Consider the following 57,671-nt stretch of genomic DNA (forward strand, 5'->3'; position numbering starts at 1 on the left):
CGACCACGGCCCGCCCGGGGGCGCGGGCGGGGTCCCCCCCGCCCCCCCGCCCCCGGGGGGCGGGGGCCCCCCCCCCCGCGGGGGGGGGGGGCCCCCCCCCCCCCCCCCCCCGCCCCCTTCCCATCACCGGACCCGAAGGGACGTACAGCCATGTCCGTACCCGGCTCCCCGCCGTCCGCCGACCTCCTGCCGTCCGTCGACTTCCTGCCGTCCGTCGACCACCTGCCGTCCGCCGACCACCTGCCTCCCGCCGACTCCCTGGCCGCCGGCGCCTGGGGCGACGCGGCGGTCAAGTTCGGCAACAGCATCGGCGCGATCGCGGGCTTCCTCGGCATCCTGCTGCTGGTCTTCCTGGTGGCCGGCCGGGCCAGGGGTCGGCTGGCCCGACCGCTGGCCGTGCTGGTCTTTCTCGGGCCGGCCGTGCTGCTGCTGGCGGTCGGCCTGGTGGTGCCGCTGGTCCGAACCGTCTACCTGAGCCTGCAGAACGCCGACGGCAGCAGGTTCGTCGGTGGCGAGAACTTCGGCTGGGCCTTCACCACCGACTCGATCCGGGAGGTGCTGCTCAACACCCTGCTGTGGCTGGTGGTCGCGCCCCTGGTGGCGACCGGGCTGGGCCTGGTGCTGGCGCTGCTGGTGGACCGGATGCGCGGTCAGGCGGTGTACAAGTCGCTGATCTTCATGCCGATGGCGATATCGCTGGTCGGCGCCTCGATCATCTTCAAGTTCGTCTACGAGGCGCGCGGCAAGGACCAGCCGCAGATCGGTCTGCTCAGCCAACTCGCCCACGCGGTGGGCTGGTCGGACCCGCCGAACTGGCTGCTCAGCCAGCCGCTGAACACCTTCCTGCTGATGGCGGTCATGGTCTGGGTGCAGACCGGCTTCGCGATGGTGGTGCTGTCGGCGGCGATCAAGGCGATCCCGGACGAGGTGACCGAGGCGGCCCGGCTGGACGGCGCGACCGGGCTGCGACTGTTCTGGTCGGTCACCGTACCGATGATCCGCACCACGGTGATGGTCGTGCTGACCACCGTCATGATCATCACCTTGAAGGCCTTCGACATCGTCCGCACCATGACCGGCGGCAACTTCGGCACCCAGGTGCTGGCCAACGAGATGTACTCGCAGTCCTTCGTGCAGTTCGACGACGGGCGGGGCAGCGCCCTCGCGGTGCTGCTGTTCCTCGCGGTGCTGCCGCTGGTGGCCTACAACATCGTTCAGCTGCGGAGGGAGCGTGAGGTGCGGTGAGTACTCCTGAGGGGGAGGCGGTCGGCGCGGGACCCGTCGACCGGAAGCCTGCCGACCGTCGGTCCGATCGTCGCCGGGCTGATCGTCGCCGGGCTGGTCGTCGTCCCGCCGACCGCCGTACGGCTGAGGGGAACCCCGTGCGGAAGGCCTTCAGCAGCCCGCTGGCCTCGGTGTTCGTGATCGCGATGACGGTGCTCTGGACGATCCCGACCCTCGGCCTGCTGGTGACCTCGCTGCGTCCCAAGCAGGACGTGACGGCCGACGGCTGGTGGAACGCCCTGCTCCACCCGGACTTCGGGCTCGGCAACTACCACGCGGTGCTGTTCGAGGGCGGCTCCGGCGTCTCCACCGGTCTGATGCCCTTCCTGGTGAACTCGCTGGCGATCAGCGTCCCGGCCACCCTCTTCCCGCTGGTGCTGGCGGCGATGGCGGCCTACGCGCTGGCCTGGGTGCGGTTCCGGGGGAGCGACGCGGTGTTCTTCACGGTGTTCGCGCTCCAGGTGGTGCCGCTCCAGATGGCGCTGATCCCGCTGCTGCGGCTGTTCTCCGGCGGCGCGCACCTGGGCCCGCTGACGTTGATCCCGGCGGTGGACCTGAAGGGCAGCTACGCGCCGGTCTGGCTGGCGCACACCATGTTCGCGATGCCGCTGGCGGTGTTCCTGCTGCACAACTTCATCGCCCAGCTGCCGCGCGACCTGATGGAGGCGGCGGTGGTGGACGGCGCGTCGCACTTCAAGATCTTCCGCTCGATCGTGCTGCCGCTGTGCGCCCCGGCGCTGGCCTCGTTCGCGATCTTCCAGTTCCTGTGGGTCTGGAACGACCTGCTGGTCGCGCTCACCTTCGCCGGCGGCACGCCGGAGGTGGCGCCGATGACGGTCCGGCTCGCCCAGCTGTCGGGCTCCTTCGGCGGGCGCTGGGAGCTGCTCACGGCCGGGGCGTTCCTGTCGATCATCGTGCCGCTGATCGTCTTCTTCAGCCTCCAGCGGTACTTCGTCCGCGGGCTGCTGGCCGGGTCGGTCAAGGGATAGACCGCGGCCACGTTCTTCTGAACGCGTTCAGAACCAACTTTTGAACTTGTTCAGAATGGTCTACAGTCGGCAGCGGCCGAGGCGCCCGGCGCGCCCGTCGGCCGCCGGCGGACCGCCCCGAGGGCGGCTTCCGCATGCCCGCCGACCACTGAGGGGGACTCATGTCAGGCCTGTCCGCGCCCGCCCCGACCGATCCGCCGCCCGCGTCCGACCGCCGCCCGCCGGGCCCGCAGTGGTCGCCCGGACCGAACGGGCCGAACGGGCCGTCCCACCCGTACCGGTCGCCGGGCGCGAACGGGCCGTACCGATCGCCCGGCACGCCCGTGCCCTCGCGCGGTGAATGGCTGCGCCGCACGGACCCCGAGCGCCGGGCGGCGGCCACGCCCCGAGTCCTCCTGTTCGCGCTGCTCACCGGCCTGCTGACGGCCTGGCTGCTGTACGACGGCGTGGGAGTCAACCTGCTGATCTGCGGTGCCGCCACCGCCGTCGGGGCCGGCCTCGTCGCCCACGCGGCGGGCCGCCGGGTCCGGCCCTGGACCGTGATCTGGAGCCTGCTCGCGCTCGCACTGCTCGCCGTCCCGGCCCTGTGGGACGCGAGCTGGCCCACCGTGCTGTCCGTCGGGGGCGCGCTCGGCCTGGCCTCGCTCGCCCTGCACGGCGGGCGCCGCTGGCCGGGCGTGCTGTTCGCCCTGCCCGCCGCCGTCTGGCAGTCGGTGCCGGGCGTGGGCTGGCTCTGGAACGGCCTGGAAGGCCGGCCGCTGCCCGGGCGCGGCCGGATCGTCCCGGTGCTCAAGGCGCTCGCGGTCGCCGCCGTGCTGCTGACCGTCTTCGGCCTGCTGTTCGCCAGCGCCGACGCCGCCATGGCGGACCTGCTGAGCGGCCTCAACCCCAGCTTCGACCTCCGCCAACTGCCTCTGCGCGCGGTGCTGTTCGTGCTCGGCGCGCTCACCGCGCTGGGCTTCGCGCACATCGCGGCCGGCCCGCGCCGCTGGGACCGCATGACGGCCCGGCCGGGACGGGAACGGCGACGGCTGGAGTGGGCGCTGCCGCTGGTCGCGCTCAACCTGATGTTCGGCGCCTTCGCGGTGATCCAGGCCGTGGTGGTGCTCGGCGGCGCGGACGCCGTGCTCGGCCGCACCGGGATGAGCCGCTCCGAATACGCCCGACAGGGCTTCTGGCAGCTGAGCGTGATCACCGTGCTGACCCTGGTCGTGGTGGCCGTCGCCAAGCGCTGGGCCCCACGCACCACGCCCGCCGACCGCAGGGTGGCGCGGATCCTGCTCGGCCTGCTCTGCCTGCTCGCGCTGGCCGTGGTCGCCTCGGCGCTCGGCCGGATATGGTTCTACGTGGACGCCTCCGGGCTCACCCGGCTGCGGCTGTGGGTGCTGGTGGTCGAGCTCTGGCTGGGCGTCGTCTTCCTGCTGCTGGTCACCGCCGGGCTCACCCGCGGCGCCGGCTGGCTGCCGCGCACCGTCGTCCTGAGCGGCGTGCTCACCGTCGCGGTGTACGGGCTGATCGGGCCGGACGCGATCGTCGCGGAGCAGAACGTCGCCCGGTACGAGCGCTCACAGCGGATCGACCTGCGCAACGTCCGCGAGCTCTCCGCGGACGCGGTGCCCGGCCTGGACCGGCTCCCCGAACCGCAGCGGACCTGCGCGCTGCAGCTGATCCGCACCGACCTGGCGGACCACCCCTCGGCCTGGTCCGCCACCAGCCGCGCCGTCGACCGGGCCCGCGCGATCCTGGCCGCGCGGCCGTTGGCCGACGACGGGCCGAGGGAGACGAGCGCCTGTAGGCGGGCGGGGCTGCGGATCGACCCGTACTTCTGACGGCCGGGGTGCGCGACGGGCCCGCCGGGAGCGTGCTGCTCCCGGCGGGCCCGTTCGGCGGCGGCGCCTCAGTGCGTCGCGGTGCCCCAGCGGGTCACGGCGCTCGGTGCGTTGTGACCGCTCAGTGCGTTGTGATCGCTCAGTGCGTTGTGATCGCTCGGCGCATCGCGATCGCTCAGTGCATCGCGACGCCGGCGGAGTCGCCGCTCGGCAGGTCGCTGGCCTTCGCCTTGACCACGAAGAGCGCGATCAGCAGGGCGACCCCGGCGAGCGCCGCGCCGACGATGAAGCCGTGCGAAATCCCCTGGGTCAGCACGGAGTTGGAGGGGTCGGTGCCCGGGATGAACTCGTGATGCTGCTCGAAGAAGGCCTTCTCCTGCGCACTGGCGCTGTGCATGAACGCCGGAAGCTGGGCCTTGGTCTCGGCGGTCGCGTAGTGCGCGAAGACCGTGGTCAGGATCGACAGGCCGAGCGAACCGCCGATCTGCTGCATCGAGTTGAGCAGGCCGGAGGCGGCGCCGGCCTCCTCGCCCGGCACGCCCGCGACCGAGAGCAGCATCACCGGGACGAAGATCAGGCCCATGCCGAAGCCGAAGACGACCGTGGGGCCGAGCACCCCGTCGACGTAGCCGCTGTCCTTGCTCATCTGGGTCAGCCAGGAGAGCCCGACGGTGACCAGCAGCGCGCCGCCCGCCATGAACGGCTTCGGGCCGTACTTGGCCTGCAGGTTGGACGCGATCTGCGCGGCGATGATGATCGAGACGCTGATCGGCAGGAACGAGACGCCGGCCTTGAGCGGGCTGTAGCCGAGCGGTCCCTGCACGAACAGGACGACGTAGAAGAAGATGCCGAACATGGCCGCGGCCAGGCAGAGCATCATCACCAGGCCGCCGGTGCGGTTGCGGTTGGCGAACAGGTGCAGCGGGGTGATGGGCTGGTCGGTGCGGTTCTCGATCACGAGGAAGGCGGCCAGCAGGATCGCACCGGCCGCGAAGGAGCCGAGCGTGATGCTGTCCGACCAGCCGTCCGAGGCGGCCCGGATGAACCCGTAGACCAGGCCGACCAGGCCGAGCGTCGAGGTGAGCGCGCCGGGCACGTCGAAGCGGCCCGGGTGGCGCTCGGACTCGGCGATGTAGCGCGGCGCGGCGATCGCGATCAGGATCGCGATCGGCACGTTGACGAAGAACACCCAGCGCCAGTTCAGGTACTCGGTGAGCAGACCGCCGGCCAGCAGGCCGATCGCGGCGCCCGAGCCGGCCACCGCCGAGAACACGCCGAACGCCTTGTTGCGTTCCGGTCCCTCGTCGAAGTTGGTGGCGATCAGGGCGAAGGCGGTCGGTGAACAGATCGCGCCGCCGATGCCCTGGAGCGCGCGGGCCGCCAGCAGCAGGCCGCTGTCCTGCGCGAATCCGCCCAGCAGCGAGGCCAGGCCGAACAGCAGGGTGCCGAAGATGAACACCCGGCGGCGGCCCAGGATGTCGCCCGCGCGACCGCCGAGCAGCAGCAGCCCGCCGAAGGTCAGCGTGTAGGCGTTGATGACCCAGGACAGGTCGGTGGTCGAGAAGTTCAGCGCGTCCTTGATGTGCGGCAGCGCGATGTTCACGATGGTCGTGTCGAGCACGACCATCAGCTGCGTGGCCGCGATGACGGTCAGGGTGATGCCCTTCCCCTGACCTGCGCGGCCCTTCGGTGGTGAGTTCTTGTTGGGCGTGTCGGAGATGGCCACGAATCTTCCCCCTGCGGGCTACGTGCTCGGTGCCTGGTACACGGTGCGTGGTGCTGGTGCGCGGTGGTGCCGCGCGGTGGTGGTACGTGCTTGGTGCCCGGTAACTCGGTGCTTGGTGTCCGGCCTACCTGCCGGGCCCGGGGTGCTGCTGTGCGCCGATGACGGGCGGGTGCAGGTGTGGGCTGGGAAGGAACGGTGCCGTTCACTAATCTGGACGATATCTTGGGCTTGATAGTGAACGCAAGCGTTCCTTAAGGAGGGTGGCGATGGATCGGTTGGTGCGACGCCTCACGGCGGACCGGGCGTCCGGTCGGGCGGCCGCCCGACCGGCGGAGGATGCGGTGCCGCCGCCCCTGGAGGCTGTGGCTGCGGCAGCAGGTGCGGCGCCCGTTGGGCCCGCAGGCCCTGCGGTGCCGGTGGGGCCCAAGGCGTCCGGGGAGTCCGGGGAGTCGGTGGTGCCGGTGGAGTCGGTGGCGCTCGCGGGGCCGCCGGGCGGGGAGTCGGAGCCCCGCTGCCCGGTGCGGGTCGCCCGGGAGGCGTTGGCCCGGCCGGTGCGGCGCCGGGGGAAGGAGTTGGAGAATGCGATCTTCGCGGCCGCGCTCGACCAGCTCACCTCCGGCGGCTACGCGCGACTGACGATGGAGGGCGTCGCCACTGCGGCGCGGACCGGGAAGGCCGCGCTCTACCGGCGTTGGGCCTCCAAGATGGAACTCGTCATCGACGCCCTGGACTCCACTCTCCCACGCCCTCACGGGGTGCCCGACCTCGGGTCCGCCCGGGCTGAATTGCTGCAGCTCATCGAGCTGTTCACGGGGGCGATCGGCTCCAGCGCGGGCGCCGCCCTGCACGTGCTGATGGGCGAGCTCTCCCAGCAACAGGCCGAGGTGTTCAAGGGCTTCATCGTGCAGCGGGTGATGGAGCCGACCAAGGACACCATCCTGGACATCCTCCGTCGCGGCGTCGAGCGCGGCGACGTCCGGCCCGGCGCGGTCAGCCCGCTGGTCGCCGACGTCATTCCGGCGATGCTGCTGTTCCGGGTGAAGGTCCACGACCGGGAGATGGCCCCCGACTTCGCGGTCCGGCTGGTGGACGACGTGCTGGTCCCGCTGATCCGGCAGCCGTAGAGCGGCCGCGCGGGGCTGGCTCGGGGTTGGCTGCACTGGCTGGGCTGGGCTCGGGCGGCCGTGCGGGCTCGGCTCGGGGTCGTCGTCAGCGGGCTTAGGCTGGGGGTTGCCCCACTTGAACGGGCTGCCTTGCCGAACGGAGCCCCTGCGATGCCCATCGTCCCGCCGACGCACTCCGTCGAACGCTCGCTCCGCCGGGCCGGCGCCAAGGTCGTGGTGGGCCTGGACGAGGTCGGACGCGGCGCCTGGGCCGGGCCGGTCACCGTCGGCGCGGCCGTCACCGGACTGCGCAAGGCGCCCGAGGGGCTGACCGACTCCAAACTGCTCACCGAGCTGCGCCGCAAGGCACTCGCGCCGGTGCTCGCCGACTGGGTCACCGCGTACGCGCTCGGGCACGCCTCACCGCAGGAGTGCGACGAGCTCGGCATGACGGCGGCGCTGCGGCTGGCCGCCGTCCGAGCGCTGGAGGCGCTGCCGGTCGAGCCCGACGCGGTGATCCTGGACGGCAAGCACGACTACCTCGGCGGCCCCTGGCGGGTGCGCACGGTGATCAAGGGCGACCAGTCCTGCATCTGCGTCTCCGCCGCCTCGGTGCTCGCCAAGGTCCACCGCGACGGAATGATGGCCGAACTGGGCGAGGCGTACCCGGATTACGGCTTCGCGGAGAACGCCGGCTATCCGTCCCCGGTGCACCGCGCCGCGCTGGAGGAGTACGGCCCCACCGAGCACCACCGGCTCTCCTGGGCCTACATGGACGCATTGCCGAAGTGGCGTCACCTCAAGCGCGACCGGGACGTCGTGGGCGTGGTTCAGGGATCCGCCGACGAACAGTTGACGCTCGGTTTCTGACGGTCCGTCTGGAATTGCCCCGGGTGCGGGTGGCAGGTGTCCGATGCTCAATGGGTGGGGCGCCCGTGCGCCTCCGACCGGCATTTGATAGATATCCGGGTATGCCTGTCTTCCCCGAGGAGCCGGAGATTCACGAGAGCCTCCCGGGCCCCGGCGTTCCCTTCCCCCGCGAGTCGGACGCACAAGCCCTCCACGTGCCTGCCACCGGCGGCGAACCCGCCACCAAACCCACCGCCGTCGCACCGGCCCCGGTGCCCGGTCCCCGTCCGGCGCCCCCGCGCCCGGCTCAGCCGCGCGCCGACCGTTCGGGCCCGCCGCGTCTGATCCCCAAGCCGGGACCGGCGCCGCGCCGCCCGGCCGCTGCAACGCCGCAGGTCGAGGTCCAGCGGATCGCCGCCACCCCGGCCCAGGCGCTGGAACGCGCCGACGACGCGGTCGACCAACTGCTGGACTCCGGCCGCAACCCGGGCGACATCCTGGTGCTGACCGTCGGCGGGGCGCACCCCTGGCAGCAGCACGAACTCTCCTTCGGGGAGGAGCGCTACTGGGCGCAACTCACCGAGGGCGCGGACGTGTTCTACGCGGACGCCGTGCTCACCCGTCCGGTCCGCCGCGAGGTGGTCGTCCTGGTGGTCAACGGCGGTTCGCCCACCCGGGCCGCCGAGGCGTACACCAAGGCGCTCGGCCGCGCGACCGGCCTGCTGGTGGTCTGCGGGGAGGCCGGCCCGGCTGCCGCCGGGGTTGCCGCGCCGGGACGCCCGGTCACGGCCTGACAATCGTTCCCGCTCCGGGCCCGACGCCTCACGGTGCCGGGCCCGGAGTCCGTTCGAGGTGACCCGCCCCGCCGCGCGTCGGCGCGGAACTGGGCGTGCCGGGTGTGCGGGGTGTGCCGGGCGTGCGGGTCGGGCGTCGTGCGCCGCGCCTGCCGGTGCGTGGTGGTGCCCGTCGGCGCGTACGGCGACTGCCCGTCAGACTGCGGCCCCCGGGTCCGCCGGGCTGGTGGTGCCCGTCGGCGCCGTTCAGCGGGTGCCGGTGCGGCGGCTCGGTTCGACGGCCGTGACCCGCGCCGGCGTCCACGGGGGCTCGGACGGGTGGGAGCGCGGCGGAGCGTCGACGCGCTTGGCCTGCTCGGCCGCTTGCTGCCGGGCGCGCTGACTGCGCGGGGCGTCGTCGAGCGCCGATCGGGGCGGCAGCTCCGTCACGGTGTGCACCGGCCCGTCCGTCCACGAACCCGCATGCGGATTGCGTCCACTGCGCCCGTCTCCGAGGATCTGCCAGCCCGCCGGGGTGAGCCCGATGTACGAGCCGCAGCGCAGCCCGTGCAGCACGGACGCGTCCCGCAGCGCCCACATCCAGGCACCGTCCTGCTCCGTCCAGCCGGGCGCGCCCTCGCGGCAGCGCAGCAGCACGGCCGTCCGGGTCGGCTCGGGCCGGCGCAGGTCGTGCGGGATGATCCGGCGCAGGTGGGCCAGCAGGTCGTTCCGGTGCTGCCAGCCGTCGGTGTCGTGCGGCCAGGGCGTGAACGAGGCCGAGGCGGCCAGGTGGTGGAGCGCGTCCAGGACCGCGAGCACGATCGTGCCCGACTGGGGCAGGTGGCGCTGGTGCAGTTCCAGGACGAACTCGCGCGGATCGCGCAGCATCGGGATCCCCGAGGCGGTCCAGGTCTCCAGGTCGAGCAGCCGTCTGGGCGACGAACTCCCGGAGAGGGGATGCTGACCTCGGCCGATACCGTTGATCACGATCCTCCTTCCTGGCCCGTGGGCAGGCGGGTGCCTGGGTACGCCGAAGGGCGGGTCCAGCGGACCGGATTTCGGGTACCCCCCAATTCTCGGGGCAACCAGGGCGGACCGGCAACGATGAAATGATGAACGCCACCCGAAAGCCCATGATCTGCCGGATATGTTCCGCGGCCGCCCAGGTGTTGCCGAGGCAGCGCCCGACCTTGATCCACACCTCGCAAAGGGCATGGTGAAGCGCGTTCGGCATGGTGGGCACTCCTTTCCCGGGTCGGTCCGCGATGTGATCGAACTCGCCCTGTCCACTCCTTTCCGTTAGGCCATTCGGGTGAGGGTGATTGTGGCTGGAGACGCTCTGCCCGCGGCGGTCGGCCGGGGCCCGCTCACCCCTGCACGGCCAGGACCAGCGGCAGCACTGCGCTCGCTCCGGCCCTGCGCAGCAGCCGGGCGGCCACAGTGACCGTCCACCCCGAGTCCACGAGGTCGTCCACCAGCAGCACCGGCCCGCCGGCCGCTGCCACCGCCTGCTCCAGCTCCGGCGGCAGCATCAGCGCCCCGGCCAGCGAGTGCAGCCGTTGAGCGCTGTTGCTGCGGGCCCCGTGCGGCGGCAGCCCACCCGCGTACTCGATCCTCCCGAGCAGCGGCAGCCGCCCGATCTCGGCGATCCGCGCGCCGAGACTGCCGACCAGCTGGGGGCGGGTGGAGCAGGCCATGGTCACCACGCCGACCGGCCGCTCCAGCCGGGTGCCCTCCGCCGTCGTCGGCCCGGCCCAGCCGCCCGGGCCCCGCGCCCAGTCGGCCAGCACCGCCACCAGCGCGTCCACCGCCTCGCCGGGCACCGGCACGTCCGGCGCCTGCTCGGCGAGCAGGGTGCGCAGCCGGTTGCCCCAGCCGATGTCGGACAGTCGGCCGAGCGCCCGTCCGGTCTCCGCCTGCTCGCCCGCGGGGATCCGGCCCTTGAGCGGCACCCCGAGCGCGTCCATCCCGGTGGGCCAGAGGCGGCGCGGCTCGAAGCTCACGCCCGGGCGGCCGAGCGCGGCCCGGGCCGCGGCCAGCGTCTCGGCCGAGACCTCCGGGGTGTGCAGCGGGCCCGCGCAGTTGTCGCACCGCCCGCACGGCGCGGCCTGCTCGTCGTCCAGCTGGCGGCGCAGGAACTCCATCCGGCAGTCGGTGGCCGCCGCGTAGTCGCGCATCGCCCGCTGCTCCGCCTCCCGGGAGGCGGCCACCTTGGCGTAGCGGGCGGTGTCGTACTCCCAGCTCTGCCCGGTGGCCGTCCAGCCGCCCTTGACCCGGCGGACGGCGCCGTCGACGTCCAGCACCTTGAGCATGGTCTCCAGCCGGGTGCGGCGCAGGTCCACCCGGGGCTCCAGGGCGGCGGTGGAGAGCGCGCGGCCGGCGTCGGCCAGGGCGTCGATGGTGCGGCGCACCTGTTCCTCCGGCGGGAAGGCCAGCGAGGCGAAGTAGCGCCAGATCGCCTCGTCCTCGCGCCCGGGCAGCAGCAGCACCTCGGCGCGGTCCACCCCGCGCCCGGCCCGGCCGACCTGCTGGTAGTAGGCGATCGGCGAGCTGGGCGAGCCCAGGTGGACGACGAAGCCGAGGTCGGGCTTGTCGAAGCCCATGCCGAGCGCGGAGGTGGCGACCAGCGCCTTGACCCGGTTGGCCAGCAGGTCGGCCTCGGCGGTGCGGCGCTCGGCGTCCTCGGTGCGGCCGGAGTAGGAGGCCACCGGGAAGCCGCGCTCGCGCAGGAAGGCCGTCACCTCCTCGGCCGCGGCCACCGTCAGGGTGTAGACGATGCCCGAGCCGGGGAACCGGTCGAGGTGGTCGGCCAGCCAGGCCAGCCGGTGCGCCGGGTCGGGCAGGGCGAGCACGCCCAGGGTGAGGCTTTCCCGGTCGAGCGGGCCGCGCAGCACCAGGGCGTGCTCGTCGGTGGTGCCGGTGCCGAGCTGCTCGGCGACGTCCGCGGTGACCCGGGCGTTGGCGGTGGCGGTGGTGGCCAGCACTGGGACCCCGGGCGGGAGGTCCGCGAGCATGGTGCGCAGCCGCCGGTAGTCGGGGCGGAAGTCGTGGCCCCAGTCGGAGATGCAGTGGGCCTCGTCGACCACCAGCAGGCCGGTGGAGGCGGCGAGCTTCGGCAGCACCTGGTCGCGGAAGTCCGGGTTGTTCAGCCGCTCGGGGCTGACCAGCAGGATGTCGACCTTCCCGGCGGCGACCTCGGACTGGATCTCGTCCCACTCCTCGGTGTTGGCCGAGTTGATGGTGCGGGCGTGGATGCCGGCCCGGGCCGCCGACTCGACCTGGTTGCGCATCAGGGCGAGCAAGGGGGAGACGATCACCGTCGGCCCGGCGCCGCGGGCGCGGAGCAGGGCGGTGGCGATGAAGTAGACCGCGGACTTCCCCCAGCCGGTGCGCTGGACGACCAGTGCGCGGCGGTGGTCGACCACGAGGGCCTCGATGGCCGTCCACTGGTCCTCGCGCAGGGCGGCGGCGGGGCCGGCCAGTTCACGGAGGACGGCCTCGGCCCGCGCCCGGACCTGGTCGCGGTCGGCGGCGGCGGTGGTGTGGATGTCGGGCTGCTGCATGGCGTCGATGTAACCCCATGGCGCCGACAAGGGGCGAATGCGGGTGAGGCACGGCAGCGGAAGGCGCAGTGGATTTCATCCGTTGATCCGCTGAACGGTTGTCAAAATCCACTCGGTGGAGTGGGTGTCGTGTGCTCCGAATGGGCGATGAGAAATTCGGGGCCCGAGTTATCCACAGGAAAAAAAGACGTTCGGCGTCGTTGTCGGATTGCGTTCACTCTTGCGGCCATGAACGCGATGAACAACGAACACGTCATCCTGTCCCTCGGACCGGCTTCCGAGCAGCGGCCGGTCGTCATGCGCGGTCCGGCCGACATGGCCGAGCTGTTGCCCTATCTCCTGGGGTTCTACCCCGACGACAGCATCGTCGCGGTCGGCCTCCAGGGCCCCGACCTGCACCAGGGCGGAGTCATCCGGGCGGACCTCCCGGCCTCGCCTGCGGACTGGCCCGCGGCGGCGGAGGAGACGGCCGCCCTGCTGGTCGCCCTCTCCGAGCGCCACGGCAGCCGCCCGCTCCAGGTGCTCCTCTACCTCTGCCAGGATCCGGTCACGGCGCACGCCCCGCCGGTGGTGGAGGGCCTGCGGCCGCTGGCCGACCACCTGCGGGCGGCCTTCGGGCGCAGGGGAGCGGCGGTCAAGGAGTCGCTGTGCGTCTCGGACGGCCGGTGGTGGTCCTTCCTCTGCCGCCGTGAGGGGTGCTGCGATCCGGCGGGCAACCCGGTGCGGCGCGGGCCCGATCCGGGCCCGGCGGCTGCCGCCGCGACGGTGGCGGGCCTGGTGCCGCGCGGCAGCCGCAAGGCGATCATCGGCGGGCTCGTCCCGGTCGGCCCACCGGAGGACGCCGCCCAGCGCGAGGCGCTCGCCCGCTCCGAGGCCGCCGTCGACTCGGTCTCCCGCGAGCAGGGCATCGAACTGTTGGAGCAGGCCTTCGCCGAGTTCGCGGCCGGCGCCCGGGAGCTCGACGAGGAGCGGGCGGCCCGGCTGCTCCTCGCCCTGCGGGACCGCCTCACCCGGGACCGCGGCGTCGAGTACGTCCGGCCCGCCGAGCTCGCCCCCGCCGAGCGGCTCTGGCGCTTCCTCGCCCGGCGCGCCGTGCCGCCGTACGAGGGCTGTGCGGTGGCCCCGCTCACGCTGCTGGCCTGGGCCTCCTGGGTCGCCGGGGACACGGCGACCGCCCGGGTGGTGCTCGGCCACGTGCTGCGGCTCGCCCCGGGCTACCTGCTGGCCGAGCTGCTGTACGAATCGATGAACGACGGCATGACGCCCGGGGCGCTGATGGCCGCCGTCGAGGCCCAGCGACGGCGGCGCGAGGAGCGCGCGGGCAGGCCGGCCACCGAGCCCGATCCCGCTGTGGACGGAGCGTCTGGGCCGGGGCCCGTCCCGGGCGCGGGCGAGGCCTCCGAGCGTCCCGAGGAGTGGCCCGGAACGGCCGACGGCGGGCGCCGACGCCGACGGGGCGCCCGCCGGAAGGGCGCGGCCACGGCGTCGACCCGGACCGATCGCGGCCCCGACGGGCCCGGTGGCCCCGGGAGCCCCGGCAGCTCCGCCGAGCAGGGGTCGGACGGGGGCGGGCCCGGGCCGGTGGCCCTGCTCCCGGGGGCAGGGTGTGGCCCGGCGGCAGGGCGCGGTCCGGCGGTCGGGCGGCGCCCCGCCCGGGGTGTGCGGCTCGACCGGGCGACGGCGTGCGCGTCGGCCGCCGTCCGGTCCGGTGCCGGGCGTCATCGGTGCCGGGGCACCCGGCAGGCAGCGAGAGGGGCCCGCCGTGCGCACTGATCCGCTCGCCGCCGGGCCGACCCCCGAGCTGCTACACCTCGCCGTGGGCCATCTTGATCAGCCGGTCCAGCACCTTGCCGCCGCTCACCCGCAGGCCGTCGTGCTCCCACTCGTTGGTGATCCAGGGCCGCAGGCCGCGCACCGCGCGGGCGGTCGCCAGCGAGTCGGCGGTGTCCACGTACATGTCGTCGTGGTACACCGCCGCCACGACCGGCACGGTGTTGGCGGCCAGCCGGGCCGGGTCGTACAGGTCGGGCCAGTCGGTGCGGGCGGCGAGAAGGTCCGCGGTCTCCTTCAGCGGGCGCAGCGCCGGGTCGGTGTCGAACATCCAGGGGTAGATCATCTCCCCGGTGAACAGCACCGGGGCGCCGGACTCCAGCGAGGCCCGGGCATCGAACTGCGGGAACTCCTTGCGGACCCGCTCGGCCGACCAGCCGGTGCCGCCTTCGTCCACCGAGCGCTGGCCGTAGATCGACTCGTGCAGCACGGCGTAGAGCGGGCCCTCGGCGAAGGAGAGCCGGGCCTGCACGCCGGCCAGGAAGGTGTCGGAGAGCTCGGCCCCGGCCGGGCCCTCCGCCCAGGTCTCCTCCAACAGGTAGTGCAGGGAGCCGGAGCCGCTGCCGCCGCCGAGCATGAGTCCGAGCGACTGGAAGGCCTCGACGGTCAGCAGCCCGCCACCGGGCAGGGTGGCGGGGGAGTCGGCGAGGTGGGCGGCGATCCGCCGCACGGTCTCGACGTCCTGCGGGAAGCGGGCGTAGTGGTCCTCGTTCTTGCTGACGACGCGCGGGTAGGCGGCGCGGTAGACGTCGTCGGCCGAGCTGCCGAGGCCGGAGAGGCCGCCGGTGATGAAGGCCTCGGTCAGGCCCTCCGGAGCGAAGGAGAGGTAGGTGAGGGTGCAGAAGCCGCCGAAGCTCTGGCCGAGTACGCTCCAGCGCTTGTCGGCGCCGAGCAGCCGGTGGCGGATCAGCTCGGCGTCCCGCACGATCGAGTCCGCGCGGAAGTGCGCCAGGTAGTCCGCCTGCTCCTGCGGGCCGCCGCGGCGGGCGAGGGTCTGCCGGGTCGCGGGCGTGGAGCGCCCAGTGCCGCGCTGGTCGAGCAGCAGCACCCGGTAGTCGTCCAGGGCGCGGTCCAACCAGGCGTCCCGGCCGAGCGGGCGGGCGGCCTTGCCGCCGGGCCCGCCCTGGAGGAAGACCAGCCAGGGCAGGGCGTCCTTCTCACGGCCGCAGGCCACCACCTCGCGGGCGTACACCTCGATCTGCTCACCGTCGGGGGCGGAGTGGTCGAGGGGGACCTGGAAGACGTGGTCGGTCGTGACAATCCCGGGCAGCCGGCTGACGGTGGACATGCAACTCCTCGGTCTCTGCTGGTCACAGCGATTGCGTCGCGGTTCACGGGGTCACCGGGTGCGGGCGCCGCGACCCCCGCACCGTATCCTGGCGGCGGTCGAGCGCCGGTTCGACCGTCCCCCCGGTCGGACAGCCTGCGGCGGCCGAGCCCACCGCTCCGAGCGGCACCGGAGCCGGCCTCAGCTCATGGACGGTGACGGGCCCGCGGCGAGGCTCTGAGCAACGGCCCGCCGGAGGCCGGGGGCGGCGATGCGACGGCCCGGCGGGCCGGGTGCGACCGGCGACCGCCACGTCGGGGCGTGACCTGGCGGCGGTGTGCGGCGTTCACCCCCGGGGGCCCTGCGCCCGTACGGTGTCCGACCGGCGCCCGGTTCCGGGCGGCCGCCCGCCCGGCGGTGCGGACCGGCCGAGCGAGACCGCCGGCCCGACGGGCGCGGGCCACGGGGGCGGGGCGCCACGACCAGGGGCGTCCCCGGCAGGGCGTCACCGTCAGGCCCGGGCACCGGACCTGACGGCGTGGCCGGGCACGACGGCGTGCCCGGCGCGGAGGCGTGGCGCGCCGGTACCGGCCCGGTACCGCACGCCGCATGGCACGGCCCACCGTCGGGTACGGCCAGGCACGGAACACCGCCGGCGGGAGAAACCCCGTCGGCTCGGCACCATCAGCACGCGATCGAGCATGCTCGCGGCCCACCGGCCCTGACCGGCCACCGGACCGCCGAGGGGAGGAGAGTCCGGTGACCGCGATAAGGCCACTACAGGCCACGCCGGCCGAGAGCGTGGTCGGCGCGCCCAGACCGGCCGGCCGGCCCGAGCAGATGCCGGCGTCCGGGCCGACAGGCGCACCCGTCGCCCAGGGCCGGCCCGCGGCCCCGCCGCGCCCCCAGCCCCCGGCTGTCCACCATGTGGTGCTCTGCGTCAACGCCCCCGCGATGGCCGCCTCCGGACCCGACGGCCAGCTGCGCGGCCACGGACTGCACGGCTTCTACCGCAACGGCGTCCGGGTGGTCGCCCGGATGGAGCTGCGGCTCGGCGGCATGGAGCCGCTGCCGCTCCAGGGCACCCAGACCAGTGCGGCCCAGGCCCGCTTCCTCGGAGCCGTCCGCCTGCCCGGCGACCTCGACCCGGACCCGGCGCTCACCGTCGAACGGCTGCGCCACGCGGACGGCGTGGAGACCGTGACCGTGCGCAACACCGGCGCCCGGCCCGCCCGGCTGCCGCTGGAGATCGCCCTCGGCACCGACCTCGGCCCGGTCGCCGAGATCGCCGCCGGGCACCGCCCGCCCGACCTTCCGGGACAGGTGCAGTCCGCCGGGCTGCGCTGGGCTGGCCCGGTGCACAGCGCCGTGGTCAGCGCCAAGCCCTCCCCGCACGCCGTCCTGGCCGGCGCCGGAGTGCTCCGCTGGGACCTGGAGGTCCAGCCCGGCGCCCGCTGGTCGGTCGAGCTGCGTGCCGAACTGGAGAGCGCCCCCGGCGGCCCGCGCCCGCCGGGTGGGCGCGGCACCGGCGTCCCGCTGCCCTGGGCCGAACCGGAGGTGCGCAGTGACGACGTCCGGGCCGCCCTGCTGGTCTCCCGTTCGCTGGACGCCCTCGGCGGGCTGCTGTTCGCCGACCCGGACCGCCCGACCGACCTCTACCCGGCCTCCGGAGCGCCCTGGCGCTTCGGCCTCGCCCCGGCCGACGCGCTCTGGGCCGCCCGGCTGACCCTCCCGCTCGGCACCCGGCTCGCCGCCGGTACCCTGCGCGCGCTGGCCCGCCGTCAGCAGCTCGCCCCTGCCCCCGGGCGGGTCGAGGGCCTGCTGCCCGGCGCCCTGCGACACGGCGGCCCGGAGCTGCCGCCCACTTGCACCGCCACCGAGGCCACCCTGCTGTTCGTCACCGTGCTGGCCGAGGCCTGGCGCTGGGGGTTGCCCCGAGGGGAGGTCGCCGAACTGCTCCCGGCCGCCGAGCGGGCCCTGACCACCCTGCGCGAGGGTCTGGTCGACGGCTTCGTCACCGACCTGAGCCGCCCGGTGGAGGACCGGGCCGCCCACCCGGTGGCCGCGCGCGCGGAGGTCCAGGCGCAGGCCCACCGCGCCGCCCTGCACGGGGCCGAGCTCCTGGACGCCTTCGGCCGCCCGGGCGCCGAGGACTGGCGGAACTGGGCCGCCGGGCTGCGCGGCCGCTTCCGCGAGCGGTTCTGGATCGACGACCTCTCCGGCGGCCGCCCCGCCGCCGGACTGGCCCCGGGCGGTCAGCCGCTGCCGGCCGTCGCGACCTCCCTGGTGCACCTGCTCGACACCGGCCTCGCCGACGACGGCGGGCGGCACGAGAGCCTGCTGGACCGCGAGCAGACCAGGCTGCTCGCCCAGCGTCTGGTCGCGCCGGAGCTGGACAGCGGCTGGGGCCTGCGCACCCTCAGCGCCAAGTCCCCCCGCTTCAACCCGCTGGGCCATCGCGGCGGCGCGGTGCGGATCCACGAGACGGCGCTGGCGATCGCCGGACTCGCCGAGGCCGGCCACGAGAACGAGGCCGGCACTCTGCTGGAGGGCCTGCTCGCCGCGTCCGCCCACCTCGAGGGCCGGCTGCCGGAGATGTACGCGGGGGAGCAGCGCACCCCCGGCTGTCCGCCGGTGCCGCACCCCGCCGCCTGCCGTCCGGCGGCGGTTTCCGCGGCCGGAGCCGTCCACGCGGTGTTCGCGCTCGCCGGGGTCCGGCCCGACGTCCCGGGCGGCCGGGTGCTGGTCCGCCCGGCCAGCACCGCTCCGCTCGGCGAACTGGAGCTGACCGGTCTGCGGGTGGCGGGTGAGCCCTTCTCGGTCAGGGTCAGCCGGATCGGCGTGGCGATGGTGGAGGAGGCCTCAGCGGACCTTCAGCTGGTGGCCCGCTGACACCGGGCCCGACCGTGCAGGCCTGTCGGCCCCGGGCCTGCACGGTCGGCGCCGCGCCCGCCCCGCCAGCACCGCGCCCGCCCGGGCGCAGTCACCGGTGCTGCGCACCCCGTGCACTGGCCTGTGCTTATCGTCAGAGAGACGACTATGATCGTCGCCATGTCGCGTTACGATCCGTCGGCCTTCCCCCCATTCGCTGTCACGGTTGACCTGGTGGTGCTGACGGTGCGCGACCACTCGCTCTGCGCCCTGCTGGTCAGACGGGGCGAGCCGCCCTACCAGGGGTACTGGGCGCTGCCCGGCGGCTTCGTCCGCCCGGACGAGGGCCTGGCCGAAGCCGCCTCCCGTGAGCTGGCCGAGGAGACCGGCCTGCGCGCCCACTCCGCCCCCGGCCACGACGCAGTCGGCCCCGGTGCGGCCGGCGCCCACCTGGAGCAGCTCGCCACCTACGGCCACCCGCAGCGCGACCCCCGGATGCGCGTGGTCAGCGTCGCCTACCTGGTGCTCGCCCCCGACCTCCCGACGCCCCGGGCCGGCGGTGACGCCAGCAGCGCCCGCTGGGCCCCGGTCGGCGAACTCCTCGGCGAGAGCCCGGTCGACGGCGTCCCGCTCGCCTTCGACCACGGCCTGATCCTGGCCGACGGCGTGGAACGCGCCCGCTCCAAGATCGAGTACTCCTCGCTCGCGACCGCCTTCTGCCCGACCGAGTTCACCGTCGGCGAGCTGCGCCGCGTCTACGAGGCCGTCTGGGGTGTGGTCCTCGACCCGCGCAACTTCCACCGCAAGGTCACCGGTACCCCCGGCTTCCTGCTCCCCTCGGGCGGCACGACGACCCGTCAGGGGGGCCGCCCGGCCCAGCTCTTCACGGCGGGCGGCGCGACCGTCCTCAACCCGCCCATGCTCCGCCCGGAGTCCTGAGCACCCGGGGGTCCCGGAGCCGCCTCCGTGCGGGGCCGCCGAACGGCCCCGGTCCGGAGGCCGATGCGGTGCCGCCGACGCACAGTGTCGGTGGACGCTTCGGTCGCCGGACCGGAGGACTTTGGAGCTAGGGAGCCCCGTGATGGCCGCCGACGACATCTGTGCCAGACAGCGAGCCGGCATCGAGAGTTTGGTGGCGGACCGCAAGAGTCTCATCGCGACCACCACCGGAACCGAGCGGCAGCTGGCCGCCCTGAAGGCCGCGCATGCCGATCCGGCGACGATCGCCTCCGTGCAGGAGACGCTGAGCGCCGAGCAGGAGCAGTTGGCCGAGATCGCCGTCGCGGGCAAGGCCGCCGTCGAGGAGTTCCAGGGGGAGTGCGTCGACCAGCCGCTCCCGACGGGAGCCTCGGACTTCCTGTGACGGCCACAGCCACGGCACCGGCCACCGGCCGGGGCACCGACGGCCCCCGGAACACGCGCGCCCGTGAATCGCAGGATCGGATTGTCCCCTGATCGGGTGAGGCGGACGGCCGGTGGGCCCGTGGCGGTTCGGTAATGCCCGGAATCGGCGGTGCCGACCCCTAATGTGCTGGCGTCGAGCAGGTCGGCCGAGGGCATGGGAGTAGCCAGCGATGATCCAGATCACCGGACTGACCAGGGTGTATCGCAAGGGCGCCCCACCCGCCGTACTCGATCTGACCTTCGATGCCCGGCCCGGCATGGTGACCGTTCTGCTGGGTGACGAGGGAGCGGGCAAGTCCACGGCCCTGCGGCTGATGCTCGAACTGGAACGCGGCCGGGGCATCACGCTCTTCAACGGCCGCCCCTACCAGCGGATCCGCCACCCCGAGCGTGAGGTCGGCGTGCTGCTGCCCGGGCCGGGGGAGGGGGCCGCCGCGGTGGCCGGGCACCCGGGGCGCAAGGCGTCCGGCCACCTGCGGATGCTGGCCGCGGCCGTCGGCGTCCCCGCGCGGCGCGCCGACGAGCTGCTGGAGCAGACCCGGCTGGCCGCCGTCGCCGGTCGGCGGCTGCGTATCTTCTCGCCTGGCATGCACCGCCGGCTCGCCCTGGCCGCCGCGCTGCTCGGCGATCCCGGCACACTGCTGCTGGACGCGCCGACCGAGGGCCTGTCGCCGCGCAACGTCGAGTGGTTCCACTCCTTCCTGCGCTCCTTCGCGGTCGCGGGCGGGACGGTCCTGGTGACCACCCGAACCCCGCAGGAGGCCGCGCGGCTGGCGGACCGGGTGGTCACCCTGGACCGCGGCCGTCTGGTGGCCGACCAGCCGGTCTCGGAGTTCTGCCGGACCAGGCTCAGCCCCGAAGTCGCCGTCCGGGGTCCGCAGATGGCGCGGCTGGCCGACCTGCTGGTCAGCCACGGCGCCGAGGTGCGCCGGGACGGCGGTGCGGGTCTCGCGGTGGCGGGCATCGAGCGCACCGAGATCGGTGAACTCGCCTACCGCCACGGGATCCTGCTGCACGAGTTGGCCGACCGGGTGGTCGAGCAGCAGGCGCCCCGGGCCGCCCTGCCGGCCCCCGCCGGGCGCTCCGGCCAGCTCCGCCTCCAGCAGACGGCCGAACCGGCCCCCGAAGCGGAGCCGATCCCCGAGCCCAGTGCGGGCCGGCACGCTGAGTCGCACTCAGACCCGCACGTCGAGCCGCACCCCGACCCGTACGCCGAGTCGCACTCGGACCCGCACCCCGAGCCGACCCACCAGCCCGTGGTCGCCGAGCCCGCTACTCGGGGCCGCTCCCGGGACGACGCCTCCCTGCCCACCCGCGCGCTGCCCGTCGCCGCTGTGACGGCCGCCCTCCCGACCCTCGGCGCGGCCGCGGCCGCGGCCGCCGCCGACCAGGCCGACCCCGCCCCCACCGTCGCTCTGGACCGGCTCGTCCGCGACCAGCCCGCCCCGGCGCCGGGCCCCGCCCGGGCGAGCACTGCCGTCCCGGCAAACGCCACCGGCCGGGCGAGCACTGCCGCCCCGACCGGCACCACCGCCCGGTCAGACGACTCCGCCCGCACCGAGACCCAGCCCCCGCACTGGCGCCAGAGCGCCGCCGACCTGCTCACCGACGACACCGTCCGCCTCGGCCGCCTCACCATCGGCAAGGCTCCCGCCACCCCCGACGACCACCGGAGCGAGTGAACCGTGCGTGTCCTGGCCTACGAGCTGCGCCGCCTGCGCGGCCTGCGTTCCACCTGGCTGCTGCTCGCCGCCGTACTGCTCTGCGACGCCGTCGTGGCCGCCGTCCTGGCGAGCCAGGCCCCGCCCGGCCAGCTGGCCGGCCGGGCCGGGGTGCGGCTGCTGACCGCCGCCGTCCCGCTGATCCCGCTGCCCTTCGCGGCGCTCGGAGCCGGCGTGCTGGGCGCGCTCTCGTACGGCCACGAGGTGCGCCACCCGGGGCTGGCGGCCTCGCAGGTGGCGTACTCGCGCCGGGTGCGGCTGCTGCTGGCCAAGCTGCTGGTGGTCGCCCCGGTGGCTGCGCTGTTGGCGCTGGCCACCCTGCTGCTCGACACGGTGGCCGTGCACCTTGCGCTGCCGACCGGGGTGACGGTGGCGGCCTGGTCGGACCCGGCCGCGCTCTCCGGGCGCGCGTCCGGGGCGCTGGCCGCCGCCGGGCTGAACGCCCTCGGCGACCTGCCGGGCGTGTTCGCCCCGTTGGCGCTGTTGGCCGGGCACGGGGTGCCGGCCGCGCTGCTGGCCTTCGTCCTGCTGACCGTGGTGGCGGGCTGGACCGGTGTGCTGACCGCCTCGCTGACCCGCAGCGCCGTCGCCGGGATGCTGCTGCTGTGTGCGCTGCCGCCGCTGCTGGAGTCCGGCGTGGCCCTGCTGCTGCGCTGGACCGGTCGCCCGTGGCCGGGCCGGGCGGCCGAGCTGCTGCCGTTCCAGTCCGGCATCGAGTGGGCCTACGGCTTGGTGTACGGGGCAGCGCGCGGGGCGGTGGCCGGCAGCCCGGCGTTGACGGACCCGGCGTTTCTCGCGGCGGCCGTAGCCCCGCTGGCGGCCCTGCTGCTCACGGCCCTGATCGTCCAGACCCGCCGCCGCGCGCTGTAGCGCCGGCAGCGGGCCCGCGGGCAGCGCAGGCACCGTGGGCAACCGGCAGACCGCCCCGAACCACCAAGATCGACCAGCAGTGACCGCAATGTGCGGTTCTTCCTGATAAGAAGTCAATTATCCAGTCACGGTCGATCACCCTTTCGTGTGCTTTTCACGAGAATTCTCAAGCTGCGCCTGCCGATCGCCGACAAAGGAGGCGTGAGTACCCTTGCGCACCCCACCATGACCCCCGCCCGTTCCGCCGAAGGGCCCATCCCCGGCTCCGGCGACCTGGACCGCTTCTCGTACGCCGACCGGCCGACGCCGCCGGCGCCCCGCTGGGAGGGCGCCGAGTCCGACATCGCCCGGGTCGGCCGCAAGACCACCAGCAGCCGCGGTCGCGGTCTGCACGGTCAGCTGGTCCAGCAGCTCGGCCAGATGATCGTCTCCGGCGACCTCGGCGCCGACCGTCCGCTCGTGCCCGAGGAGATCGGCCAGCGGTTCGAGGTGTCCCGGACCGTCGTCCGCGAGTCGCTGCGCGTGCTGGAGGCCAAGGGCCTGGTCAGTGCCCGTCCGAACGTCGGCACCCGGGTCCGCCCGGTCAGCGACTGGAACCTGCTGGACCCGGACATCATCGAGTGGCGCGCCTTCGGCCCGCAGCGCGACGAGCAGCGCCGGGAGCTGTTCGAGCTCCGCTGGGCGATCGAGCCGCTGGCCGCCCGGCTCGCGGCCGGCCACGGCCGGGAGGACGTCCAGCAGCGGCTGGTCGAGCTGGTCGAGATCATGGGCCACGCCGCCGCCCAGGCCGACCTGTCCACCTACACCCGGGCCGACGCCGAGCTGCACGGCCTGGTCCTGCAGATGGCCGGCAACCGGATGCTGGAGCACCTGTCCGGGATCGTCTCCTGCGCCCTGCAGGTCTCGGGCGGCCCGGCGATCTCCTGCGAGCGGCCCTCAGAGTCCTCGGTCAGCCTGCACGCCCGGCTGATCGACGCGCTGGGCGCCGGCGACGGCACCGCGGGCGAGGCCGCGATGCGGGCGCTGCTCACCGTCCACCCCGAGATGGAGCCCTCCGTCCCTGCGCCCCGGGAGCACTGAGCGGGCTGTTCTCGACGAGCGGGCGCGCCGGGCGCGGCCCGCTCCTCCAGGGCCCTCCGGCCGCACCGCGCGGCGCAGCCGGAGGGCTCCTGCGCGGCGGTGGCGGCCCGAGAGCCCGCGACGGTCGCCCGGCCCCGGCCTCGCCGTCCAGGTCCGCGGGACGACGGCCCGCACCCGTACCGCGCCGTCGCAGCCCCCGACCGTATGGCCAGTCCATGACAACCAACTCCGGAGCGAGTGCGCGATGATGGATCCAGGCCCCCGGGCCGCGGGCGCCGAGCGGTGTGACCCGCGACACGAAGGCCATGCGTAACACTTGACGAGTAGCAGCGATGTGTCCTGAGCGAGAGCAGCTCCGGAATACTCCAACATGTCAGAATGCTGTGTTGGTCCGCGGCGCTGCTGCCGTCCTGCAAACCCAGTCCTCAAGCCCGAGTCGGTCGGAATCGACACCGCGCGTCCGGCGCGCGATCTCCTTCCCCGCCCGCTCGGGCGGCCGGTACGGGTTCGAGTCCACTCATCGTCCGAGAGGTTGTTCGTGTCGGCCAGCACATCCCGTTCGCTTCCCCCCGAGATCGCCGAGTCCGCGGCTCTGCTGGCGCTCATCGAGCGGGGCAAGGCCCAGGGGCAGATCGCCGGTGACGACGTGCGCCAGGCGTTCGAGGCGGACCAGATCCCGGTCACCAAGTGGAAGAACGTCATGCGCAGCCTCAACCAGGTGCTGATTGAGGAGGGGGTGGACCTCATGGTCAGCGCGGCCGAGCCGGCCGGCGCCAAGCGCAAGAGCGTTGCTGCCAAGAGCCCCACCAAGCGCACCGCCACCAAGGCTGTCACCACCCGGACCCCGGCCGCCCCGTCGGCCCCGACCAAGCCGCCCGTGCGGATCGCCCCCGGCGCGCCCGTCGCGGCTCCGGCCGTCGCGGCCGCCGCCGCGGCCCCCGCCCCCACGGTCTCCGCCGAGATCACCGTCGATGCGGCGACCGGTTCGGTCACCGAGGTGAAGGCGGCTCCGGCGAAGAAGGCCGTCCCGGCCAAGAAGACCGTGGCCAAGAAGACCGCCGCGCCGGCCAAGAAGGTCGCCGCCAAGAAGACCGCTACCGCCAAGGCCGGCAAGGGCGGCGACGAGGAGCTGCTCGGCGACGAGGAGCTGCTCGAGGAGGCCGCGCTGCCGGGCGACAAGGCCGAGGCCGAGGGCCCGGAGGAGGAGTCGGAGGGCTTCGTCCTCTCCGACGACGACGAGGACGACGCGCCGGCCCAGCAGGTCGCCGTCGCCGGTGCCACCGCCGACCCGGTCAAGGACTACCTGAAGCAGATCGGCAAGGTCCCGCTGCTCAACGCCGAGCAGGAGGTCGAGCTCGCCAAGCGCATCGAGGCCGGCCTGTTCGCCGAGGACAAGCTCTCGGCCGCCGACAAGCTCGCCCCGAAGCTCAAGCGCGAGCTGGAGATCATCGCCGAGGACGGCCGCCGGGCCAAGAACCACCTGCTGGAGGCCAACCTCCGCCTGGTGGTCTCGCTGGCCAAGCGCTACACCGGTCGCGGCATGCTCTTCCTGGACCTGATCCAGGAGGGCAACCTCGGTCTGATCCGTGCGGTCGAGAAGTTCGACTACACCAAGGGCTACAAGTTCTCGACGTACGCCACCTGGTGGATCCGTCAGGCGATCACCCGCGCCATGGCCGACCAGGCCCGCACCATCCGCATCCCGGTGCACATGGTCGAGGTCATCAACAAGCTGGCCCGCGTCCAGCGCCAGATGCTCCAGGACCTGGGCCGCGAGCCCACCCCGGAGGAGCTGGCCAAGGAGCTCGACATGACCCCCGAGAAGGTCATCGAGGTCCAGAAGTACGGCCGTGAGCCGATCTCGCTGCACACCCCGCTGGGCGAGGACGGCGACAGCGAGTTCGGTGACCTGATCGAGGACTCCGAGGCGGTCGTCCCGGCCGACGCGGTCTCCTTCACCCTGCTCCAGGAGCAGCTGCACTCGGTGCTGGACACCCTCTCCGAGCGCGAGGCCGGCGTGGTCTCGATGCGCTTCGGCCTGACGGACGGTCAGCCGAAGACGCTCGACGAGATCGGCAAGGTGTACGGGGTCACCCGTGAGCGCATCCGCCAGATCGAGTCGAAGACCATGTCGAAGCTGCGCCACCCGTCGCGCTCCCAGGTGCTGCGCGACTACCTGGACTGATCGGCCGTACGACGGCGCTCGCCCGCGGCAGGCGGAGCGAGCGCCGCGAGCACAGTGCGCAACGAAGGCCCGGAGCCGTACGGTTCCGGGCCTTCGGGCTGTTCGGTGCCGGGTTCGTCAGCGTCCGAGTGGTGCTTGTCGCTCGTCCGGGTGGCGGCGTCACCGGAAGCGGTCGCACAGCGTAGTTGATCACCTACGCTGTGCCGGTTGCCTGCTGCCGAGCCTTCTGGAGTCACGGTGCTGACCGACCCGGACCGCGCTGATCTGCCGACCCCCGCCCCGCCCCGGGCCGACCCGGCCGCCGCCCGGACGGGCCGTCGCCGCCGACGGGCCGCCGCGCTGGCGCTGCTCGCCGCCGTGCCCGTCCCGCTGGTCGCCCTCGGTGCGGCCGGCCCGGCCGAGGCGCAGCGCCGGGTGGTCGGCGGCAGCACCGTGAGCACTGTTGACCTCCCGTGGATCGTGGCGCTGGCCAGCCGCCAGCAGTTCGGCAGCGGGCGCTCCGGCCAGTTCTGCGGGGGAGCGCTGGTCACCCCGACCAAGGTGGTGACGGCGGCGCACTGCTTCTACGACGAGGCCAAGGGGCGGGTGGACCGGCCGGGGCTCAAGGTGATCGTCGGCCGGGACGACATGCGCGGCTCGGCCGGCCGCGAGGTGGCCGTCCAGTCGGTCTGGGTCCACCCCGACTACAACTTCGCGGCGAACATGAACGACGTCGCGGTGATCACCCTCGCCGACTCCCAGGGCGCCCGGCCGGTGGTCGAGCTGGTCGGCCAGGGCGAGAGTGCGCCGTACGCGGCCGGGACCAGGGCGCAGGTGTACGGCTGGGGTGACACCAGCGGGCGGGGCGACTACTCGCCGGTGCTGCGCGGGGTGGACGTGCCGATGGTCCCGGACCAGGCCTGTGCGCACGCCTACCCGGGCGGGCCGGACGGCAAGTTCGACGCCCGCGGCATGGTGTGCGCGGGCGAGGAGAAGGGCGGCAAGGACGCCTGCCAGGGCGACAGCGGTGGCCCGCTGATCGTCGGCGGCAGGCTGGTCGGCCTGGTGTCCTGGGGGACGGGCTGCGCCGAGGCGGGCCACCCCGGCGTCTACACCCGGGTGTCCTCGGTCACGGACGCGGTGCGCTCGGCGCTGTGAGCGTCGCCGCGAGTGATGGCGCGGTGACGTTCTGACGCCGTTTCGGGTCCGGCCGACCCGGCGGCGGTGCTCCGAGGGCGAACGCGGGAGAAGCGTCCGGAGAACAGCTGAGCCGGGTGGCCGGCCCCCGAAGGGTCCGGCCACCCGGCCCACCGGTCGCGCGCAGTGCGCGACCGGACACAGCTCGACGCTGGCTGCTGGTTACGGCGCCTGGGATCAGCGCTCGTCTTCGGCGGCCGTGGCGGCGGTGCTGGTGAGACGGCCGCTCTCGTCCTGTATCTCCACGGCGATCTTCTTGAGCTCGGGCTCGAACTTCCGGCCGTGGTGGGCACAGAAGAGCAGCTCTCCGCCGCTCGCGAGTACGACGCGCAGGTAGGCCTGGGCGCCGCAGCGGTCGCAGCGGTCAGCCGCGGTGAGCGGGCTCGCAGGTGTCAGAACAGTAGTCACGTCGCCTCTTCTCTAGCTCGACGAGCTGTCGTACCAGGGTCAACATCCAACCAGGCCGAAAACGTTCCCGCTCGTGGCTTTTCTTCTCTGAGGATTCTGCTGTGTTGATGAGGACGTGCCCCGGGCGTCGGTGGTTCATGCGTGCCGAATCCCGGGATCCGCCCGTCGCTCGAACGCCCGATCGGGATCGGGTCCGAGGTCCGCGTAGCATAATCCTCTGCCGGGTTGGAGCATAAGCCCCGTCCCGGGCCCCGGTAGCCTGCATAACGGCAGTTCCGGAGGCTGCGCCGGACCCCACGATCCGCCAGGACCGGTGGTACCGGGAGGAGATGGCGCCCCCAGGGCCCACGCCCGGGCGCGGTCCTTGTTCGCGCAGCGCGTACAAGCTGCGCGGGACAGGCCTGCCGTGCTGTGCGCCTGCAGTAGGGGTGCCAGCACACAGAGCGACGACTGTCAGTGTGGCGTGCTGCACTGGCGGTTGGACCGGATGCGTCCGGATGTGACCGATGAGACAGAACTTCACCGAGGAGAGTGCCGCGTGAGTGCCGAAACGACCGTGCCGTCCGCGCTGCTGGCCGGCGACGACGGTTCCAACTACACCGCGCGGCACCTGCTCGTCCTGGAGGGCCTGGAGGCGGTCCGCAAGCGCCCCGGCATGTACATCGGCTCGACCGACAGCCGCGGCCTGATGCACTGCCTCTGGGAGATCATCGACAACTCCGTCGACGAGGCGCTGGGCGGCCACTGCGACCACATCGAGGTCGTGCTGCACCCGGACTCCTCGGTCGAGGTCCGCGACAACGGCCGCGGCATCCCGGTCGACGTCGAGCCCAAGACCGGGCTGTCCGGCGTCGAGGTCGTGATGACCAAGCTGCACGCCGGCGGCAAGTTCGGCGGCGGCTCCTACGCGGCCTCCGGCGGTCTGCACGGTGTCGGCGCCTCCGTCGTCAACGCGCTCTCCGCCCGCCTGGACGTCGAGGTCGACCGCAGCGGCCACACCCACGCGATCAGCTTCCGCCGCGGCACCCCCGGCATCTTCACCGAGGCCGGTCCGGACTCGCCCTTCGAGCCGGCCAACGGCCTCAGCAAGAGCCGCAAGGTGCCGAAGACCCGCACCGGCACCCGGATCCGCTACTGGGCCGACCGGCAGATCTTCCTCAAGGACGCCAAGCTCTCCCTGGAGAACCTGCACAACCGCGCCCGGCAGACCGCCTTCCTGGTCCCCGGCCTGACCATCGTCGTGCGTGACGAGCGGCTCACCGAGAGCGAGCAGGTCGAGGAGTCGGTCTTCCACTACGACGGCGGCATCGCCGAGTTCTGCGAGTTCCTGGCCCCCGACAAGCCGGTCTCGGACGTGCTGCGGCTGCACGGTGAGGGCACCTTCAAGGAGACCGTGCCCGTCCTGGACGAGCTCGGCCACATGACCCCCACCGAGGTCACCCGCCACCTCGGGGTGGACATCGCGCTGCGCTGGGGCACCGGTTACGACACCACCCTGCGCTCCTTCGTCAACATCATCGCCACCCCCAAGGGCGGCACCCACGTCACCGGCTTCGAGCGCTCGCTGGCCAAGACCGTCAACGAGGTGCTGCGCGCCAGCAAGCTGCTGCGCGTCGCCGAGGACGACATCACCAAGGACGACGCCACCGAGGGCCTCACCGCGGTGGTCACCGTCCGGCTCGCCGAGCCGCAGTTCGAGGGCCAGACCAAGGAGGTGCTCGGCACCTCGGCGGCCAACCGGATCGTCGCCGCCGTCGTCGCCAAGGAGCTCAAGGCCTTCCTCACCTCGGCCAAGAAGGACGAGAAGCTGCAGGCCCGGGCCGTGCTGGAGAAGGTGGTCGCGGCCGCCCGCACCCGGGTCGCCGCCCGCCAGCACAAGGAGGCCCAGCGTCGGAAGACCGCGCTGGAGACCAGCTCGCTGCCGGCCAAGCTGGCCGACTGCCGCAGCGACGACGTCGAACGCAGCGAACTGTTCATCGTCGAGGGTGACTCCGCGCTCGGCACCGCCAAGCTCGCCCGCAACTCCGAGTTCCAGGCGCTGCTGCCGATCCGCGGCAAGATCCTCAACGTGCAGAAGGCCTCGGTGAGCGACATGCTCAAGAACGCCGAGTGCGCCGCGATCATCCAGGTCATAGGAGCCGGCTCGGGCCGCACCTTCGACATCGACCAGGCCCGCTACGGCCGGGTCATCTTCATGGCCGACGCCGATGTCGACGGCTCGCACATCCGCACCCTGCTGCTGACCCTCTTCCACCGCTACATGCGGCCGATGGTCGAGCAGGGCCGGGTCTTCGCCGCCGTGCCGCCGCTGCACCGGATCGAGCTCACCAACCCCAAGCGCGGCCAGGAGAAGTACCACTACACCTACTCCGACGCCGAACTGCGCTCGACCCTGCTGGAGTTCCAGCGCAAGGGGATGCGCTGGAAGGAGCCGGTGCAGCGCTACAAGGGTCTGGGCGAGATGGACGCCGACCAGCTGGCCGAGACCACCATGGACCCGCGCCACCGCACGCTGCGCCGGATCAACCTGGGCGACCTCGAACAGGCCGAGAAGATCTTCGACCTGCTGATGGGCAACGACGTCGCCCCGCGCAAGGAGTTCATCGTGGACTCGGCGGCCACCCTGGACCGCTCGCGCATCGACGCCTGATCCCGGGCAGTGCGCGAGGGCTCTCCACCCACGGGTGGAGGGCCCTCGCGTTCCGGGTTCCACCCGGGGTCCACCCCGGTTCCGATCAGCGGGAACCGTCGGATCCGTAGCGTCGGAGAGGTCAGAACAAGCCTCTCCTCGGGACGGATGATCCGATGCCTGCCGTAGCCAACCTCCTCGTGATCGCCGCGGTGACGGTCCTGGTGGTCCAGCGCCAGATGCGCGTCCAACGCCTGGACACCGAGCGCCGCTTCTGGTTGCTGCCGCTGATCCTGGGCGTGCTCGCGCTGCGCGATCCGCAGATCATCGACCACCAGCACGCCGCGCTGTCGGCCGCCCTGCTGGCTGCCGGAATGGTAGCCGTGCTCGCGATGGGCACCGTCTGGGGCTGGACCGTCCGGATCTGGCGGGCCGCGGACGGTACCGTCCTGCTCAAGGGCACCAAGACCACCCTGGCCGCCTGGGGTGGGATGATCGCCATCCGGATCGGGCTCTACGCGCTCGGCTCGGCCCTGGGCGTCCATCAGGCGGGCAGCACGCTGATGCTCGGCATGGCGGTCCTGCTGCTGGTCCGCTCGCTCGTGGTGAACTTCAGGGCCCGGACGCTGGAGCCCGCGCAGACCGCCGCCGTCCTGCACTGACCCATCGCCGTGAGCACCGAGGAGGCACCCGTGGCCGGGAGGTACTGGACCCGCTGGCCGTCCCGGGAGGGACTGGAGCGCGAGGCCGAGAGCCGGCCGCGGCGGGTCCTCACCGTGTTCGGCCGGAGCGTCCTGCTGGTCATCGTCGGGTGGGGGACCTTCTCCGACGGCAAGTACGCCGGCTGGGCGGTGGCGGCCGCAGCGGCCGGGCTGGCCGCGGCCATCGCGCTGTGCGCGCTGTACCTGCGCGCCACCCGGGAGCAGCGTCCGGCGGCCTCGTACCTGCTGGCCGCCGTCCTGGTCGGCGGCGCCTGGCTCGCCAACTGGGGGCTGGCCTACACGCTGGCCGACTTCCTCTGGATCGGGCTGGCCGCGACGGTACTGATCCGGCTGCCGCCCGGGCCCGCGCTGCTCGCCACGGCGGCCGCGCTGGGCTCGTACACGATGGCTTCCCCGGCGAGCTGGCTCAGCATCTCCGCCACCGTCGGCGGTTGCGTCCTGGTCGGCTTCCTGCTGCGGTTGGACATCGAGGCGCGCGGCACCGCCCGCAGGCTGCTCGCCCAGGAGCGCGCCGCCCGGGCCGCCGAGGCGGAGAGCGCGGCGCTCGCCGAACGGGCCAGGATCGCCCGGGAGATCCACGACGTGCTCGCCCACAGCCTCTCCGCGCAACTGGTCCACCTGGAGGCGGCCCGGCTGATGCTGGACGCCGGGACCGACCGCGAGCAGATCCGCGAACGGGTCGTCGCCGCCCGGCGGATGGCGCAGGACGGTCTGGCCGAGACCCGGCAGGCGCTGTCCGCGCTGCGCGGGGAGTTCACTGCGGTCGGCGAGTTCCTGGTGGAGCTGACCGAGCGCGAGCGGGCCGTGCTCACCGTCACCGGTACGCCCCGGCCGCTGGCCGCCGAGGCCGGACTGGCGGTGCGGCGCACCGCGCAGGAGGCGGTGACCAACGTCCGCAAGCACGCGCCGGGTGCCCGGTGCACCGTCGAACTGCGCTACCTGGACGGGGCGGTGGAGCTGGAGGTACGCAACACCCGGGCGCCGCGCGGCGAGTCCTCCGGAGAGCTGGCCGACAGCGGCAGCGGGTACGGTCTGCTGGGGATGCGCGAACGCGCGGAACTGCTCGGCGGCACCCTGCTGGCGGGCCCGGAGGACGGAGGATGGCGCGTGCTGCTGCGGGTGCCGGAATGAGTGAGCGCGACGAACCCCTCATCGGGAGGTGCGGATTCCGCGAAGCGATCGCCGGGCGCCGCGAGGTGGACGCATGAGCGGGACGGTCACCAGGGTGCTGGTGGCGGACGACCAGACCGTGGTGCGTGAGGGCATCGTGATGCTGCTGGGGCTGCTGCCCGGCATCGAGGTGGTCGGCGCGGCGGCGGACGGGGAGGAGGCCGTGGCCCTGGTGGAGCGTCATCACCCGCACGTGGTGCTGATGGACCTGCGGATGCCGCGGGTGGACGGTGTCGAGGCGACCAGGCGGATCCGGGCCGCCCACCCGGAGACCGAGGTCGTGGTGCTCACCACCTACGCCGACGACGACTCGCTGTTCCCGGCGCTGCAGGCCGGTGCGCGAGGCTACCTCACCAAGGACGCCGGCGGTGAGGAGATCGCCAAGGCCATCGCGGACGTCCGCGCGGGTGCGGCCGGTCTCTCCCCGCAGGTCCAACTCCGCTTGCTGGAACGGCTCTCGGAGAAGCCGGCCCAGCCCGCGCCGACCGCCGGGCGGCCCGCCGCCCGGCCCGGGGAGCTGCCGGACGGGCTGACCGTGCGGGAGGCCGAAGTGCTCGCGCTGATCGCCGAGGGGCTCTCCAACACCGAGATCGCCCAGCGGCTGTTCGTCAGCCAGGCCACCGTGAAGACGCACATCAACAACCTGTTCGCCAAGACCGCGGTGCGGGACCGGGCACAGGCCGTCGCGTACGCCTTCCGTCACGGAATCACCGGTACGCAGCAGTAGTCGGATGAGTGTCCGTCAGATGATCGACCACCTCATCGGGTGAACGTATCTGCGATGGTCAGGGGCGGTGGCCGGTGGCCCCCATGATGGTTCGGGTCAGAACGCCCGGCCCGGCCCAGGAGCAGCAGTGCCACAGCAGCAGACCAGCAGTCCCGGCCAGGGGCAGCGATTCGACTGGTGGGCCGCTCCGGCCGCCGCCACCGCGTCCGAGCCAGCTGTCGCACCCCGCCGAACGGCCGTACCGGCCCAGCCGGTGTCCACCCGTACGGCCGCCACCCAGTCGGCCGCAGCCCCCGAGCTCGCGGCCGCGCCGCTCGCCCCGGCCGTCGTGCCGCAGGAGCCGTCGGCGCCGACGAGCACCACCGACAGCACCGAGGTCTACCGGTCGGTCCAGGCCAGCGCGGCCTTCCAGGACATCCGCCGCAGCTACCGGGTGTTCGTCTTCCCGGTCAGCGGCGCATTCCTCGGCTGGTACCTGGTGTACGTCGCCGCCGAGGCCGTCGCCCCCGGCGTGATGCGCAGCCGGGTGGCCGGCCCGATCAACGTGGCCTGGCTGCTCGGCCTGCTGCAGTTCGCCACCACCTTCCTGCTCACCTGGCTCTACGCCCGCAACGCCCGGACCAAGCGCGACCGCGCCGCCCTGGGCCTGCGCTGGGACACCCAGGACCAGCTGCGATGACGACCCTGATGAACGCGGTGACGACCGCCGCCACCCCGCCGCCCGTCGCCCCCACCGGCGACCACCACGACCTGGCGATCGTGCTGTTCGCCGTCATCGTCCTGGTCACCCTGGGCATCACCCTCTGGGTCGGCCGCCAGGGCAACGCCGCCGAGGACTTCTACGTCGGCGGCCGCGACTTCACCCCGCTGCAGAACGGCTTCGCCCTCTCCGGCGACTACCTCTCCGCCGCCTCCTTCCTCGGCGTCGCCGGACTGATCGCCCTGTACGGCTACGACGGCGTGCTCTACAGCATCGGGTTCCTGGTCGCCTGGCTGGTCGTGCTGATGCTGGTCGCCGAACTCGTCCGCAACGCCGGCCGGTACACCCTCGCCGACGTGCTCGCGTTGCGGCTGCGCCGCCGCAGGGTGCGCGCGGCCGCCGGCGGCGCCAGCGTCGTGGTCACCCTGCTCTACCTGGTCGCCCAGATGGTCGGCGCCGGCTCGCTGGTCGCCCTGCTGCTCGGTACCAACAGCTCCCAGGCCCGGACCTGGACCATCATCGCCGTCGGCGCTCTGATGATCGTCTATGTCACGGTCGGCGGGATGCGGGCCACCACCTGGATCCAGATCGTCAAGGCCTTCCTGCTGATCGCCGGCTCGGTGCTGCTCACCGTGCTGCTGGTGGTCCGCTTCCACGGCGACCTGTTCGAGCTGATGCGCCAGGCCGCCGAGCACAGCGGCGCCGGGCACCGCTACCTCGAACCGGGCCTGAAGTACGGCGCCACCTTCACCAGCCGGCTGGACTTCTTCAGTCTGGGCCTGGCGCTGGTGCTGGGCACCGCCGGCCTGCCGCACATCCTGTCCCGCTTCTACACCGTGCCCACCGCGCGGGCCGCCCGCCGCTCCACGATGTGGGCGATCGGGCTGGTCGGCGGCTTCTACCTGATGGCCATCGCGCTCGGCCTCGGTGCCTCCGCACTGGTCGGATCGGCCGAGGTGCGGCACGCCAACCCGGCCGGGAACACCGCCGTCCCGCTGCTCGCCCTGGTGCTCGGCGGTGGCAACGGCAGCACCGGCGGGGTGGTGCTGTTCGCACTGATCTCGGCGATCGCCTTCGCCACCATCCTCGCCGTGGTCGCCGGGCTGACCCTGGCCTCCTCGGCGGCCTTCGCCCACGACATCTGGGCGGGCGCCTGGCGGGGCCACCCGCGTCGCGGTCGTGCGGCCGAGGTCAGGGAGAAGCCCAGCGAGCAGCAGGAGGTGGTGGTCGCCCGGTTCGCCGCCGCCGGGATCGGCGCCGTCGCGATCGTGATCAGCCTGTACGCCCAGCAGCTGAACGTCGCTTTCCTGGTCGGCCTGGCCTTCGCGGTGGCCGCATCCTCCAACCTGCCGGTGCTGCTGTACAGCCTGTTCTGGTCGCGGTTCACCGCCCGGGGCGCGGTCTGGTCGGTGTACGGCGGGCTGGTCCCGGCGATCGTGCTGGTGTTCTTCTCGCCGGTGGTCTCCGGTTCCAAGGCGGCGCTGTTCCCCGGCGTCGACTTCCACTGGTTCCCGCTGGAGAACCCCGGCATCGTCTCCATCCCGCTCGGCTTCCTGGCCGGCTGGCTCGGGACGCTCACCTCGCCCGAGCCCGCCGACGCGGACCGCTTCGCCGAGCTGGAGGTGCGTGCCCTCACCGGTGCGGGCGCGGCCTAGGGCTTGCCCTGAGCGTCGCGCCCCGGGGAACCCCGGCGGGCCTGGGGCCGCCGGGGTTCCCCCGTGTCCGCATGCCGGGCTACGCCCTGGCGGCCAGTCCGTAGCGGTGTTCCGGGCGGCCGGTGTCGCCGTAGCGCAGGGTCAGCCGCAGCCGGCTGTCCCGTTCCAGCTGCTTGAGGTAGCGCTGCGCCGTCGAGCGGCTGAGCCCGGTGGCGTCGGCGACCTCCTGGGCGGACAGCGGCCGGCCCGCCCGGCGCAGCACGCCCAGCACCAGGTCGGTGGTCGGCGCCGAGTGCCCCTTCGGCAGCGCGCCGGCCGGGGCGGAGACGCTGCGCAGGGTCGCGAACAGCCGGTCCACCTCGTCCTGGCCGGCCTCCCGGGCCGGTGCGGTCAGCGCGTGCCGCAGTTGGGCGTACGAGACCAGCTTGTCCCGCAGCCCGGCGAAGGTGAACGGCTTGACCAGGTACTGCAGTGCGCCGTGCTGCATCGCGGCGTGGACGGTGGAGACGTCCCGGGCCGCGGTCACCATCATCACGTCGCAGGCCACCTGGCGTTCCCGCAGCCGCCGGACCAGGGCCAGGCCGGTCTCGTCCGGCAGGTGGTGGTCGAGCAGCAGCAGGTCCACCGGGCGGCGCTCCAGCGCGGCCAGCGCCTCCCCGGCCGAGTGCGCGGTGCCCGTGACCCGGAAGCCCGGGACCTTGGCCACGTAAGCGGCGTGCACGTCCGCGACCCGGAAGTCGTCGTCCACCACGAGTACGTCGATCATCACGCCTCCACGAGCTGAGTGGTGAGCAGGGCCTCGGGCAGCTCGACAGTGAACCGGGCGCCGCCGAGCGGGCCGGAGTCGAGCACGATCCGGCCGCCGGTGCGTTCGACCAGCCGCCGCACCATCGCCAGGCCCAGCCCGCGCGGACGGTGCGCGGGTGCCTCCTTGCTGGTCCACCCCTCCTCGAAGACCTGCTCGCGCAGCTCCTCCGGCACCCCCGGGCCGCTGTCCGCGACCTGCAGCAGCAGCGTGGAGCCGGCCGCCGCCAGCGTCACCGCCACCTGCCCGCCCCCGGCGGGCGCCAGGGCGTCGACCGCGTTGTCGACCAGGTTGCCGAGCACCGTCACCAGCGCCCGGGCGTCCACCACCGCGTCCGGCAGGTGGGCCGCCGGGGCCAGCACCAGCCGCACCCCGCGCTCGCCGGCCACCGCCGTCTTGCCCGCCAGCAGGGCCGCCACGTGGGGGTCCTGCACCTGTTCGGCGATCTTGGCGGCGACCACGGCGTGCGAGCCGGACTGCTCGGAGATGAAGGCGACCGCCTGCTCGTGGCGGCCGAGCTCCAGCAGGCCGAGCAGGGTGTGCATCCGGTTGGCGTGCTCGTGGTCCTGGGCGCGCAGGGCCTCGGTCAGGCTGCGGGTGGTGTCCAGCTCGCGGACCAGTGACTCCAGCTCGGTGCGGTCGCGCAGCGTCACCACCGCGCCGCCCTCGGGCCCGGCCGAGGCCGTGGCCATCCGGTTCACCACCAGCACCCGGTCGTCCCGGACGGCCGGCAGGTCGGCGCCGGTGATCCGGCCGGTCAGCACGTCGGTCAGCCGGCCCGGCGGCAGCACCTCGGCGATCGGGCGGCCGGTGCAGTCCTCGGGCAGGCCGAGCAGCCGGACGGCCTCGTCGTTGGCCAGCCGGATCCGGCCGCGCTCGTCCAGCGCCACCATGCCCTCGCGGATGCCGTGCAGCATCGCCTCGCGTTCGACCAGCAGCGCCGAGATGTCGGCGAGCGCGATGTTGTGGGTACGGCGCTTGAGCCGGCGGGCCAGCGCGAGGGTGGCGACGGTGCCGGCGGCCAGGCCGGCGCCGGCGCACAGCAGGATGCCGGTGAGCATCTTCAGCAGACGGCGGCGGATCGAGTCGTCGCTGATGCCGACCGACACCTCGCCGACGATCCGGCCGTCCGCCATCCGCAGCGGCACCTTGCCGCGGGCGGTGCGGCCCAGGGTGCCCTGCTGGATCGCGGTGACGCTGCGGCCGCTGAGGGCGGGCTCCGGGTCGGTGCTGACCCGGTGGCCGATCCGGCCCGGGTCGGTGTGCGAGAGGCGGATCCCGTCCAGGTCGGTGACCACCACGAAGCTGGCGCCGGTGGCCAGCCGGATCTGCTCGGCGTTGCGCTGGGCGGTGACCACGTCGCGGGCGGCGGCGGCCCGGGCGATGGTCTCGTCGGTGGCGGTGGCCTGGGCGATGGACAGCGCGCGCTGCATCGCGTCGTGGTCCAGCTCGCTGCTGACCGGGGCCAGGAACAGTCCGGCCGTCACCGTGGTGACGCCGACGGTGACGACGGTCTGGCTCAGCAGCAGTTGCGCGAAGACCCGGCGGGGCCAGCGGGGGAGCTTCATCCGGGCCTCCTCTCGGCGGCTGCGGGGTGGTGCGGGCGGGGGTTGGGACACCCTATGTTTCCGCCGTGTTTCTGTCAGCCGCGTCCCCGCAGTTGTAGCGGAAGCAAAACGAGCAGAACACCCCTCAATGCGGAGAAGTCGCACTACGCGAAGAAGGCTCCCGCCGGGGCCGGGCCCGCTCCTACCTTTCCGGGGCAAGCACTGACCCGGGAGGCAAAGCATGACCAACACCCCGGCGATCGAGCTGGCCGGCGCGACGAAACGCTTCCGCACCCCCTCCGGGGCCCTGCACACCGCCGTCCGCGATCTCGATCTGACCGTCGCCCAGGGCGAGTTCGTCGCCGTCGTCGGCCCCACCGGCTGCGGCAAGTCCACCACGCTGACCCTGGTCAGCGGCCTGGAGGAGCCCACCGAGGGCGAGGTCCGGGTGCACGGCGAGCCCGTGCGCGGGATCGACTCCCAGGTCGGGTTCGTCTTCCAGCAGGACGCCGTCTTCCCCTGGCGCACCGTGCTGTCCAACGTCATGGCCGGTCCGCGCTTCCGCGGCGTGCCGACCGCCGAGGCCAGGGAGCGGGCCCGGGACTGGCTGGGCCGGGTCGGCCTGGCGGCCTTCGAGGACCGCTACCCGCACCAGCTCTCCGGCGGCATGCGCAAGCGGGTCGCGCTCGCCCAGACCTTCGTCAACGACCCGGCGATCCTGCTGATGGACGAGCCGTTCTCGGCGCTGGACGTGCAGACCCGCGCCCTGATGTCCGACCAGCTGCTGGAGCTGTGGGCGGGGACGGCTTCCTCCAAGAGCGCGGCCTCGGTCATCTTCGTCACCCACGACCTGGACGAGGCCATCGCGCTCGCCGACCGCGTCGTGGTGATGACCGCCGGGCCGGCCACCGTCAAGGAGATCTTCACCGTCGACCTGCCACGACCGCGCACCGTGGAGGCCGTCCGGCTGGAACCGAGGTTCGTCGAGCTGTACCGCGAGATCTGGGCCTCGCTCGGCGAAGAGGTGCGCATCACCCGGGAGAGAGGAGCGGGTCGTGCCGCTTGAGAGCGTGTCCGAGACCGCGTCGGCCGTGGCGGGGAAGCCCGCAGCCGTCACGACGAGAACCGAGGCCCGTGAACGGGCCGCACGCAACCGGAAGTTGGGCGTCTACGGAGCCCGGGTCGGGGTGCTGATCGCCTTCCTCGGACTGTGGGAGGTGTGCGCCCGGACGAACGTCATCGACCCGTTCAACTTCTCGCAGCCGTCGAGGATCTGGGACCAGATCCGGCAGTGGGTCACCCACGGCACCGCGCAGGGCTCGCTCGGCGAACAGATCGGATACACCCTGTACGAGGCCCTCACCGGCTGGGTGCTGGGCGTCATCGGCGGTGTGCTGCTGGGCATCGCGCTCGGCCGGATCCGCTTCCTGGCCGATGTGTTCGGGCCGTACATCAAGGTGCTCAACGCCATCCCGCGGATCGTGCTCGCCCCGATCTTCCTGATCTGGTTCGGCCTCGGCCCGGCCTCCAAGGTCGCCTCCGCGGTGGTGCTGGTGTTCTTCCCGGTGTTCTTCAACGCCTTCCAGGGCGCCCGCGAGGTGGACCGCAACCTTGTCGCCAACGCCCGCATCCTCGGCGCCGACAACCGCAAGGTCACCCTGCAGGTGGTCATCCCCGCCGCCACCACCTGGATCTTCACCAGCCTGCACGTCAGCTTCGGCTTCGCGCTGATCGGCGCCATCGTCGGCGAGTACATCGGCGCCACCAAGGGCCTGGGCCTGATGGTCGCCGCCGCCCAGGGCACCTTCAACGCGGCCGGGGTGTACGCGGCCATGACCATCCTCGCGGTCGTCGCCCTGGTGACCGAGGGGCTGTTGACCTACGCCGAGAAGAAGCTGTTCCGCTGGAAGCCCGCGGACGCGGGCGACGGCCGCTGACCCCCTTTCCCGTCCGTAAGAGAGGCACCCCCACCCATGCGCCCGAACCCGACAGGCAGAGCGGCGGTCGCCGCCCTCGCCGCCGTGCTGCTCCTCCCGCTCTCCGCCTGCGCCAACGACGCCGCCACCTCCACCCACGGCGCCGCCGCCCCGGCCGGCCGGCAGGTCGACGGACCCAAGGTCAAGATCATGGTCGGCGGCCTGGACAAGGTCATCTACCTGCCCGCGATGCTCACCCAGCGGCTCGGCTACTTCGCCGACGCCGGCGTCAACGTCGAGCTGATGAGCGAGCCGGCCGGCGTCAACGCCACCACCGCCCTGCTGGCCGGCGACGTCCAGGGAGCCGTCGGCTTCTACGACCACACCATCGATCTGCAGGCCAAGGGCAAGCACGTCGAGTCCGTGGTGCAGTTCGCCCAGGCGCCCGGCGAGGTCGAGCTGGTCTCCACCGAGCAGGCCGACGCGATCAAGTCCGGTGCCGACTTCAAGGGCCGGAAGCTCGGTGTCACCAGCATCGGCTCCTCCACCGACTTCCTCACCAAGTACCTCGCGGTCAAGAACGGCGCCGCCGTCAGCGACTTCAGCCCGATCGCGGTCGGCGCCGGCCAGACCTTCATCGCCGCGCTCCAGCAGGGCAGCATCGACGCCGGGATGACCACCGACCCGACCGTCGCCAACGTCCTCGACAAGGGCCTCGGCAAGATCCTCTACGACATGCGCACCCCCGAGGGCTCGCGCCAGGCACTCGGCGGGCTCTACCCCTCGTCCTCGCTGTACATGAACACCGAGTGGGTGGAGAAGAACCGGGACACCACCCAGAAGCTCACCAACGCCTTCGTGAAGACCCTCAAGTGGATGTCCGCCCGCACCCCGGAGGAGATCGCCGCGAAGATGCCCGCCGACTACGCGCAGGGCGGCGCCGAGCAGTACGCGGCGGCGATCAAGTCGACCCTGCCGATGTTCACCACCGACGGGGTGATGCCGGCCGACGGCCCCAAGACGGTGCTCGCGGTGCTCGCCGCCTTCCACCCGGACGTCAAGGGCAAGGAGGGGACGATCGACCTGTCCAGGACCTACACCACGGAGTTCGTCGGCAAGGCCACCGGCTGAGGCCCTGCCGCCGGCCTGCGGCCCTGCCGCCGCCGCGGTCCCGCGCTCACCCCCACGGGCGCGGGGCCGCTACACGCCCCGTACGGACAGCACGTCCATCCGCGACGGCGTCCCCGCCGCCTTGCCGCAGCTCTCCGGACGCGCCGGCTCGCTCACCGTCTCGATCACGTCCACCTCCCAGGCCCGGCCGTCCCGGTGGATCACCCGGACCAGCCAGCGGCCCTCGCCGTCCGGCCGCTGGGTCAGGGTCAGCGCGTCCACCCCGGTCTCGCCGGTCGCCAGCCGCACCGCGTGCTCCGCCGCCTGGCCCGGACGCTCCCAGCCCGAGCAGCCCCGGGCCCACTCCGGCACCATGTGCCCGGCCGCCGTCGCGGCCAGCACCTCCTTGGCGGTCTCCGCCGTCAGCCGCCCGTACGCGTAGCCGTACGGCAGCACCAGCATCGTCGGGGCGAACCGGTGCCCGCCCAGATGGGTCACCTCCCACACCTCGCTGTGCCCGGCCGCGGCCAGCTCCGCCGCCAGCGGACGGCCCAGCAACGCGCAACAGCGGTCCCGGCGGCCGTTGGTGCACACCAGCGCCACCGGGCCGCCGACGTGCTCCGCCCCGAAACCCGTGTGGTCGCCGACCCCCAGCGCCGTGAAGTCCAGCTCCAGCAGCTCGGCCGGATCGGCCACCTGCGCCCGGCGCACCCAGCCGCGGCCCGGCACCGTGTGCGCCACGACCACCTCGTGCCGCGTCGTCGGCAGGCAGTCGGCGTGCCGGCCCGGCCGCCGGATCAGCGCGATCCGCACCCCGGTCCCCGCCGTGGCCTCCTCCAGCGCGCGTCCGGTCGCGGGGTCGAGGTGGCTCTCCCGCAGCGCCTTCGCGCCCCACGGGCCGTTCTGCTCCAGCAGCAGCCAGGTGGCCGCCACCGCGGCCGTGGCGGTCAGCGGTTCCGAAAGTTCACGCGACACGGTCGCACAGGTGCTCACCCGCGTAAGGCTACCCTCAGCGGTTCGGCCCGGTCCGGGGGCGCCGGAGGGCGGGGAGCCCGCAGGCACCCCGCCCTCCCCGGGCTCCTCCCGCTACGCCGGGCCGGCGACCACGGCGATCGGAGTGGTCACCGGGGTGCCCGAACCGTCGCGGCGCGGGTCGCGCTCCGGCAGGTCGACCGGGGCGCCCTTGGCCGTGGCGGCGCGGGCCGGAGCGGCGCCGGCCCAGGCGAAGGTCAGGCCGTCCTCGCCGCGCAGGAAGCGCTGGCAGCGGACGCCGCCGGTGGCACGGCCCTTGCGCGGGTACTGCTCGAACGGGGTGACCTTCCAGCTGGTCTGCTCGTCACCGGCGAGGGTGCCCGAAGCCCCCGCCACCGAGACCACCACCGCGTCCGCGGCCGGGTCCACCGCCGTGAACGACAGCACCCGGGCGCCGTCCGACAGCTTGATGCCCGCCATGCCACCCGCCGGGCGGCCCTGCGGACGGACCTGGCCCGCCGGGTAGCGCAGCAGCTGGGCGTCCGACGTGATGAAGACCAGGTCCTCCTCGCCGGTGCGCAGTTCGACCGCGCCCACCAGCTCGTCACCCTCCTTGAGGGCGATCACCTCGAACTCGTCCTTGTTCGCCGGCCACTCCGGCACCACCCGCTTCACCACGCCCTGCACCGTGCCCAGCGCCAGGCCCGGCGAGGACTCGTCCAGCGTGGTCAGCCCGAGCACCCGCTCCCCGGCCTCCAGCCGCAGGAACTCGTCCACCGCCGCACCGCCGGCCAGCGTCGGCGACGGCGTCGGCGGCAGCGCCGGCAGGTCGATCACCGGCAGCCGCAGCACCCGGCCCGCCGACGTCACCACACCCACGTCCGCGCGCGCCGTCGCGTGCACCGCCGACACGATCACATCGTGCTTGGAGCGCTTCTCCGACACCTCGAACGGCTCGCCGTCCGCCGTGCGCGCCAGCAGCCCCGTCGAGGACAGCAGCACCCGGCACGGGTCGTCCGCGACCTCCAGCGGCACGGCCAGCGCCGCCGCCGGGGCCGCCCCCGCCTCCAGCAGGACCGTGCGCCGCTCCGTCCCGAACTGCTTGGACACCGCGCCCAGTTCGGACGACACCACGCTGCGCAGCCGGGTGTCCGACTCCAGGATCTCGGTCAGCTCCGCGATCTCCGCGGTCAGCTTCGCCTTCTCCTGCTCCAGCTCCACCCGGTCGAACCGGGTCAGCCGCCGCAGCGGGGTGTCCAGGATGTACGCCGTCTGCGTCTGCGACAGCGAGAAGCGCTCCATCAGGCGCTCCTTCGCCTGCTGCGCGTTGTCACTCGACCGGATGATCGCGATGACCTCGTCGATGTCGACGAGCGCCACCAGCAGACCCTCGACCAGGTGCAGCCGCTCCTCGCGCTTGCGCCGGCGGAAGTCGCTGCGCCGACGCACCACGGTGAAGCGGTGGTCGACGTAGACCTCCAGCAGCTCCTTCAGCCCGAGCGTCAGCGGCTGGCCGTCCACCAGCGCCACGTTGTTGATGCCGAAGGTCTCCTCCATCGGCGTCAGCTTGTACAGCTGCTCCAGCAGCGCCTCCGGCACGAAGCCGTTCTTCACCTCGATCACCAGCCGCAGCCCGTGCTCGCGGTCGGTCAGGTCCTTGACGTCCGCGATGCCCTGCAGCTTCTTCGCGTTGACCAGGTCCTTGATCTTCGAGATGACCTTCTCCGGGCCGACGTTGTACGGCAGCTCGGTCACCACGATGCCCTTGCGGCGGGCCGTCACCGACTCCACCGTCGCCGTCGCCCGGATCTTGAAGGTGCCGCGGCCCGACTCGTACGCGTCCCGGATCCCCGACAGGCCCACGATCCGCCCGCCCGTCGGCAGGTCCGGACCGGGCACGAACCGCATCAGCGTGTCCAGGTCCGCGTTCGGGTGCTTGATCAGGTGCCGGGCCGCAGCCACCACCTCGGACAGGTTGTGCGGCGGCATGTTCGTCGCCATGCCCACCGCGATGCCCGTCGCGCCGTTCACCAGCAGGTTCGGGAACGCGGCCGGCAGCGCCAGCGGCTCCTGCTCACTGCCGTCGTAGTTCGGCCCGAAGTCGACGGTGTCCTCGTGGATCGACTCCACCATCGCCATCGACGCCGCCGTCAGCCGCGACTCGGTGTAGCGCATCGCGGCCGGCGGGTCGTCGTTGCCCAGCGAACCGAAGTTGCCGTGCCCGTCGATCAGCGGCAGCCGCATCGAGAACGGCTGCGCCATGCGCACCACCGAGTCGTAGATCGACGCGTCACCGTGCGGGTGCAGCCGACCCATCACCTCGCCCACCACGCGCGCGCACTTCACGTGCGCGCGGTCCGGGCGCAGGCCCATCTCGTTGGCCTGGTACAGGATCCGGCGGTGCACCGGCTTCAGACCGTCCCGCGCGTCGGGCAGCGCACGCGAGTAGATCACCGAGTAGGCGTACTCCAGGAAGGAGCCCTGCATCTCGTCCACGACGTCGACATCGAGGATCCGCTCCTCGAAGTCTCCGGGCGGTGGGGTCTGCGAACTGCGGCGGGCCATCGCGGCGGGGCTCCCTTACGTGTCGCTGGCTGTGTCGTCGGTCCGTCGTCGGTCGGTCGTCGGCCGTCGTCGGTCGGTCGGACGGGCGTCGCCGTCCTGCTCCCCGCCCTGCCGTCGGACCCGTCAACCGGGCGCCGTCAACAGGGCACGGCGCCCCCATTGTGGACCCTCCCGCCGACACTCCCGGTCAGCGGCCCTCTTCCGCCCCTGGCGAACGCCCCGTCCGCGCGGACACAAACACACCTTCCGCGCGTTGCACCACAATGGGGGACGCCACACGAACCCCGACATCGACGACGGGAAGGACCCGAGCGCATGGCCAACCCGGCCCCCGCCTCCAGCCGAGGCATCGCCATCACCGAGCACCGCCTGGCCAACGGCCTGCGGGTCGTCCTCTCCGAGGACCACCTCACCCCGGTCGCCGCGGTCTGCCTCTGGTACGACGTCGGCTCCCGGCACGAGGTCAAGGGCCGTACCGGCCTCGCCCACCTCTTCGAGCACCTGATGTTCCAGGGCTCGGCCAACGTCTCCAACAACGGCCACTTCGAACTCGTCCAGGGCGCCGGCGGCTCGCTCAACGGCACCACGAGCTTCGAGCGCACCAACTACTTCGAGACCATGCCCGCCCACCAGCTGGAGCTCGCCCTCTGGCTGGAGGCCGACCGGATGGGCTCGCTGCTCGCCGCCCTCGACGAGACGTCCATGGAGAACCAGCGCGACGTCGTCAAGAACGAGCGCCGCCAGCGCTACGACAACGTCCCGTACGGCACCGCCTTCGAGAAGCTCACCGCGCTGTCCTTCCCCGACGGCCACCCGTACCACCACACCCCGATCGGCTCCATGGCCGACCTGGACGCGGCCACCCTGGAGGACGCCCGCGCGTTCTTCCGCACCTACTACGCGCCCAACAACGCCGTGCTGTCCGTCGTCGGCGACATCGACCCCGAGCAGACCGTCGCCTGGGTCGAGAAGTACTTCGGCTCCATCCCCGGCCACGACGGCAAGCAGCCCCCGCGCTCCGGCGAACTCCCCGACACCATCGGCCGCGAACTGCGCGAGGAGATCCACGAGGACGTCCCCTCCCGCGCCCTGATGGCCGCCTACCGCCTGCCGCACGACGGCACCCGGGAGGCCGACGCCGCCGACCTCGCGCTCACCATCCTCGGCAGCGGCGAGTCCAGCCGCCTCTACAACCGGCTCGTCCGCCGTGACCGCACCGCCGTCGCCGCCGGCTTCGGCCTGCTGCGCCTCGCCGGCGCCCCCAGCCTCGGCTGGCTCGACGTCAAGACCTCCGGCGACGCCACCATCCAGCAGATCGACGCCGCCGTGGACGAGGAGCTCGCCCGCTTCGCCGCCGAGGGGCCCACCCCGGAGGAGCTCGAGCGCGCCCAGGCCCAGATCGAGCGCGAGTGGCTCGACCGGCTCACCACCGTCGCCGGCCGCGCCGACGAACTCTGCCGCTACGCCGTCCTGTTCGGCGACCCCAAGCTGCTGAACGACGCCCTCCCCAAGGTCCTCGACGTCACCGCCGAAGAGGTCCAGGCCGTCGCCAAGGCCCGGCTCCACCCCGACAACCGGGCCGTCCTCGTCTACGAGCCGACCGCCGCCGCTTCCGACGCCGCTTCCGAAGAGGAGGGTGCCGCCGTATGAGCACCGACTACGTCCCCGCGATGACCTTCCACCCCCAGCCCCGGCCGGGCACCCCCAGCCCGTGGGCGTTCCCCGCCCCCGAGCGCTCCGCCCTCGGCAACGGCATCACCGTCCTGCACTGCCACCGGCCCGGCCAGCAGCTGGTCGCCGTCGAGGTCCTCCTCGACGCCCCGCTCGCCGCCGAACCCGAGGGCCTCGACGGCATCGCCGCCATCCTCGCCCGCGCTCTCAACGAGGGCACCGACACCCTCACCGCCGAGGAGTTCGCCGCCGAACTCGAGCGCGCCGGTGCCACCCTCGACGCCCACGCCGACCACCCGTGCATCCGGGTCTCCCTGGAGGTCCCCGCCTCCCGGCTCCAGCGCGGCCTCACCCTGCTCGCCGACGCCCTGCGCGCCCCCGCCCTCCCCGCGGAGGAGATCGAGCGGCTGGTCGCCAACCGCCTGGACGAGATCGTCCACGAGCAGGCCAACCCCGCCCGGCGCGCCGCCAAGGCCCTCTACGCCGAGCTCTTCGACGCCGCCGACCGCCTCTCCCGGCCCCGCAGCGGCACCGCCGAGACCGTCAAGCCGATCGACCGCGCCGTCGTCAAGGCCTTCTACGAGGCCCACGTGCGCCCGGCCACCAGCACCGTCGTCGTGGTCGGCGACCTCACCGGCGTCGAGCTGCCCGCCCTGCTGGAGAGCACCCTCGGCACCTGGACCGGCTCCTCCGCCGAGCCCTCCGCGCACTCCCCCGTCACCGGCGACGACCGCGGCCGCGTCGTCATCGTCGACCGCCCCGGCTCCGTCCAGACCCAGCTGCTCATCGGCCGGATCGGGCCCGACCGCCACGACCCGGTCTGGGCGGCCCAGATCCTCGGCACCTACTGCCTCGGCGGCACCCTCACCTCCCGCCTCGACCGGGTCCTGCGCGAGGAGAAGGGCTACACCTACGGCGTGCGGGCCTTCGCCCAGCCGCTGCGCTCCGCCGCCGACGGCAGCGGCCGCGCGCTGCTGGCCATCAGCGGCTCGGTGGACACCGCCTCCACCGCGCCCGCGCTCGCCGACACCTGGACCATCCTGCGCACCCTCGCCGCCGAGGGCCTCACCGACGCCGAGCGCGACGAGGCCGTGCAGTTCCTGGTCGGCGTCGCGCCGCTGAAGTACGAGACGGCGGGCTCGGTCGCCGGCACCCTGGCCGACCAGGTCGAGCAGCAGCTCGCCGACGACTACCAGGCCGAGGTCTACCGGCAGCTCGCCGAACTGCCCACCGCCGCGGCCACCGAGGCCGTGGTCGCGGCCTTCCCGCCGGACCGCCTGGTCACCGTCCTGGTCGGCGACGCCGCCGCGATCGAGGCGGACGTGCGGGCGCTCGGGATCGGCGAGGTCACCGTCGTCAGCTGACGCCCGCTGTCGTTCGGTCCGGCCCGGTGGAGCTTCCCGCTCCGCCGGGCCGGACGCGTTTTTAAATCCGTTGCGGGCCCGGCCCGTTCCGTGGATAGATGTTCCCCGACGCACAGAACGTGCGAACTGCGACGAACGAAGGGAGGCGGTCACCATGCGGGTCGAGCGAGCCATACGACGACGCTCCCCAAGGCCGTATCTCCCCTGTTCCGCTCCGGCTGCCTGAGCGCGCCCGTTTCTGAACTTCCCCGAGCCGCACCGGGATTTGCATATGCGCGGCGATTCCATTTCTGAACCACCCGACCTCTGGAGGTCGTTCAACCATGACGTACACCGAGGTGCCCGGAATCCGGGTGCCGATCCGGATGTGGACCGACCCGGCGACGGTCGAGGGGGCGGCCATGCAGCAGCTGCGCAACATCAGCTCCCTGCCCTGGCTGCACGGCCTCGCCGTGATGCCCGACGTCCACCTGGGCAAGGGCGCGACCGTCGGCTCCGTCATCGCCATGAAGGGCGCGGTCTGCCCGGCCGCGGTCGGCGTCGACATCGGCTGCGGGATGAGCGCGGTGAAGACCTCGCTCACCGCCAAGGACCTCCCGGACGACCTGTCCCGCCTGCGTTCCAAGATCGAGCAGGCCATCCCGGTCGGTCGGGGCCTCCACGCCGACCCGGTCGACCCGACCAAGCTGCACGGCTTCCGCGCGGCGGGCTGGGACGACTTCTGGCAGCGCTTCGACGGCGTGGCGGAGGACGTCAAGTGGCGCCGTGAGCGGGCGATGCAGCAGATGGGAACGCTCGGGTCGGGCAACCACTTTTGCGAGCTGTGTATCGATACATCCGGTTCTGTGTGGCTGATGCTGCACTCCGGATCGCGCAACATCGGTAAGGAACTGGCTGAGCACCACATGGGCATCGCCAGGGCGCTGCCGCACAACCAGGGCCTGGTCGACCACGACCTTGCGGTCTTCCTTGCGAAGACCCCGGAGATGGCTGCCTATCGTGAGGATCTGTTCTGGGCACAGGAGTACGCCAAGAACAACCGCGCGGTCATGATGGCGCTCTTCCAGGACGTCGTCCGGCGCGAGTTCGCCAAGGCGCAGGTCACCTTCGACGAGGTGATCAGCTGCCACCACAACTACGTGGCGGAGGAGCGCTATGACGGCGTCGACCTGCTGGTGACCCGCAAGGGCGCGATCCGGGCCGGCTCCGGCGACCTCGGGATCATTCCCGGCTCGATGGGAACGGGTTCCTACATCGTTCGCGGCCTGGGCAACGCGGCGTCGTTCAACTCCGCCTCGCACGGCGCCGGCCGCAAGATGAGCCGCAACGCCGCGAAGAAGCGGTTCACCACGCGTGACCTGGCCGAGCAGACCGCGGGCGTGGAGTGCCGCAAGGACAGCGGCGTAGTGGACGAGATCCCGGGCGCCTACAAGAACATCGAGAAGGTCATCGAACAGCAGAAGGACCTGGTCGAGGTGGTCGCGCACCTCAAGCAGGTGATCTGCGTCAAGGGCTGAATTGTGTCAGGGGGCGGGGAACTGCCCCCTGGCCTTCCTCTCATCCTCGGTCAGGTTCAGAAGTCGCCAGCGGCGCACTTGGCAGCTACTCGTGGATCGCTTGAGGTTCTTGGCAGCGTCGGCCAGAGTCGGGCTTCTGAGCAGGATCGTGTCCTCCTCAGGAGTCCAACTCCGCCTGATTACCCGTTTCATGTCCGCTGGCCGACACCACGTTCCGGCTCGTGTGGCTCCAGACTGCTTTCGCGGCAGTGATAGACACCGCGTGTAGTAGAGGTTATTGGCGATGACGACTGCCTCTTCCCGGGCGTACATAACGTTGTAGATTCCGTCCCGGCTGTTTCGATGGAAGATGCGGCGCTCGGCTCCCGAGAGTTCTTCGGCATAGCTGATGAAGAACGACGCGATGGCGTCACTCTGGGTCGTGAGGCTGACGAACGGCAGGTCCTGGGCGGTACGTCCCACCGATCCGTCGGCGTCAATCAGTCCTCTCAGGTAGTCGCGCTCGGAGAATGGGGCGCTCGGTGGCGCGACAACCTCGGACTTCCGGCCCGCCGGCAGGCCGAGCGCCTGCAGTTCCTCGCGGAACTCCCGGGCGTAGACGGTCCACGTCGCCGAGGTGTGTTCCGCCTTGAAGTTCGTCGTGCGTGTCCGGTAGCTGATGGTGCTGTTGTGCGGGCAGAGCTGCTGGAACCTCTCCAGGATCGGGGCATCCCGGGCGGAGAGTTCTACGGTGAGCCGGCCGCGATTGCGTGACTCCTGCGTGAGGTGTCCGTCCGCCTGGAGAAAGGCGAACATGTAGGCATGTTCGGGGCGTTCGAGGTCGAAGAACGTCATGCCGCGATCATGTGTGCGATCGGCCATCCGCGAGGGGCGACCGCTCGGCAGTTCGCTCGATGGTGTGGATGCGATCGAATCTGCGAACGGAAGCGCCCGGCAGTGCTAGGCACTGCCGGGCGCTTCGTGTGCGCTGCGGGGCTCAGGCCGCGGCCGGGAGCTCGTCGAGGCCTTCCTGAACGAGCTTGGCGAGGCGGTCGAGGGCCTCGTCGGCGTTGGGGGCGTCGGAGGCGAGGATGACCTCGTCGCCGCCCTGGGCGCCCAGGGCGAGGAGGCCGAGCATGGAGGCGGCGTTGACCGGGTTGCCGCCCGGCTTGGCGATGGTGATCGGCACGCCGGTGGCCGTGACGGCCCGGACGAAGACGGAGGCGGGACGGGCGTGCAGGCCCTCGGCCCAACCGATGGTGACGCGGCGCTCGGCCATGAGACGTGCCTTTCCGGTGAAGCTGGTCACGGCCGTGCTCGGGGAACGGGGGAAACGACCGCGTTGTCTAGACCAGTGTTGCATGCAGGCAAGCCCTTCGAGCCGCCGCGTTCGGGAGTTGTGATTGTTTCTTTTCGGGGCATAAGGCCCGGCCGGTGGCCCCGTCCACCCTGCCGCGAGCACACGACCGGCGCCATTCGGCCCGCCGCCGGATAACCTGACGAATGTGGAAGACCCCGCGGTGGCGAACCCCGCGCAACCCGACTATCCGCAGCACTGGGAAGCCGACGTCCTGCTGCGCGACGGCGGCACGGCCCGGATCCGGCCGATCACCCCCGCCGACGCCGGGCGGCTGGTGGAGTTCTACGAGCAGGTCTCGGACCAGTCCAAGTACTTCCGCTTCTTCGCCCCCTACCCGCGCCTGTCCGACAAGGACGTCCGCCGCTTCACCCACCACGACTTCGTGAACCGGGTCGGCCTCGCCGTGGTGGTCCGGGACCACTTCATCGCCACCGTCCGCTACGACCGGATCGACGCCGACGGCCGCCCCTCCGACCACGGGACGGACGCCGAGGTCGCCTTCCTGGTCCAGGACGCCCACCAGGGCCGCGGTGTGGCCTCCGCCCTGCTGGAGCACATCGCGGCCGTCGCCCAGGAGCGCGGCATCCGCCGCTTCCAGGCCGAGGTGCTGCCGGAGAACCGCAAGATGGTGAAGGTCTTCACCGACGCCGGCTACACCCAGCACCGCAGCTTCGCCGACGGCGTGGTGCACCTGGAGTTCGACCTCGAACAGACCGACCGCTCGCTCGCCGTGATGCGCGCCCGCGAGCACCGCGCCGAGGCCCGCTCGGTGCAGCGGCTGCTGACCCCGCGCTCGGTGGCAGTGGTCGGGGTCTCCCGGAACCCGCAGACCGTCGGTCGGGCCATCCTGCGCGACCTGCTGGGCGGCTTCGACACGGAGTTCGAGAGCCGGTACGAGCCCAAGTGCGAGCCGCGCGCCGTCCACGCGGTGAACCGCAACGCCCCGCCCGGCACCGAGCTGGACGGCATCCCGGTGCACCGTTCGATTCTGGACATTCCCGGGCCGATCGACCTCGCGGTGATCGCCGTCCCCGAGAGCGCCGTCCCGGCGGCCGTCGCCGAGTGCGGAGTGCGCGGGGTGCAGGGCCTGGTGGTGGTCACCGCCGGCTACGCGGAGACCGGCCCGGAGGGCCGGGACCGCCAGCGCGCCCTGGTCCGCCAGGCCCGTGCGGCGGGCATGCGGGTGGTCGGCCCGAACGCCTTCGGCCTGATCAACACCGACCCCGAGCACCCGCTGAACGCCTCGCTCGCCCCGCACCTGCCCGACCGCGGCGGCTTCGGGATCTTCTGCCAGTCCGGTGCGATCGGCGTGGCCCTGCTGGAGGCCGCCCACAAGCGCGGCCTCGGCGTCTCGTCCTTCGCCTCGGTCGGCAACCGCGCGGACGTCTCCGGCAACGACTTCCTCCAGTACTGGGCCGAGGACGAGGCCACCGAGGTGGTGCTGCTCTACCTGGAGTCCTTCGGCAACCCCCGCAAGTTCACCCGGATCGCCCGCCGCCTGGCCGCCGTCAAGCCGGTCGTCGTGGTCAAGGGCGCCCGGCACACCGGCAGCCTGCCGCCCGGCCACACCGTCCCCGCCACCGCCACCGGCCTGCGCGACGCCACCGTGGACGCGTTGTTCGAACAGGCCGGGGTGACCAGGGTGGCGACCATCACCGAGCTCTTCGACACCGGCGAACTGCTCGCCCAGCAGCCGCTGCCGCCCGGCGACCGGGTCGCCGTGGTCGGCAACTCCGACTCGCTCGGCCTGCTCACCTACGACGCCTGCCTGAGCGCCGGCCTGCGCCCGCGCACGCCGGTCGACCTCACCACGGCCGCGACCGGCGAGAACTTCCGGATCGCGCTGGACGTCGCGCTCAGCGACCCCGCCGTGGACGCCGTGATCGCCGTCGCCATCCCGCCGATCGGCACCTCCGCGCACGCCTTCATAGGCGGCCGACTGACCGGCCCGGACAACCCCGAGATGGGCTCGGACGACCCGGAGATCGCCGCCGCCCTGCTCGAGGCGGGCATGCGCGCACGGGAGTTGGGCAAGCCCCTGGTGCTGGCCCACCTGGCCCTGACCGACCTGCCGCCCCGGCTGCGCCCCGGCGGCATCCCGGCGTACGCGGCGCCCGAGCGCGCCGTGCGCGCCCTGGCGCACGCCGTGCACTACGCCCAGTGGCGCCACCGCACCGCCGAGGCGGAGGAGACGGCGCGCGTCCCCGAGCTGGACCGGATCGACGAGCCCGGCGCCCGCGCCCTGGTAGAGGCGGCTCTGAGCACCCGCGCCGCGGTTTCCCGCCCGTCGCCCACCACCACCCTTGTGCGAGGCGCTACGCGCCGCTCCTTCTCGTTGCGCACCCAGCCCGGCGGCGCCCGGATCACGCTGAGCGAGGCCGAGACCCACGAGCTGCTGGAGCGCTACGGTATCGACGTCTCGCCCACGCTGCCCGCCCCGGACGAGGAGAGCGCCGTCAAGGCCGCCGAGCAGCTCGGCTACCCGGTGGCCCTGAAGGCGACCGCCCCGCACCTTCGCCACCGCCCCGACCTGGGCAGCGTCCGCCTCGACCTGACCGGCGAGCCGGGCCTGCGCCGCGCCCACCGCGAGCTGGACGCCCTGCTCGGCGGCGCGGCCGGGGCCGAGCTGGTGGTGCAGCGGATGGCCCCGCGCGGCGTGGACACCGTGATCGGCGCCACGGTGGACCCGGCCGTCGGCGCGATCCTCTCCTTCGGCCTGGCCGGCGCCCCGGCCGAACTGCTGGGCGACGTGGCCCACCGCCTGGTCCCGGCCACCGACCAGGACGTCGCGGGCCTGATCCGGGAGGTCCGGGCGGCGCCGCTGCTGTTCGGCTGGCGCGGGGCCGAGGCGGTGGACACCGCCGCCCTGGAGGAGCTGCTGCTGCGGGTGTCGCAGCTGGTGGACGACGTGCCGGAGATCGCCTCGGTGGACCTCGAACCGGTGGTCGTCGCCCCGCACGGACTGGCGATCCTGGGGGCGCGGGTGCGGGTCGCACCACTGCCCGTCCGCAGCGATCTGGGCCCACGCGCGATGAGCACGCTGTAACCTTCCTTGGTTGCGCCTGCCCGTGGGCGCTGATGTCCGAAGCTCGGCGCCGCGCCGCCCGCTTCGTCGGCGGACCATGCCAGGATGGAGTTATGGCGAAGACCGGTACCACCACCACTCAGGACCTGCGCTCGGCGATCGAGCGCAGCGGCTACTACCCGGCCCTGGTGTCCGAGGCGGTGGAGTCCGCGGTGGGCCCGGAGCCGATCAGCTCCTACCTGGTGCACCAGGAGACGACCTTCGACTCCAACGAGGTGCGCCGGCACGTGACGGTGCTGGTGCTGACCGCGACCCGGTTCGTGGTGAGCCACACCGACGAGCAGTCGGGGGCCGAGGGCAGCCCCGCGGTGCCGTTCGCGACGACCTCGACGGAGAGCGTCCGGCTGGACCGGATCGGCTCGGTCGTGGTGAGCCGGATGGTGGCCAACCCGGAGACGTACACCCCGGGGACGCTGCCCCGCGAGGTGGTGCTGACGATCGGCTGGGGTGCGGTGCAGCGCCTGGACCTGGAGCCGGCCGGTTGCTCGGACCCGAACTGTGAGGCCGACCACGGCTACACCGGTTCGGCGACGGCTGACGACCTCTCACTGCGGGTGAGCGAGGCCGGTGACGGTCCGGAGACGGTGGCCCAGGCACTGGTGTTCGCCCGGGCGCTGTCCGACGCGACGATCAACAACGGCCCGCGGCCCTAGGGCGCGCCCCGCGGATCCCCGCCGGGTCCGCCGACGAGACCCGCCAGGCCCGCGCTGAGCTCCGCAGCTTCCGACCGCTACGAATCCGGTTCCATGTCCTTCGCACCCTCCGACGGCTACGACGCCTTCGAGATCCTCGACCCGGCCGCGGCCCCCGCGCCCCCGTACGGCAGCGGCTCGCTCTGCGACCTGCTGCCCTCGGTGGCGGCGGGCCTGGGCGTCCCCGGGTTCACCGCGACGCTGCCGATCGCCCCGGCCGACCGGGCGGTGGTGTTCCTGGTGGACGGCCTGGGCTGGGAGCTGCTGCTGCGCCACCCGGAGTACGCGCCCTTCCTGTCCTCGCTGGCCGGGAGCTCGCTGGGCGGCACCGGCCGTCCGCTGACCGCGGGATTCCCGTCCACCACCGCGACCTCGTTGGCCTCGGTCGGCACCGGCACCCCGCCGGGCCTGCACGGGCTGGCCGGGTACACGGTGGCGGTGCCGGGCGCCGACTACCTGATGAACCAGCTGCGCTGGCAGCCGCACACCGACCCGCAGGCCTGGCAGCCGTACCCGACGGTCTTCGAGCGCACCCACCGGGCCGGGGTGGCGACCGCCCAGGTGTCCTCCCCGCTGTTCGCCCAGACCCCGCTGACCAAGGTGGCGCTCTCCGGCGGCACCTTCCTCGGCCGCACCACCGGCGAGGAGCGGATGGACCTGGCCGCCTCCTGGCTGGCCGAGCACGACCGGGCGCTGGTGTACACCTACGTCAGCGAGCTGGACGGCGCGGGCCACCGCTTCGGCGTGGACTCCGACGAGTGGCGGATGACGCTGGACGCGGTGGACCGGCTGGCCCGCCGGCTGGCCGAGCAGCTGCCGCCGCGCTCGGCGATGTACGTGACCGCGGACCACGGCATGATCGACATCGCGCCGGAGGACCGGATCGACTTCGACGAGGACTGGGAGCTCGGCGCGGGCGTCGCCCTGCTCGGCGGCGAGGGCCGGGCCCGGCACGTGTACGCCGTACCGGGCGCCGCGGCCGATGTGCACGCGGTCTGGAGCGAGGTGCTGGGCGACCGGATGTGGGTGGCCACCCGGGACCAGGCGATCGCGGCGGGCTGGTTCGGCCCGACCGTGGACGAGCGGGTGTACCGGCGGATCGGCGACGTGGTCGCCGCGGCCCGCGACGACATCGCGATCACCGCCTCCCGCAACGAACCCGGCGAGTCCGCGATGATCGGCCTGCACGGCTCGATGACCCCGGTCGAGCAGTTCGTGCCGCTGCTCGAAGTCCGCGGCTGAGCCGGTCCCTTGACCTCCCCGCGCCCGAACCCCCCTGATGTGAAAGGCCCTTGCTCCACCCATGGCTGAACTGGTGTTCTTCTCGGGCACGATGGACTGCGGCAAGTCGACGCTGGCGCTGCAGATGGACCACAATCACACCGCGCGCGGTCGGCAGGGCGTCATCCTGACCCGCAACGACCGCGCGGGCGCGGCGACCATCTCCAGCCGCCTGGGCCTGCGCGCCGACGCGGTCGAGGTGACGGACGACTTCGACTTCCACGCGCACGTGGTGCAGCGGCTGTCGGCGGGCGGCCGGGTGGACTACCTGATCTGCGACGAGGCGCAGTTCTTCGCCGCCGAGCAGGTCGACCAACTGGCCCGGGTGGTGGACGAGCTGGACATCGACGTCTACACCTTCGGCATCACGACCGACTTCCGCACCCGGCTGTTCCCCGGTTCGCAGCGGCTGATCGAGCTGGCCGACCGGGTGGAGGTGCTCCAGGTCGAGGCCCTGTGCTGGTGCGGCGCCCGGGCGACCCACAACGCCCGGACGGTCGGCGGGGTGATGGTCGTCGAGGGCGCCCAGGTGGTGATCGGCGACATCTCGGTGAAGGAGGACGAGGTCGGCTACGAGGTGCTGTGCCGCCGGCACCACCGCCGCCGGCTGACCGCCGCGACCGCCCGGGCCTCGGTGCTCTCCCCGGACGTGCTGCCCTTCGAGGAGCAGCAGGCCTGACCGCCCCGGGGCGAGCGGACGGGCTACAGCGTTTCGAGCACCGAGAAGTGCCCGCCCTGCGGGTCGGCGAGCCGGGCGGCCCGGCCGCGGACGGTGTCGTGCGGTTCGACCAGGACACGGCCGCCGAGTTCGACGGCGTGATGGACGGTCAGCGCGGTGTCCCGGACGGCGAAGTGGGTGCGCCAGCGCGGCGGGTGGCCGCGCAGGTCGGCGTGGTGGCGGATGCCCGCGACCGGGCGTCCGTGCACGAACAGCGCGGACTCGCCGTCGGTGGGCCGGACCGGGCAGTCGAGCACGGCGGCGTAGAAGACGGCGGCGCCGTCCGCGTCTGGGGTGAGCAGTTCGGCCCAGGCGGGCCCGCCGGGTTCCGCTCCGGCCTCGCGGCCGAGGTGTTCCTCGCCCTGCCAGAGGCCGAAGACGGCGCCGGAGACGTCGGCGGCGATCGCCAGCCGCCCGGCGCGTTCGGCCTGCAGCGGCCCGACGGCGACGGTGCCGCCGCACTCGCGCACCAGCTGGGTGGTGCGGTCGGCGTCGTCCACGGCGAAGTAGGTGGTCCACTGCACCGGGAAGCCGGTGGCGGTGGAGACGCCGAGGCCGGCGACGGGCTCCCCGTCGAGCTCGGCCCGGACGTAGGCGCCGAGTTGACCCGGCCCGGGGGAGTACGTCCAGCCGAGCAGCTCACCGTAGAAGGCGCGGGCGCCGGGCAGGTCGTCGGTCAGCAGGCTGACCCAGCAGGGCGTGCCCTGGGCCAGTCGGAGTTCCACCGCGGGCAATGCGGGCCTCCTCGTGGGTGGTTGGCGCACGGGAATCCTCGCGCGCGAGGGTGATGCTTCCACTCTGGCGCGCGCCCAACCCTCGGGCCGCGCGGAAAATCCGGCAAAGAGCGCACAAAGAGCGGTGGTTCGGGCGTGTCGGTGGATTTTGTCTGATCGGGCCCGGCGTCGCGGGTCCGGCAAGGATTCGCCGGACCCGCCCCGGGGCGCGTTGCGCGACAATGGCCGGCATGACCACCAACAACGAGGGTTCCCCGCTGATCTCCGCGGCCGAGCTGCGGGAGGCGCTCGCCTCCGCGCGCCCGCCGGTGCTGCTGGACGTGCGCTACCAGCTGGTCGGCGCCGTGCCGGGCGGCCCGACCGCGGCCGAGGAGTACCGGGCGGGGCACCTGCCCGGTGCCCACTTCGTCGAGCTGGACCGGGACCTCGCGGCCGCGCCCGGCGCCCCCGGCCGGGGCGGGCGCCACCCGCTGCCGGACCCGGAGGAGTTCGGCGCCGCGATGCGCCGCTTCGGGGTGAGTGCGGAGCGTCCGGTCGTGGTGTACGACGGCGCGGCCTCGATGGCGGCGGCCCGGGCCTGGTGGCTGCTGCGCTGGGCCGGGCACCGGGACGTCCGGGTGCTGGACGGCGGCTTCGCGGCCTGGCAGGCGGCCGGTCTGCCGGTGACGGCGGAGTTGCCGGAGCCGGGGGCGGGCGACTTCAAGCCGGCCCCGGGGCAGCTGCCGACGGTGGACGGGGACGGCGCCGCGGCCTGGGCACGCTCCGGTCTGCTGCTGGACGCCCGGTCGGGGGAGCGCTACCGGGGCGAGACCGAGCCGGTGGACCCGCGGGCCGGCCACATCCCGGGCGCGGTGTCGGCGCCGACGGCGGAGAACGTGGGCCCGGACGGGCGGTTCCGGCCGGCCGCGGAGCTGGCGGCCCGGTTCCGGGAGCTGGGCGCGGGCGAGCGGGAGACCGCGGTGTACTGCGGTTCGGGCGTGACGGCGGCGCACCAGATCCTGGCGCTGGTGGTGGCGGGCCTGAACGCCACGCTGTACCCGGGTTCGTGGAGCGAGTGGTCGAGCGACGAGAGCCGCCCGGTCGCGGTGACGGACCAGCCCGGCTGATCCGACCAGCCGGGCTGATTCCGGATGCGCCGAAGGGGCGGGAGGCCGAGCCTCCCGCCCCTTCGGCGTCCGTCCTACTCCTGCTTCTTGCGCCGGCTGCCGAAGACGATCTCGTCCCAGCTGGGCACGGTGGCCCGGCGACCGGGCCGGACGCCGTCCGCCTCGGCCTGCCGGTCGGTGGTGCCGACCAGGCGCTCGCGGTGCGGGGCGACGGCCCGCGGCATCAGGATGTCGGCGTAGGCCGAGCCCGCACCGACCGCCGGAGCGGAGGCCGCGGCCGGCTCCTCGCCCTCCTCGGCGACCTCGGCGGGCACCGGTTCGATCGGGGTGGGGCCGCTGACGGCGAGGTCGCCGCGGAAGGCGGGGACCACGTCGAGCAGGCTGGTCAGCGAGTCCCGGGACTCGGCGGTGGCCTCCCGTGACTCGCGGACCTCGCGGGCCGACATGATGCGGTCGGCGGAGGGGCGGTCGATCATCGGGCGGGGCGGCCGGTCCTGGGGGAGCCGGGCGATCCGCGGGATGAACGGGAAGACCGAGTCATCCTCGCGCTCGACGGTCTCGCCGATCAGCGCGCGGGCCTCGTCGTCGTTGGGCTGGACCAGGCGCCGGGGCGGGTCGTACGTCCAGGACGCGCTGCGGCCCTCGCCGTCGGCCCGGTAGGAGAGGATGACCTCCCAGGTGCCGTCGTCGCGCCGCCAGGAGTCCCAGCGCTCGGTGT

At 73.2% G+C, this 57,671-nt stretch carries 45 protein-coding genes (1 of these 45 cut by a window edge); 32 read left to right on the top strand and 13 right to left on the bottom strand.

Annotated features, from left to right (window positions below; translation table 11 throughout):
* Window positions 1–150: 150 nt before the first annotated feature.
* From ACGF12_RS08810 to ACGF12_RS08820, 3 genes are all read left to right on the top strand, one after another.
* On the top strand, window positions 151–1,245 hold the full coding sequence (locus ACGF12_RS08810; RefSeq protein ID WP_393027348.1) for a carbohydrate ABC transporter permease: 1,095 nt from the start codon (window positions 151–153) through the stop codon (window positions 1,243–1,245).
* Window positions 1,246–1,382: 137 nt separating this feature from the next.
* Window positions 1,383–2,273 carry a carbohydrate ABC transporter permease gene (locus tag ACGF12_RS08815; protein ID WP_387620413.1) on the top strand — a complete coding sequence of 297 codons (891 nt, stop codon included), beginning with the start codon at window positions 1,383–1,385 and terminating at the stop codon, window positions 2,271–2,273.
* 161 nt (window positions 2,274–2,434) lie between these two features.
* The gene (locus ACGF12_RS08820; RefSeq protein WP_393027351.1) at window positions 2,435–4,102 is read left to right on the top strand and encodes a DUF4153 domain-containing protein; all 1,668 of its coding nucleotides are present in this window, start codon (window positions 2,435–2,437) and stop codon (window positions 4,100–4,102) included.
* Between the two features lie 175 nt (window positions 4,103–4,277).
* Here ACGF12_RS08820 and ACGF12_RS08825 read toward each other — a convergent pair whose 3' ends face one another.
* Window positions 4,278–5,828 (bottom strand): MFS transporter, encoded by a 1,551-nt coding sequence (locus ACGF12_RS08825; protein WP_393027353.1) that lies wholly within the window; start codon window positions 5,826–5,828, stop codon window positions 4,278–4,280.
* A 455-nt stretch (window positions 5,829–6,283) separates the two neighbouring features.
* On the opposite strand from ACGF12_RS08825, the gene ACGF12_RS08830 reads away from it, so the two are divergent.
* The 3 genes from ACGF12_RS08830 (at window position 6,284) to ACGF12_RS08840 (ending at window position 8,574) form a co-directional block, all read left to right on the top strand.
* Complete coding sequence (locus ACGF12_RS08830) at window positions 6,284–6,952, top strand: TetR/AcrR family transcriptional regulator (RefSeq protein WP_393027355.1); 669 nt, start codon at window positions 6,284–6,286, stop codon at window positions 6,950–6,952.
* A gap of 150 nt (window positions 6,953–7,102) precedes the next feature.
* Window positions 7,103–7,801, top strand: a complete 699-nt coding sequence (locus ACGF12_RS08835; protein WP_393027357.1) for a ribonuclease HII — start codon at window positions 7,103–7,105, stop codon at window positions 7,799–7,801.
* 101 nt (window positions 7,802–7,902) lie between these two features.
* The gene (locus ACGF12_RS08840; RefSeq protein WP_393027359.1) at window positions 7,903–8,574 is read left to right on the top strand and encodes a hypothetical protein; all 672 of its coding nucleotides are present in this window, start codon (window positions 7,903–7,905) and stop codon (window positions 8,572–8,574) included.
* Between the two features lie 246 nt (window positions 8,575–8,820).
* Here ACGF12_RS08840 and ACGF12_RS08845 read toward each other — a convergent pair whose 3' ends face one another.
* Together ACGF12_RS08845 and ACGF12_RS08850 are read right to left on the bottom strand one after the other, a co-directional pair.
* A complete protein-coding gene (locus ACGF12_RS08845) occupies window positions 8,821–9,543 on the bottom strand; it encodes a hypothetical protein (RefSeq protein ID WP_393027452.1) in 723 nt (240 codons plus the stop codon).
* A 377-nt stretch (window positions 9,544–9,920) separates the two neighbouring features.
* Window positions 9,921–12,116 carry a RecQ family ATP-dependent DNA helicase gene (locus tag ACGF12_RS08850; RefSeq protein ID WP_393027361.1) on the bottom strand — a complete coding sequence of 732 codons (2,196 nt, stop codon included), beginning with the start codon at window positions 12,114–12,116 and terminating at the stop codon, window positions 9,921–9,923.
* A gap of 228 nt (window positions 12,117–12,344) precedes the next feature.
* Here ACGF12_RS08850 and ACGF12_RS08855 point away from each other — a divergent pair, with 228 nt between their 5' ends.
* Window positions 12,345–13,889 (top strand): DUF4192 domain-containing protein, encoded by a 1,545-nt coding sequence (locus ACGF12_RS08855; protein WP_393027363.1) that lies wholly within the window; start codon window positions 12,345–12,347, stop codon window positions 13,887–13,889.
* A 31-nt stretch (window positions 13,890–13,920) separates the two neighbouring features.
* Here the strand turns inward: ACGF12_RS08855 and ACGF12_RS08860 are convergent, their stop codons facing one another.
* The gene (locus ACGF12_RS08860) at window positions 13,921–15,234 is read right to left on the bottom strand and encodes an alpha/beta fold hydrolase (RefSeq protein WP_393027365.1); all 1,314 of its coding nucleotides are present in this window, start codon (window positions 15,232–15,234) and stop codon (window positions 13,921–13,923) included.
* 738 nt (window positions 15,235–15,972) lie between these two features.
* On the opposite strand from ACGF12_RS08860, the gene ACGF12_RS08865 reads away from it, so the two are divergent.
* The 8 genes from ACGF12_RS08865 to ACGF12_RS08900 all read left to right on the top strand — a co-directional run bounded on the left by ACGF12_RS08865 (window position 15,973) and on the right by ACGF12_RS08900 (window position 26,481).
* Window positions 15,973–18,105 (top strand): glycogen debranching N-terminal domain-containing protein, encoded by a 2,133-nt coding sequence (locus ACGF12_RS08865; RefSeq protein ID WP_393027367.1) that lies wholly within the window; start codon window positions 15,973–15,975, stop codon window positions 18,103–18,105.
* A gap of 159 nt (window positions 18,106–18,264) precedes the next feature.
* Window positions 18,265–19,023 (top strand): NUDIX domain-containing protein, encoded by a 759-nt coding sequence (locus ACGF12_RS08870; RefSeq protein WP_387620383.1) that lies wholly within the window; start codon window positions 18,265–18,267, stop codon window positions 19,021–19,023.
* Window positions 19,024–19,165: 142 nt separating this feature from the next.
* Window positions 19,166–19,447, top strand: a complete 282-nt coding sequence (locus ACGF12_RS08875; RefSeq protein ID WP_393027370.1) for a hypothetical protein — start codon at window positions 19,166–19,168, stop codon at window positions 19,445–19,447.
* 211 nt (window positions 19,448–19,658) lie between these two features.
* A complete protein-coding gene (locus ACGF12_RS08880; protein ID WP_393027372.1) occupies window positions 19,659–21,170 on the top strand; it encodes an ATP-binding cassette domain-containing protein in 1,512 nt (503 codons plus the stop codon).
* 3 nt (window positions 21,171–21,173) lie between these two features.
* Window positions 21,174–22,079: a hypothetical protein gene (locus ACGF12_RS08885; protein ID WP_393027374.1), complete on the top strand. Its 906-nt coding sequence runs from the start codon at window positions 21,174–21,176 to the stop codon at window positions 22,077–22,079.
* A 147-nt stretch (window positions 22,080–22,226) separates the two neighbouring features.
* The gene (locus ACGF12_RS08890; RefSeq protein ID WP_393027376.1) at window positions 22,227–23,159 is read left to right on the top strand and encodes a FadR/GntR family transcriptional regulator; all 933 of its coding nucleotides are present in this window, start codon (window positions 22,227–22,229) and stop codon (window positions 23,157–23,159) included.
* A gap of 538 nt (window positions 23,160–23,697) precedes the next feature.
* Window positions 23,698–25,344 carry an RNA polymerase sigma factor gene (locus ACGF12_RS08895; protein ID WP_393027378.1) on the top strand — a complete coding sequence of 549 codons (1,647 nt, stop codon included), beginning with the start codon at window positions 23,698–23,700 and terminating at the stop codon, window positions 25,342–25,344.
* A gap of 207 nt (window positions 25,345–25,551) precedes the next feature.
* A complete protein-coding gene (locus ACGF12_RS08900) occupies window positions 25,552–26,481 on the top strand; it encodes a S1 family peptidase (protein ID WP_393027380.1) in 930 nt (309 codons plus the stop codon).
* Between the two features lie 216 nt (window positions 26,482–26,697).
* On the opposite strand, the gene ACGF12_RS08905 is transcribed toward ACGF12_RS08900, so the two are convergent.
* A complete protein-coding gene (locus tag ACGF12_RS08905) occupies window positions 26,698–26,928 on the bottom strand; it encodes a hypothetical protein (RefSeq protein WP_393027382.1) in 231 nt (76 codons plus the stop codon).
* Window positions 26,929–27,466: 538 nt separating this feature from the next.
* On the opposite strand from ACGF12_RS08905, the gene ACGF12_RS08910 reads away from it, so the two are divergent.
* From ACGF12_RS08910 to ACGF12_RS08935, 6 genes are all read left to right on the top strand, one after another.
* Window positions 27,467–29,578 carry a type IIA DNA topoisomerase subunit B gene (locus ACGF12_RS08910; protein ID WP_393027384.1) on the top strand — a complete coding sequence of 704 codons (2,112 nt, stop codon included), beginning with the start codon at window positions 27,467–27,469 and terminating at the stop codon, window positions 29,576–29,578.
* A gap of 155 nt (window positions 29,579–29,733) precedes the next feature.
* Entirely contained in the window at window positions 29,734–30,219 is a 486-nt protein-coding gene (locus tag ACGF12_RS08915) for a DUF1453 domain-containing protein (RefSeq protein ID WP_393027386.1), read from the top strand.
* A gap of 30 nt (window positions 30,220–30,249) precedes the next feature.
* Window positions 30,250–31,410, top strand: a complete 1,161-nt coding sequence (locus tag ACGF12_RS08920) for a sensor histidine kinase (RefSeq protein ID WP_393027388.1) — start codon at window positions 30,250–30,252, stop codon at window positions 31,408–31,410.
* Between the two features lie 73 nt (window positions 31,411–31,483).
* Window positions 31,484–32,176 (top strand): response regulator, encoded by a 693-nt coding sequence (locus ACGF12_RS08925; RefSeq protein ID WP_393027390.1) that lies wholly within the window; start codon window positions 31,484–31,486, stop codon window positions 32,174–32,176.
* A gap of 127 nt (window positions 32,177–32,303) precedes the next feature.
* Entirely contained in the window at window positions 32,304–32,855 is a 552-nt protein-coding gene (locus ACGF12_RS08930) for a DUF485 domain-containing protein (protein WP_393027392.1), read from the top strand.
* The gene (locus ACGF12_RS08935) at window positions 32,852–34,531 is read left to right on the top strand and encodes a cation acetate symporter (RefSeq protein WP_393027394.1); all 1,680 of its coding nucleotides are present in this window, start codon (window positions 32,852–32,854) and stop codon (window positions 34,529–34,531) included. Before ACGF12_RS08930 ends, ACGF12_RS08935 begins: the two co-directional genes overlap by 4 nt.
* Window positions 34,532–34,610: 79 nt before the next feature.
* Here the strand turns inward: ACGF12_RS08935 and ACGF12_RS08940 are convergent, their stop codons facing one another.
* Window positions 34,611–35,297 (bottom strand): response regulator, encoded by a 687-nt coding sequence (locus ACGF12_RS08940; RefSeq protein WP_393027396.1) that lies wholly within the window; start codon window positions 35,295–35,297, stop codon window positions 34,611–34,613.
* Window positions 35,297–36,904 (bottom strand): ATP-binding protein, encoded by a 1,608-nt coding sequence (locus ACGF12_RS08945; RefSeq protein ID WP_393027398.1) that lies wholly within the window; start codon window positions 36,902–36,904, stop codon window positions 35,297–35,299. Before ACGF12_RS08945 ends, ACGF12_RS08940 begins: the two co-directional genes overlap by 1 nt.
* A gap of 220 nt (window positions 36,905–37,124) precedes the next feature.
* On the opposite strand from ACGF12_RS08945, the gene ACGF12_RS08950 reads away from it, so the two are divergent.
* From ACGF12_RS08950 to ACGF12_RS08960, 3 genes are read left to right on the top strand one after another with little or no spacing between them, the layout of a single operon-like run.
* On the top strand, window positions 37,125–37,949 hold the full coding sequence (locus tag ACGF12_RS08950) for an ABC transporter ATP-binding protein (RefSeq protein WP_393027400.1): 825 nt from the start codon (window positions 37,125–37,127) through the stop codon (window positions 37,947–37,949).
* A 4-nt stretch (window positions 37,950–37,953) separates the two neighbouring features.
* A complete protein-coding gene (locus tag ACGF12_RS08955) occupies window positions 37,954–38,820 on the top strand; it encodes an ABC transporter permease (RefSeq protein WP_393027454.1) in 867 nt (288 codons plus the stop codon).
* A gap of 36 nt (window positions 38,821–38,856) precedes the next feature.
* Entirely contained in the window at window positions 38,857–39,930 is a 1,074-nt protein-coding gene (locus tag ACGF12_RS08960; protein ID WP_393027402.1) for an ABC transporter substrate-binding protein, read from the top strand.
* A 69-nt stretch (window positions 39,931–39,999) separates the two neighbouring features.
* Here ACGF12_RS08960 and ACGF12_RS08965 read toward each other — a convergent pair whose 3' ends face one another.
* Both ACGF12_RS08965 and ACGF12_RS08970 read right to left on the bottom strand, forming a co-directional pair.
* Complete coding sequence (locus ACGF12_RS08965; RefSeq protein ID WP_393027404.1) at window positions 40,000–40,902, bottom strand: sucrase ferredoxin; 903 nt, start codon at window positions 40,900–40,902, stop codon at window positions 40,000–40,002.
* Window positions 40,903–40,995: 93 nt separating this feature from the next.
* The gene (locus ACGF12_RS08970; protein ID WP_393027406.1) at window positions 40,996–43,446 is read right to left on the bottom strand and encodes a DNA topoisomerase (ATP-hydrolyzing) subunit A; all 2,451 of its coding nucleotides are present in this window, start codon (window positions 43,444–43,446) and stop codon (window positions 40,996–40,998) included.
* 315 nt (window positions 43,447–43,761) lie between these two features.
* Between ACGF12_RS08970 and ACGF12_RS08975 the strand changes: the two genes are divergently transcribed.
* From ACGF12_RS08975 to ACGF12_RS08985, 3 genes are all read left to right on the top strand, one after another.
* On the top strand, window positions 43,762–45,096 hold the full coding sequence (locus tag ACGF12_RS08975; RefSeq protein ID WP_393027408.1) for a M16 family metallopeptidase: 1,335 nt from the start codon (window positions 43,762–43,764) through the stop codon (window positions 45,094–45,096).
* Window positions 45,093–46,481, top strand: coding sequence for a M16 family metallopeptidase (locus ACGF12_RS08980; protein ID WP_393027410.1), 1,389 nt, complete (start codon window positions 45,093–45,095; stop codon window positions 46,479–46,481). The genes ACGF12_RS08975 and ACGF12_RS08980 overlap by 4 nt, the downstream gene beginning before the upstream one ends.
* 323 nt (window positions 46,482–46,804) lie before the next feature.
* Window positions 46,805–47,998, top strand: coding sequence for an RtcB family protein (locus tag ACGF12_RS08985; RefSeq protein ID WP_393027412.1), 1,194 nt, complete (start codon window positions 46,805–46,807; stop codon window positions 47,996–47,998).
* A 6-nt stretch (window positions 47,999–48,004) separates the two neighbouring features.
* On the opposite strand, the gene ACGF12_RS08990 is transcribed toward ACGF12_RS08985, so the two are convergent.
* Both ACGF12_RS08990 and ACGF12_RS08995 read right to left on the bottom strand, forming a co-directional pair.
* Window positions 48,005–48,832: an LAGLIDADG family homing endonuclease gene (locus tag ACGF12_RS08990; protein ID WP_393027414.1), complete on the bottom strand. Its 828-nt coding sequence runs from the start codon at window positions 48,830–48,832 to the stop codon at window positions 48,005–48,007.
* Window positions 48,833–48,974: 142 nt separating this feature from the next.
* Entirely contained in the window at window positions 48,975–49,256 is a 282-nt protein-coding gene (locus ACGF12_RS08995) for an HPr family phosphocarrier protein (RefSeq protein WP_393027416.1), read from the bottom strand.
* Between the two features lie 226 nt (window positions 49,257–49,482).
* On the opposite strand from ACGF12_RS08995, the gene ACGF12_RS09000 reads away from it, so the two are divergent.
* The 4 genes from ACGF12_RS09000 to ACGF12_RS09015 all read left to right on the top strand — a co-directional run bounded on the left by ACGF12_RS09000 (window position 49,483) and on the right by ACGF12_RS09015 (window position 55,074).
* Window positions 49,483–52,383 (top strand): GNAT family N-acetyltransferase, encoded by a 2,901-nt coding sequence (locus tag ACGF12_RS09000; protein ID WP_393027418.1) that lies wholly within the window; start codon window positions 49,483–49,485, stop codon window positions 52,381–52,383.
* Window positions 52,384–52,475: 92 nt separating this feature from the next.
* Window positions 52,476–53,075 carry a DUF5998 family protein gene (locus ACGF12_RS09005; protein ID WP_380611992.1) on the top strand — a complete coding sequence of 200 codons (600 nt, stop codon included), beginning with the start codon at window positions 52,476–52,478 and terminating at the stop codon, window positions 53,073–53,075.
* A 93-nt stretch (window positions 53,076–53,168) separates the two neighbouring features.
* Window positions 53,169–54,356: an alkaline phosphatase family protein gene (locus ACGF12_RS09010; RefSeq protein WP_387620317.1), complete on the top strand. Its 1,188-nt coding sequence runs from the start codon at window positions 53,169–53,171 to the stop codon at window positions 54,354–54,356.
* A 61-nt stretch (window positions 54,357–54,417) separates the two neighbouring features.
* Entirely contained in the window at window positions 54,418–55,074 is a 657-nt protein-coding gene (locus ACGF12_RS09015) for a thymidine kinase (RefSeq protein ID WP_380611994.1), read from the top strand.
* A 23-nt stretch (window positions 55,075–55,097) separates the two neighbouring features.
* Here the strand turns inward: ACGF12_RS09015 and ACGF12_RS09020 are convergent, their stop codons facing one another.
* Complete coding sequence (locus tag ACGF12_RS09020) at window positions 55,098–55,838, bottom strand: VOC family protein (RefSeq protein WP_393027456.1); 741 nt, start codon at window positions 55,836–55,838, stop codon at window positions 55,098–55,100.
* Window positions 55,839–56,077: 239 nt separating this feature from the next.
* On the opposite strand from ACGF12_RS09020, the gene ACGF12_RS09025 reads away from it, so the two are divergent.
* Window positions 56,078–56,953: a sulfurtransferase gene (locus tag ACGF12_RS09025; RefSeq protein WP_393027421.1), complete on the top strand. Its 876-nt coding sequence runs from the start codon at window positions 56,078–56,080 to the stop codon at window positions 56,951–56,953.
* 74 nt (window positions 56,954–57,027) lie between these two features.
* On the opposite strand, the gene sepH is transcribed toward ACGF12_RS09025, so the two are convergent.
* On the bottom strand, window positions 57,028–57,671 hold the 3' portion of the coding sequence (gene sepH, locus ACGF12_RS09030) for a septation protein SepH (RefSeq protein ID WP_393027423.1). Its footprint extends 436 nt past the window's final position; 644 of the gene's 1,080 nt are visible here — the last part of the coding sequence; its start codon lies beyond the right edge, outside the window — the gene reads right to left on this strand; the stop codon is at window positions 57,028–57,030.

Origin of the sequence: Kitasatospora sp. NPDC048296, assembly GCF_043201815.1 — a bacterium.
Lineage (GTDB): Bacteria > Actinomycetota > Actinomycetes > Streptomycetales > Streptomycetaceae > Kitasatospora.

Coding starts and splice junctions, on each gene's coding strand:
- ACGF12_RS08820 (WP_393027351.1), top strand. CDS start 2,435: ATGTCAGGCCTGTCCGCGCCCGCCCCGACCGATCCGCCGCCCGCGTCC.
- ACGF12_RS08935 (WP_393027394.1), top strand. CDS start 32,852: ATGACGACCCTGATGAACGCGGTGACGACCGCCGCCACCCCGCCGCCC.
- ACGF12_RS08835 (WP_393027357.1), top strand. CDS start 7,103: ATGCCCATCGTCCCGCCGACGCACTCCGTCGAACGCTCGCTCCGCCGG.
- ACGF12_RS08925 (WP_393027390.1), top strand. CDS start 31,484: ATGAGCGGGACGGTCACCAGGGTGCTGGTGGCGGACGACCAGACCGTG.
- ACGF12_RS08970 (WP_393027406.1), bottom strand. CDS start 43,446: ATGGCCCGCCGCAGTTCGCAGACCCCACCGCCCGGAGACTTCGAGGAG.
- ACGF12_RS08880 (WP_393027372.1), top strand. CDS start 19,659: ATGATCCAGATCACCGGACTGACCAGGGTGTATCGCAAGGGCGCCCCA.
- ACGF12_RS08860 (WP_393027365.1), bottom strand. CDS start 15,234: ATGTCCACCGTCAGCCGGCTGCCCGGGATTGTCACGACCGACCACGTC.
- ACGF12_RS08915 (WP_393027386.1), top strand. CDS start 29,734: ATGCCTGCCGTAGCCAACCTCCTCGTGATCGCCGCGGTGACGGTCCTG.
- ACGF12_RS08940 (WP_393027396.1), bottom strand. CDS start 35,297: ATGATCGACGTACTCGTGGTGGACGACGACTTCCGGGTCGCGGACGTG.
- ACGF12_RS08990 (WP_393027414.1), bottom strand. CDS start 48,832: ATGACGTTCTTCGACCTCGAACGCCCCGAACATGCCTACATGTTCGCC.
- ACGF12_RS08855 (WP_393027363.1), top strand. CDS start 12,345: ATGAACGCGATGAACAACGAACACGTCATCCTGTCCCTCGGACCGGCT.
- ACGF12_RS09025 (WP_393027421.1), top strand. CDS start 56,078: ATGACCACCAACAACGAGGGTTCCCCGCTGATCTCCGCGGCCGAGCTG.
- ACGF12_RS09015 (WP_380611994.1), top strand. CDS start 54,418: ATGGCTGAACTGGTGTTCTTCTCGGGCACGATGGACTGCGGCAAGTCG.
- ACGF12_RS08840 (WP_393027359.1), top strand. CDS start 7,903: ATGCCTGTCTTCCCCGAGGAGCCGGAGATTCACGAGAGCCTCCCGGGC.
- ACGF12_RS08850 (WP_393027361.1), bottom strand. CDS start 12,116: ATGCAGCAGCCCGACATCCACACCACCGCCGCCGCCGACCGCGACCAG.
- ACGF12_RS09005 (WP_380611992.1), top strand. CDS start 52,476: ATGGCGAAGACCGGTACCACCACCACTCAGGACCTGCGCTCGGCGATC.
- ACGF12_RS08870 (WP_387620383.1), top strand. CDS start 18,265: ATGTCGCGTTACGATCCGTCGGCCTTCCCCCCATTCGCTGTCACGGTT.
- ACGF12_RS08875 (WP_393027370.1), top strand. CDS start 19,166: ATGGCCGCCGACGACATCTGTGCCAGACAGCGAGCCGGCATCGAGAGT.
- ACGF12_RS08810 (WP_393027348.1), top strand. CDS start 151: ATGTCCGTACCCGGCTCCCCGCCGTCCGCCGACCTCCTGCCGTCCGTC.
- ACGF12_RS08985 (WP_393027412.1), top strand. CDS start 46,805: ATGACGTACACCGAGGTGCCCGGAATCCGGGTGCCGATCCGGATGTGG.
- ACGF12_RS09010 (WP_387620317.1), top strand. CDS start 53,169: ATGTCCTTCGCACCCTCCGACGGCTACGACGCCTTCGAGATCCTCGAC.
- ACGF12_RS08950 (WP_393027400.1), top strand. CDS start 37,125: ATGACCAACACCCCGGCGATCGAGCTGGCCGGCGCGACGAAACGCTTC.
- ACGF12_RS08995 (WP_393027416.1), bottom strand. CDS start 49,256: ATGGCCGAGCGCCGCGTCACCATCGGTTGGGCCGAGGGCCTGCACGCC.
- ACGF12_RS08975 (WP_393027408.1), top strand. CDS start 43,762: ATGGCCAACCCGGCCCCCGCCTCCAGCCGAGGCATCGCCATCACCGAG.
- ACGF12_RS08960 (WP_393027402.1), top strand. CDS start 38,857: ATGCGCCCGAACCCGACAGGCAGAGCGGCGGTCGCCGCCCTCGCCGCC.
- ACGF12_RS08980 (WP_393027410.1), top strand. CDS start 45,093: ATGAGCACCGACTACGTCCCCGCGATGACCTTCCACCCCCAGCCCCGG.
- ACGF12_RS08945 (WP_393027398.1), bottom strand. CDS start 36,904: ATGAAGCTCCCCCGCTGGCCCCGCCGGGTCTTCGCGCAACTGCTGCTG.